Origin of the sequence: Donghicola mangrovi (assembly GCF_013377535.1) — a bacterium.
Classification (GTDB): Bacteria; Pseudomonadota; Alphaproteobacteria; order Rhodobacterales; family Rhodobacteraceae; genus Donghicola; species Donghicola mangrovi.
The window spans coordinates 1-56,379 of the sequence record NZ_JABCJE010000010.1 but is presented as its reverse complement, the minus strand read 5'-3'; the positions used below and the strand labels follow the sequence as shown (position 1 = coordinate 56,379).

At 59.1% G+C, this 56,379-nt stretch carries 56 protein-coding genes and 1 pseudogene (1 of these 57 only partly in view); 30 read left to right on the top strand and 27 right to left on the bottom strand.

The window, feature by feature from the left end:
* A protein-coding gene (locus HJ536_RS16525) for a glycosyltransferase (protein WP_228028767.1) crosses the window boundary here: on the top strand, positions 1 to 307 show its final stretch. Its footprint begins 740 nt before the window's first position; only the last 307 of its 1,047 coding nucleotides appear in the window; the start codon falls outside the window, past its left edge; it ends in the stop codon at positions 305 to 307.
* Here HJ536_RS16525 and HJ536_RS16520 read toward each other — a convergent pair.
* A complete protein-coding gene (locus tag HJ536_RS16520) occupies positions 304 to 1,170 on the bottom strand; it encodes an ABC transporter permease (protein WP_177158562.1) in 867 nt (288 codons plus the stop codon). The genes HJ536_RS16525 and HJ536_RS16520 overlap by 4 nt on opposite strands.
* A 261-nt stretch (positions 1,171 to 1,431) precedes the next feature.
* Here HJ536_RS16520 and HJ536_RS16515 point away from each other — a divergent pair, with 261 nt between their 5' ends.
* From HJ536_RS16515 to HJ536_RS16490, 6 genes are all read left to right on the top strand, one after another.
* Positions 1,432 to 2,742 carry a KpsE/RkpR family capsule polysaccharide export protein gene (locus HJ536_RS16515; RefSeq protein ID WP_228028766.1) on the top strand — a complete coding sequence of 437 codons (1,311 nt, stop codon included), beginning with the start codon at positions 1,432 to 1,434 and terminating at the stop codon, positions 2,740 to 2,742.
* A 20-nt stretch (positions 2,743 to 2,762) separates the two neighbouring features.
* Complete coding sequence (locus HJ536_RS16510) at positions 2,763 to 3,416, top strand: ABC transporter ATP-binding protein (RefSeq protein ID WP_177158561.1); 654 nt, start codon at positions 2,763 to 2,765, stop codon at positions 3,414 to 3,416.
* A gap of 153 nt (positions 3,417 to 3,569) precedes the next feature.
* A complete protein-coding gene (locus HJ536_RS16505; protein WP_228028765.1) occupies positions 3,570 to 5,417 on the top strand; it encodes a glycosyltransferase in 1,848 nt (615 codons plus the stop codon).
* Entirely contained in the window at positions 5,414 to 6,667 is a 1,254-nt protein-coding gene (locus HJ536_RS16500) for a hypothetical protein (RefSeq protein ID WP_177158560.1), read from the top strand. Before HJ536_RS16505 ends, HJ536_RS16500 begins: the two co-directional genes overlap by 4 nt.
* 24 nt (positions 6,668 to 6,691) lie before the next feature.
* Positions 6,692 to 7,771, top strand: a complete 1,080-nt coding sequence (locus HJ536_RS16495; protein ID WP_177158559.1) for a hypothetical protein — start codon at positions 6,692 to 6,694, stop codon at positions 7,769 to 7,771.
* A 17-nt stretch (positions 7,772 to 7,788) separates the two neighbouring features.
* Positions 7,789 to 8,652: a hypothetical protein gene (locus HJ536_RS16490; RefSeq protein ID WP_177158558.1), complete on the top strand. Its 864-nt coding sequence runs from the start codon at positions 7,789 to 7,791 to the stop codon at positions 8,650 to 8,652.
* 73 nt (positions 8,653 to 8,725) lie between these two features.
* Here HJ536_RS16490 and HJ536_RS16485 read toward each other — a convergent pair whose 3' ends face one another.
* Complete coding sequence (locus tag HJ536_RS16485; protein WP_177158557.1) at positions 8,726 to 11,017, bottom strand: arginine/lysine/ornithine decarboxylase; 2,292 nt, start codon at positions 11,015 to 11,017, stop codon at positions 8,726 to 8,728.
* 229 nt (positions 11,018 to 11,246) lie between these two features.
* Here HJ536_RS16485 and HJ536_RS16480 point away from each other — a divergent pair, with 229 nt between their 5' ends.
* Positions 11,247 to 11,543 (top strand): hypothetical protein, encoded by a 297-nt coding sequence (locus HJ536_RS16480; protein WP_177158556.1) that lies wholly within the window; start codon positions 11,247 to 11,249, stop codon positions 11,541 to 11,543.
* 41 nt (positions 11,544 to 11,584) lie between these two features.
* Positions 11,585 to 12,007 (top strand): c-type cytochrome, encoded by a 423-nt coding sequence (locus HJ536_RS16475; RefSeq protein ID WP_177158555.1) that lies wholly within the window; start codon positions 11,585 to 11,587, stop codon positions 12,005 to 12,007.
* A 27-nt stretch (positions 12,008 to 12,034) separates the two neighbouring features.
* On the opposite strand, the gene HJ536_RS16470 is transcribed toward HJ536_RS16475, so the two are convergent.
* Complete coding sequence (locus HJ536_RS16470; RefSeq protein WP_177158554.1) at positions 12,035 to 12,520, bottom strand: Lrp/AsnC family transcriptional regulator; 486 nt, start codon at positions 12,518 to 12,520, stop codon at positions 12,035 to 12,037.
* A 118-nt stretch (positions 12,521 to 12,638) separates the two neighbouring features.
* Here HJ536_RS16470 and HJ536_RS16465 point away from each other — a divergent pair, with 118 nt between their 5' ends.
* Positions 12,639 to 13,511, top strand: a complete 873-nt coding sequence (locus HJ536_RS16465) for an EamA family transporter (protein ID WP_177158553.1) — start codon at positions 12,639 to 12,641, stop codon at positions 13,509 to 13,511.
* A 54-nt stretch (positions 13,512 to 13,565) separates the two neighbouring features.
* On the opposite strand, the gene HJ536_RS16460 is transcribed toward HJ536_RS16465, so the two are convergent.
* The 4 genes from HJ536_RS16460 to HJ536_RS16445 all read right to left on the bottom strand — a co-directional run bounded on the left by HJ536_RS16460 (position 13,566) and on the right by HJ536_RS16445 (position 17,382).
* Entirely contained in the window at positions 13,566 to 14,609 is a 1,044-nt protein-coding gene (locus tag HJ536_RS16460; RefSeq protein WP_177158552.1) for a TRAP transporter substrate-binding protein, read from the bottom strand.
* 109 nt (positions 14,610 to 14,718) lie between these two features.
* Positions 14,719 to 15,864, bottom strand: coding sequence for an NAD(P)/FAD-dependent oxidoreductase (locus HJ536_RS16455; RefSeq protein ID WP_338082454.1), 1,146 nt, complete (start codon positions 15,862 to 15,864; stop codon positions 14,719 to 14,721).
* A gap of 12 nt (positions 15,865 to 15,876) precedes the next feature.
* Complete coding sequence (locus tag HJ536_RS16450) at positions 15,877 to 16,194, bottom strand: 2Fe-2S iron-sulfur cluster-binding protein (protein ID WP_176854661.1); 318 nt, start codon at positions 16,192 to 16,194, stop codon at positions 15,877 to 15,879.
* A gap of 12 nt (positions 16,195 to 16,206) precedes the next feature.
* The gene (locus HJ536_RS16445) at positions 16,207 to 17,382 is read right to left on the bottom strand and encodes a cytochrome P450 (protein ID WP_176854663.1); all 1,176 of its coding nucleotides are present in this window, start codon (positions 17,380 to 17,382) and stop codon (positions 16,207 to 16,209) included.
* A gap of 120 nt (positions 17,383 to 17,502) precedes the next feature.
* On the opposite strand from HJ536_RS16445, the gene HJ536_RS16440 reads away from it, so the two are divergent.
* Entirely contained in the window at positions 17,503 to 18,420 is a 918-nt protein-coding gene (locus tag HJ536_RS16440; RefSeq protein ID WP_177158550.1) for a LysR family transcriptional regulator, read from the top strand.
* A 151-nt stretch (positions 18,421 to 18,571) separates the two neighbouring features.
* The gene (locus HJ536_RS16435; RefSeq protein WP_177158549.1) at positions 18,572 to 20,086 is read left to right on the top strand and encodes a malonate--CoA ligase; all 1,515 of its coding nucleotides are present in this window, start codon (positions 18,572 to 18,574) and stop codon (positions 20,084 to 20,086) included.
* On the opposite strand, the gene HJ536_RS16430 is transcribed toward HJ536_RS16435, so the two are convergent.
* A complete protein-coding gene (locus HJ536_RS16430) occupies positions 20,083 to 21,213 on the bottom strand; it encodes an MFS transporter (RefSeq protein WP_177158548.1) in 1,131 nt (376 codons plus the stop codon). The two genes, HJ536_RS16435 and HJ536_RS16430, sit on opposite strands and share 4 nt — an antisense overlap.
* On the opposite strand from HJ536_RS16430, the gene HJ536_RS16425 reads away from it, so the two are divergent.
* Positions 21,212 to 21,400 carry a hypothetical protein gene (locus tag HJ536_RS16425; protein ID WP_177158547.1) on the top strand — a complete coding sequence of 63 codons (189 nt, stop codon included), beginning with the start codon at positions 21,212 to 21,214 and terminating at the stop codon, positions 21,398 to 21,400. The two genes, HJ536_RS16430 and HJ536_RS16425, sit on opposite strands and share 2 nt — an antisense overlap.
* Here the strand turns inward: HJ536_RS16425 and HJ536_RS16420 are convergent.
* Both HJ536_RS16420 and HJ536_RS16415 read right to left on the bottom strand, forming a co-directional pair.
* On the bottom strand, positions 21,384 to 21,584 hold the full coding sequence (locus HJ536_RS16420) for a CsbD family protein (protein ID WP_176854670.1): 201 nt from the start codon (positions 21,582 to 21,584) through the stop codon (positions 21,384 to 21,386). The two genes, HJ536_RS16425 and HJ536_RS16420, sit on opposite strands and share 17 nt — an antisense overlap.
* Before the next feature lie 106 nt (positions 21,585 to 21,690).
* Positions 21,691 to 22,251 carry a gamma-glutamylcyclotransferase family protein gene (locus HJ536_RS16415; RefSeq protein ID WP_177158546.1) on the bottom strand — a complete coding sequence of 187 codons (561 nt, stop codon included), beginning with the start codon at positions 22,249 to 22,251 and terminating at the stop codon, positions 21,691 to 21,693.
* Between the two features lie 147 nt (positions 22,252 to 22,398).
* Here HJ536_RS16415 and HJ536_RS16410 point away from each other — a divergent pair, with 147 nt between their 5' ends.
* A complete protein-coding gene (locus HJ536_RS16410) occupies positions 22,399 to 22,845 on the top strand; it encodes a thioredoxin family protein (RefSeq protein WP_176854674.1) in 447 nt (148 codons plus the stop codon).
* Here the strand turns inward: HJ536_RS16410 and HJ536_RS16405 are convergent, their stop codons facing one another.
* A complete protein-coding gene (locus HJ536_RS16405; protein WP_177158545.1) occupies positions 22,846 to 25,359 on the bottom strand; it encodes an ABC transporter permease in 2,514 nt (837 codons plus the stop codon). It lies immediately after the preceding gene.
* Complete coding sequence (locus HJ536_RS16400; protein WP_177158544.1) at positions 25,356 to 26,042, bottom strand: ABC transporter ATP-binding protein; 687 nt, start codon at positions 26,040 to 26,042, stop codon at positions 25,356 to 25,358. The genes HJ536_RS16405 and HJ536_RS16400 overlap by 4 nt, the downstream gene beginning before the upstream one ends.
* On the opposite strand from HJ536_RS16400, the gene HJ536_RS16395 reads away from it, so the two are divergent.
* Entirely contained in the window at positions 26,041 to 26,736 is a 696-nt protein-coding gene (locus HJ536_RS16395) for an arylesterase (protein ID WP_177158543.1), read from the top strand. The two genes, HJ536_RS16400 and HJ536_RS16395, sit on opposite strands and share 2 nt — an antisense overlap.
* Here the strand turns inward: HJ536_RS16395 and HJ536_RS16390 are convergent, their stop codons facing one another.
* Both HJ536_RS16390 and ettA read right to left on the bottom strand, forming a co-directional pair.
* Positions 26,737 to 27,093, bottom strand: a complete 357-nt coding sequence (locus HJ536_RS16390) for an H-type lectin domain-containing protein (protein WP_177158542.1) — start codon at positions 27,091 to 27,093, stop codon at positions 26,737 to 26,739.
* Between the two features lie 167 nt (positions 27,094 to 27,260).
* Positions 27,261 to 28,928, bottom strand: a complete 1,668-nt coding sequence (ettA, locus tag HJ536_RS16385; protein WP_176854681.1) for an energy-dependent translational throttle protein EttA — start codon at positions 28,926 to 28,928, stop codon at positions 27,261 to 27,263.
* 222 nt (positions 28,929 to 29,150) lie between these two features.
* On the opposite strand from ettA, the gene HJ536_RS16380 reads away from it, so the two are divergent.
* Positions 29,151 to 29,753 carry a nicotinate-nucleotide adenylyltransferase gene (locus HJ536_RS16380; RefSeq protein ID WP_177158541.1) on the top strand — a complete coding sequence of 201 codons (603 nt, stop codon included), beginning with the start codon at positions 29,151 to 29,153 and terminating at the stop codon, positions 29,751 to 29,753.
* Positions 29,754 to 29,845: 92 nt separating this feature from the next.
* Positions 29,846 to 31,357, top strand: a complete 1,512-nt coding sequence (gene dacB / locus HJ536_RS16375; RefSeq protein ID WP_177158540.1) for a D-alanyl-D-alanine carboxypeptidase/D-alanyl-D-alanine endopeptidase — start codon at positions 29,846 to 29,848, stop codon at positions 31,355 to 31,357.
* Here dacB and HJ536_RS16370 read toward each other — a convergent pair whose 3' ends face one another.
* On the bottom strand, positions 31,358 to 31,729 hold the full coding sequence (locus HJ536_RS16370) for a tellurite resistance TerB family protein (protein ID WP_194245095.1): 372 nt from the start codon (positions 31,727 to 31,729) through the stop codon (positions 31,358 to 31,360).
* 176 nt (positions 31,730 to 31,905) lie between these two features.
* Here HJ536_RS16370 and HJ536_RS16365 point away from each other — a divergent pair, with 176 nt between their 5' ends.
* From HJ536_RS16365 to HJ536_RS16355, 3 genes are all read left to right on the top strand, one after another.
* A complete protein-coding gene (locus tag HJ536_RS16365; protein ID WP_176854687.1) occupies positions 31,906 to 33,483 on the top strand; it encodes a lysine--tRNA ligase in 1,578 nt (525 codons plus the stop codon).
* A 57-nt stretch (positions 33,484 to 33,540) separates the two neighbouring features.
* The gene (locus tag HJ536_RS16360) at positions 33,541 to 33,942 is read left to right on the top strand and encodes a DUF4864 domain-containing protein (protein WP_176854688.1); all 402 of its coding nucleotides are present in this window, start codon (positions 33,541 to 33,543) and stop codon (positions 33,940 to 33,942) included.
* Positions 33,943 to 34,039: 97 nt separating this feature from the next.
* A complete protein-coding gene (locus HJ536_RS16355; protein WP_177158539.1) occupies positions 34,040 to 36,331 on the top strand; it encodes a glycosyl hydrolase family 28-related protein in 2,292 nt (763 codons plus the stop codon).
* Here the strand turns inward: HJ536_RS16355 and HJ536_RS16350 are convergent.
* The 3 genes from HJ536_RS16350 to uvrB form a co-directional block, all read right to left on the bottom strand.
* On the bottom strand, positions 36,328 to 37,212 hold the full coding sequence (locus HJ536_RS16350) for a sulfotransferase family protein (RefSeq protein ID WP_177158538.1): 885 nt from the start codon (positions 37,210 to 37,212) through the stop codon (positions 36,328 to 36,330). The two genes, HJ536_RS16355 and HJ536_RS16350, sit on opposite strands and share 4 nt — an antisense overlap.
* Before the next feature lie 83 nt (positions 37,213 to 37,295).
* Positions 37,296 to 37,856, bottom strand: coding sequence for a hypothetical protein (locus HJ536_RS16345; protein WP_177158537.1), 561 nt, complete (start codon positions 37,854 to 37,856; stop codon positions 37,296 to 37,298).
* A 305-nt stretch (positions 37,857 to 38,161) separates the two neighbouring features.
* A complete protein-coding gene (gene uvrB, locus HJ536_RS16340) occupies positions 38,162 to 40,348 on the bottom strand; it encodes an excinuclease ABC subunit UvrB (RefSeq protein ID WP_276529465.1) in 2,187 nt (728 codons plus the stop codon).
* A gap of 246 nt (positions 40,349 to 40,594) precedes the next feature.
* Between uvrB and HJ536_RS16335 the strand changes: the two genes are divergently transcribed.
* The 4 genes from HJ536_RS16335 (at position 40,595) to HJ536_RS16320 (ending at position 43,437) form a co-directional block, all read left to right on the top strand.
* Positions 40,595 to 40,906, top strand: a complete 312-nt coding sequence (locus HJ536_RS16335) for an ETC complex I subunit (protein ID WP_176854695.1) — start codon at positions 40,595 to 40,597, stop codon at positions 40,904 to 40,906.
* Between the two features lie 216 nt (positions 40,907 to 41,122).
* Positions 41,123 to 42,058, top strand: a complete 936-nt coding sequence (locus tag HJ536_RS16330; protein WP_177158536.1) for an MYG1 family protein — start codon at positions 41,123 to 41,125, stop codon at positions 42,056 to 42,058.
* A gap of 33 nt (positions 42,059 to 42,091) precedes the next feature.
* The gene (locus HJ536_RS16325; protein ID WP_177158535.1) at positions 42,092 to 42,724 is read left to right on the top strand and encodes an alpha/beta family hydrolase; all 633 of its coding nucleotides are present in this window, start codon (positions 42,092 to 42,094) and stop codon (positions 42,722 to 42,724) included.
* 215 nt (positions 42,725 to 42,939) lie between these two features.
* On the top strand, positions 42,940 to 43,437 hold the full coding sequence (locus HJ536_RS16320) for an AAA family ATPase (RefSeq protein ID WP_177158534.1): 498 nt from the start codon (positions 42,940 to 42,942) through the stop codon (positions 43,435 to 43,437).
* A 396-nt stretch (positions 43,438 to 43,833) separates the two neighbouring features.
* Here HJ536_RS16320 and HJ536_RS16315 read toward each other — a convergent pair whose 3' ends face one another.
* The gene (locus HJ536_RS16315; RefSeq protein WP_177158533.1) at positions 43,834 to 44,706 is read right to left on the bottom strand and encodes a hypothetical protein; all 873 of its coding nucleotides are present in this window, start codon (positions 44,704 to 44,706) and stop codon (positions 43,834 to 43,836) included.
* 382 nt (positions 44,707 to 45,088) lie between these two features.
* Between HJ536_RS16315 and HJ536_RS16310 the strand changes: the two genes are divergently transcribed.
* Positions 45,089 to 45,637, top strand: coding sequence for a GNAT family N-acetyltransferase (locus HJ536_RS16310; RefSeq protein WP_177158532.1), 549 nt, complete (start codon positions 45,089 to 45,091; stop codon positions 45,635 to 45,637).
* Positions 45,638 to 46,099: 462 nt separating this feature from the next.
* A pseudogene (locus tag HJ536_RS16305) lies at positions 46,100 to 46,862 on the top strand (IS5 family transposase); the annotation flags it as partial.
* A 99-nt stretch (positions 46,863 to 46,961) separates the two neighbouring features.
* On the opposite strand, the gene HJ536_RS16300 reads toward HJ536_RS16305, so the two are convergent.
* Positions 46,962 to 47,429: a DUF3237 family protein gene (locus tag HJ536_RS16300; RefSeq protein WP_177158531.1), complete on the bottom strand. Its 468-nt coding sequence runs from the start codon at positions 47,427 to 47,429 to the stop codon at positions 46,962 to 46,964.
* A gap of 38 nt (positions 47,430 to 47,467) precedes the next feature.
* The gene (locus tag HJ536_RS16295; protein WP_177158530.1) at positions 47,468 to 48,145 is read right to left on the bottom strand and encodes a TetR family transcriptional regulator; all 678 of its coding nucleotides are present in this window, start codon (positions 48,143 to 48,145) and stop codon (positions 47,468 to 47,470) included.
* Between the two features lie 167 nt (positions 48,146 to 48,312).
* Between HJ536_RS16295 and dctP the strand changes: the two genes are divergently transcribed.
* From dctP to HJ536_RS16275, 4 genes are all read left to right on the top strand, one after another.
* Positions 48,313 to 49,290, top strand: a complete 978-nt coding sequence (gene dctP, locus HJ536_RS16290; RefSeq protein WP_177158529.1) for a TRAP transporter substrate-binding protein DctP — start codon at positions 48,313 to 48,315, stop codon at positions 49,288 to 49,290.
* A 79-nt stretch (positions 49,291 to 49,369) separates the two neighbouring features.
* A complete protein-coding gene (locus tag HJ536_RS16285) occupies positions 49,370 to 49,891 on the top strand; it encodes a TRAP transporter small permease (RefSeq protein WP_177158528.1) in 522 nt (173 codons plus the stop codon).
* Complete coding sequence (locus tag HJ536_RS16280; RefSeq protein ID WP_228028763.1) at positions 49,884 to 51,179, top strand: TRAP transporter large permease; 1,296 nt, start codon at positions 49,884 to 49,886, stop codon at positions 51,177 to 51,179. Before HJ536_RS16285 ends, HJ536_RS16280 begins: the two co-directional genes overlap by 8 nt.
* A gap of 17 nt (positions 51,180 to 51,196) precedes the next feature.
* Entirely contained in the window at positions 51,197 to 52,126 is a 930-nt protein-coding gene (locus tag HJ536_RS16275) for an alpha/beta hydrolase (RefSeq protein WP_177158526.1), read from the top strand.
* 1,101 nt (positions 52,127 to 53,227) lie between these two features.
* On the opposite strand, the gene HJ536_RS16270 is transcribed toward HJ536_RS16275, so the two are convergent.
* The 6 genes from HJ536_RS16270 to HJ536_RS20970 all read right to left on the bottom strand — a co-directional run.
* A complete protein-coding gene (locus HJ536_RS16270) occupies positions 53,228 to 53,773 on the bottom strand; it encodes an SH3 domain-containing protein (RefSeq protein ID WP_177158525.1) in 546 nt (181 codons plus the stop codon).
* On the bottom strand, positions 53,770 to 54,027 hold the full coding sequence (locus tag HJ536_RS16265; RefSeq protein ID WP_177158524.1) for a hypothetical protein: 258 nt from the start codon (positions 54,025 to 54,027) through the stop codon (positions 53,770 to 53,772). Before HJ536_RS16265 ends, HJ536_RS16270 begins: the two co-directional genes overlap by 4 nt.
* A 198-nt stretch (positions 54,028 to 54,225) precedes the next feature.
* Entirely contained in the window at positions 54,226 to 54,504 is a 279-nt protein-coding gene (locus HJ536_RS16260) for a hypothetical protein (protein WP_177158523.1), read from the bottom strand.
* A gap of 86 nt (positions 54,505 to 54,590) precedes the next feature.
* The gene (locus tag HJ536_RS16255) at positions 54,591 to 55,073 is read right to left on the bottom strand and encodes a hypothetical protein (RefSeq protein WP_177158522.1); all 483 of its coding nucleotides are present in this window, start codon (positions 55,071 to 55,073) and stop codon (positions 54,591 to 54,593) included.
* Positions 55,074 to 55,210: 137 nt separating this feature from the next.
* Positions 55,211 to 55,768, bottom strand: coding sequence for a hypothetical protein (locus HJ536_RS16250; protein ID WP_177158521.1), 558 nt, complete (start codon positions 55,766 to 55,768; stop codon positions 55,211 to 55,213).
* Between the two features lie 359 nt (positions 55,769 to 56,127).
* Positions 56,128 to 56,379, bottom strand: a 252-nt coding sequence (locus tag HJ536_RS20970; RefSeq protein ID WP_228028762.1) for a hypothetical protein, incomplete at its 5' end; no start/stop codon positions are given.

The window sequence follows — 56,379 nt, the reverse complement described above, 5'->3', positions numbered from 1 at the left end:
CGAGCATGACATGGCGACCTTCAAAGTCGGCGACGACAATGGCGCCCAACGAGGACGGTTCGTCCCCCTCTGGAAGGTCTACTATTACCATCGCAACCTTCTGATGCTCTATCGCATCGCGGCGGGGCCTTGGTTTTGGTTGGCCATGATGGCGATCATTCCCAAATGGCTGCTGAAAACCCGCGCCCATCAAGGCGAACAAAAGGTCTTCCTGCGCCTTCTGATTTTGGCGATCCGCGATGGCTTGGCGGGCCGCAGACACCGCGACCACGCCGAGATCATGAAAATTGCGAGCGGCAGCCGTTAATCGTTCAGCAGATCACGGTGGTACCGGCCCATCAGAATGAGGCCTAGGGTAAGCAGAGTCATCGACAGAAGCATCACATAGGTGACGCTCGTATAAGACGCGTCATAGCTGGAATAGAAGGCCGCCCTGACGATGCCAGTGATGTGGATCAAGGGGTTGTACCACAAGATGTCTCGCGCCAAGGGCGGTAAATCCCTGTAAAGAAACAAGATTCCAGACGCAATAAACAGCGGACGCGTGATAATCGACCAAGTCATGCTCCACAGCGGGTACAGCCCTATGAGCACAGAGTTGATCGTTCCAACACCCAAACCAAGAATGATGGCCAAGCCCACGCCGATCAATGCACTGGGCAAATCGACGGTGGAACGCCCGTCAACTGCAATCCAAACTCCGCCAATCACAATGAACATCACGACGATGTCGGTAAGGCTGTTCAGAAAGAGACGCGCCAATATCGCATCGAGCCAGTTCACGGCAGGAAATTTTAGCAACGATTTGGAGTAGCTGGTCGCGCGGGCAGTGGTGCCCGATATGGTGGTGTACATGCTGAATGGCAATAACCCCGTCGTATAAAAAAGCAGAAAGCTTGTACCCAGCGGCGGCGTTCTGATCATCAGCGAGAAGCCGAACGACAGAAACAGGATCGCAGCAACGGGCTCCAGCAAGCTCCACAGATAACCACCCGGTGTCCGACCGTAGCGCGTAGACATTTCTCGCAGCATCAAGGCGACAATCGTACGGAGTGCTTTGAAATGGCGCTGGGTCCCGCCAGACGGACGCCGCGCCTCGAGGCTCGGCGTGTTGGGGGAAACACGTGGCTTGCGGCGCGCTCCGCCAGCGTTTGTCGAAGTGTTGGTCATGAGCCCCCGCATTCAAAGCAGAAACCGTCTGCCACTGGACGCCTCATAATATGAAACAAAAGGGTTGGAAATACAAAGGCGCGCGATCCAACGCGTTTAAGCCTCAGAAAATCCCCGCTCACATGACAGTGTAGTTGGGCCTAAGACCATCTGCGGGTTTGCATTTCGGTCTCTGCGGGATTACCAAGCACTCAAACGTGGACCGGCGGGCTTTGGCCCGTACGGACCGGTGTGCTAGTCGGACAGGATCTTAAGACTCCTATGAATGAACCCTTGCTCCCCGCATCGACCAATACCGAAGACCTCGTGGCCGAGGGCGAAGAAACCGAGACCCGCGGGCGCGGACGCAAGAAAAAGCGCAAGGGTGGCAAACTGCGCGCCCGACTAGCCGCGCTGCAAATGGAGCTTGAGGCCGCGAAGGCCAACGGCGGGGAATTCCCGCTTCCTCGGGCAGCACACATGAAGAAGCGCCACTGGGGCCTGATCTTCAGCTTTTTTCTGATCGTTATCGCACCAATGGTGGCATTGAACGGATACCTCTGGACAGTGGCCAAGGATCAGTACGCCTCGATTACCGGCTTTACCGTGCGTAGTCAGGAAAGCTCTGGCGCGAGCGACCTTCTAGGGGGGCTGGCCAGCTTTGCCGGTACCAGTGCGGCATCTGACAGCGATATTCTGTTCGAATTCATTCAAAGTCAGGAGATGGTTGAGGCTGTGCAGGCGCGCGTCGATCTGCGTGCCCATTACAGCCAGCCTTGGTCCGAGGACAAAATGTTCGCCCTGTGGCCCGACGCCACGATGGAGCAGCTGGTCTGGTACTGGAGCCGGATCGTCAAGATTTCCTATGACAGCGGCTCCGGTCTGATCGAGGTTCAAGCCACCGGCTTCGATCCCAAAACTGCGCAGGACGTCACCACAGCGATCGTCGAAGAAAGCCAGACCCGCATCAACGCTCTGAACGAGCAGGCGCGCCTTGATGCCACGCGCTATGCGGACTCGGACCTGCAAATCGCACTGGAACGGCTGAAGTCCGCCCGCGAGGCTCTGACCCAATACCGCACGCGCACCCAGATCGTTGATCCGACCGCCGACATTCAGGGCCGGATGGGGGTGATGAACAACCTGCAACAACAGTTGGCGCAAGCCCTGATCGAATACGACATCCTGATCGGCTCGGTCGGAGATAACGATCCGCGCGTCAAAAAGGCGATGCAACGGATCGACGTGATCAAAGAACGCATCCGCTCTGAACGGCAGAACCTGACCGGCAGCCACTCTGATACGGCGGCGGCGGGATCGGACTATCCGGCGCTTCTGTCCGAATACGAGCGCCTGAACGTTGATCTGGAATATGCCGAGCAAACCTACCGCGCCGCCTTGACCGCCGTGGACGTTGCTCGTGAAAACGCCACCCGCCAGAGCCGCTATCTGGCGACGTATATCCGCCCGACTCTGGCCCAAGAAGCCGAATATCCCCGCCGCTTCGTGATCGGCGGATTGGTTGGCTTCTTCCTACTGCTGGCATGGTCGATCATGGCCCTGATCTACTATTCGATCCGCGATCGCAGCTAAGGCGCAGGAGCATCGGAGACATGATCCGGATCGAGAACCTGACCAAAACTTTCCGGCTGAAGGGCGAAAACAAGGTCGTTATTAACAACCTGTCGATCACCATTCCAACAGGGCGGTCTCTGGCATTGCTCGGGCGGAACGGGGCGGGCAAGTCGACCCTGCTCGAAATGATTGCCGGTACGATGCGCCCCGATAGCGGGCGCATAACCAGCGACGGCTCGATTTCCTGGCCTGTAGGCCTTGGAGGCTCGTTCCACCGTGATCTGACGGGCGCAGAAAACGTGCGGTTCGTGGCTCGGATTTATGGCGTGGACACCGACGATCTTGTCACTTTTGTCGAAGATTTCGCGGAACTCGGGAAATCCTATCACATGCCGCTGCGCAGCTACTCCAGCGGGATGCGGTCACGGCTTACATTCGGCGCGTCGATGGGAATCAAGTTCGACACCTATCTGGTGGACGAGGTTACCGCAGTCGGCGACCGGGCCTTCCGTACCAAAAGTCGCCGCCTGTTCGCGGAGCGCATGGAAAATTCCAGCGCCATCATGGTGAACCACAACATGGCGCAGGTGCGCAAATTCTGCAACGCGGGCATGGTCTTAGAGGGCGGCAAAGCCACCTATTACGACGACCTCGAAGAAGCGATTGCTTTGCACGAAGCGATGCTGAGTTAACAGGCGGCATTTTTCCTGCCATTCCTTTGCAGGTGGTTTTCCAGTACCACTCGGCCCTTCGGACAGGTATACCCACCTTGACCAATTTTACTTCGTTCTTGTGTTCGATTACACGACCGGAACTGTTCGAATTTTGATACAGGAGTCTCGGCTTTGACCGGCAGTGCATCCTCTGCAGACTACACGACGCTGCAAACCCTTATGTGGCCTGAAGCCGGAATTTGCACCGAGCGCACGCTTTATGTCAAAACCGAAGGGCCCGCGGCTGTCTCGACCTCCCGTCGGGAGATCCAGTTTGCGGCGGCGGGGAGTGCGGATTTCGGGCGCTGGTTCAACGCCTTCAATGCCGAGAAATGGAAGAATGAATGTGCGCTGAATGACCTGTCGCTGCTGCTGACGGGTGAGGGTACATTCGAGCTTTCTGTAACGCTCGCGCCGCGCGACCGTTCTTGGGACACCGTCATCAATGACGTCGTGACACTCGACGCCGCAGAACCGCTGCGCATCGACCTGTCCCACCTGCTCTCCGACCCGTTTCCGAACGGACTTCTGTTTTTCAGCCTCAAGGCGATGGGGCAGGGCATGCTGACCGATGCTTGCTGGCAAACGCAAATGGCACCGCAACGTCAGCCCGACTTGGCCATCGCCGTGACGACCTTCAAACGAGAAACCTATGTCCAGCGCACGATCGAACGCTTCCGCACTTTCCGCGAAGCCTCCGAGATCGGTCGCAAAATCCGGATGATCGTCACGGATAACGGTCAGACCCTGTCGGACCTGATCCCCGCCGACAAATTGCCCGAAGGCGTAACCATCGTCCCAAACGCCAACCTTGGCGGTGCAGGGGGGTTCACCCGCGGGTTGCTTCAGGCCCGGGATACCGGTGCCTCCCACTGCCTGTTTATGGATGACGATGCCTCGGTCCATATGGAGAGCATCGAGCGCACCTGGATTTTCCTGGCCTATGCCACCGATCCGACCACGGCTGTCGCCGGTTCGATGATCACCGAAACCCATCGTTGGGCGATCTGGGAAAACGGCGCACTGTTCTTTACCCGCTGCCTGCCGCGATTTATGGGCACGGATCTGCGTTCGCAAAAAGACTTCACAAAGATGGAGTTGGCCGCGAACAAGCCCACCCCGTGGAATTTTTACGCAGGCTGGTGGTACTTTGCCTTTCCCGTTGATTGCGCGGAACATCTGGCTTTCCCGTTCTTTGTGCGCGGGGATGATGTCAGCTTCTCGATCGCGAACCATTTCAACACGGTTTCCCTGAACGGCGTTGTCTCGTTCCAGGAAAGCTTTATCGACAAAGAAAGCCCCCAGACCTGGTATCTGGACCTGCGCAGCCATATGGCCCACCACCTGAGCCTGCCGTCTCTGGAAGTCGGGTCTATGGGTGTGTTGAAGATCGCGGCGTGGTTCATGCTGCGCAATCTGCCACGGATGCACTACGAAACGCTTTCGGCGATCAACCTCGCGATCGAAGACGTTATCGAGGGGCCCCAATTCTTTGATCAGAATGCCGACATGGCGCAGCGCCGCGGTGATCTAAAGGAATTAACCAATGACGAAGCGTGGAAACCTATCGCCCGCGATCAGGCTCTGCCGCCCCGCCGCGATACCCATCCGCCCGTATGGTATCGCCATCTGATGAAGCTGACCCTGAACGGCCTTCTGGTGCCCGGCTTCAACCGTTTGGGTAAAAAGATTACGCTACATGCCTCGGAACGAGGCCATATCGGTTACATGTGGGGCGCCAGCGAAATCACCTATCTGAATACCGATCAGAACAAATACTACACCGTTCGGCATTCCAAAGCGTCGGCTTGGCGGGAATTGCGCCGCTTCTTTGCCAATGCGCACGCGTTCTCGAAGAAATATCCCGAGTTGTCGGTGCAATACCGCCTCGCGTACAATGAATATACCAGCGAGCCTTACTGGCGCGCGAAATTGGGCCTGACCACCCATGCGCAGCCACATCAGGAAGCAGCCGAGTGACTATTCTGAATAAACTAAAACGCTTTCCGCACAAATTCGGACTGCGCAACCGAGACTTGGCGAAGGCCCCGATCAAGCCGAAATTCATTACGCGCATCCAAGAAGCGCCGTTGAATTTGGTGCTGTTTATCGGGCACCACAAGGTTGGCTCGACCTCGCTTCAGGATTATCTGGCGCGCAATGCGGTGAAATTTGCGCGTAGTGGCGTTCTCTATCCCTATGTCGACTTCGAGGGATTGGCCTATCACGCTTCGGTGGCAAACGGTCATCCGACCATTAAAGGCGCCCTGCCGATCAATGTCCGCGAGCCGCATAATGCGCTCGCCTTCCGCATGATGAACGAAGCCGCAGACCGCGAAGTCCCCAGCTATCATGAGGGCCTGCCTTCGCAAGAGCAGATGTTTATTGCGATCCGGCAGCAGGTTCGCATGTTCGAACCCCATACGGTTATTCTGGCGGCAGAGGTTTTCGCCAATTTTGGCGCGGTCGACGCGAAACTCATCAGAATGATCCGCGATCAGTTCCCTAATGCAAACGTAACGATTGTCGCGACACTTCGTAGAATTGATGAATACATCGCCTCTTGGCACGGCCAGCGGCTAAAGTTCGGCCACAAAGTACAAGCGCTTCGCGAGACCGGTGGCATGGGCTATCGCAAGGGAATCCATTTCAACTACCAGCTGATGGTCGAACCTTGGCTCAAAGCTTTTCCCGATGCCCGCGCTATTCTGCGCGACTATTCGGATGTCAGCGCCGCCGGCGGCTCTATCGCGGATTTCTTTGAGCAAACGGGCATTCAGAAACCAGAAAAGCTGCAGAATGAGCGGCGCGTGAACGACTCTCTTCACCGCGCCACCTACGAAATTGCTCGACGGGCCAATCACGAACTCAATCCGGAAAATGCTCGTGAGCTTCGGCATTTCCTGAAATATTCGACCAAAGATTTCGGCTTTCCCCCGAACAAGGACATCGAACTTTTTGGCGAACAAAACCGTCAGAAAATGTTTCAGGCATTCGCCCCCATTGATCAGTGGCTTGGCCATACGGTCGGAGAAGACGCTTTTTTCGCGGATCAAGAGGCCGTTCTACGCTGCAATCCCGTTGCTGAATTAGACGTCGCTTGCGAGACGATAGGCAAAATTCTAGGGTGCAAGAGTGTAAACCTTGATAAGCATGTCCTGGATTTTCTTGCAAAGTGCCGATCCGAATTAGAGAGCGGCACAAATACGCATGAAGGCAGTACCGGTTAAAAGAGAAAGCTGAAAGTAGTCCAGATGGTCAAACAACTCATTTTCCACCTCGGCGACACGAAAACAGGTTCGACTTCGATCCAGAGTGTTCTGAGGGCCAAGGGATATGAGCTGGCAGGGAAAACCATTTTTTACCCGACGACCGGCAAAAACCTGAACCACAATACCGCTTCCCAGACGCTGTATAAGGAAGCTGTTTTTGATCAGCGTGCGAACCGCTTCGGCGCGTTGGAACAAAAGCTCTCCCAAAGCGATGCGGACTACGGCATCGTTTCAGCCGAGTTTTTTCAATACGCGGATCCTGCTGATCTGAAGAAGACGATCGAACAATTTATGCCGAACCATGCGGGCAATGTTCGTCTGATCGCCTATGTTCGCCCCCATGCGGAAAAGTTCTTGTCGTCTTTTTCCACGCAAATGCGCGTCGGCGCACGGCAAACCACTCCGCTTGCATTATTCGAGAAGTATACCGAACTGGATACACTTGATTATGCGCCTCGTTTTAAAAAATGGCGGGATGTTTTTGGTGATGCCTTCACCTTGCGCCTGTTCAGTCGCGAACATTTGCACCGACAGGATGTGCTTCAGGATTTTTTCCAATTTGTGACTGGCGCGGACAAGACGAAAATCACTTGGACGCCCTATAACAACCCCTCGCTCAAAGTCGGTCAAATCGCTTTGCTGCGGTATTTGATCGAGCCCCTTGCCGGAACCGAAAAGCAGGGAAATAAACGTCACCTACGCGGAGAATTGAGCCGCATTCTGGCCCGCAATATCGAGGAAAGCAAAGTCGGCACGGACACCCCCCGTGTGACTATGTCGCGCAAATTGATGGCGCGTTTCGTTAAAAGATACGAAACCGATGCGATCGCGATGGACGAGGCCTTTTTCACCGGCAACCCCATGACGAAGGCGCTTCAAAACGCAAAAACCAAATTGGCGGCACCGCCCCAGTCCTTGCGGGTTGAGGATTATTTCTCCGAAGCCGAATTACGCAGTTTCGCTCTTATGTCCAACGTCCTTTGCACGATGGCCGACGCAGATCCCGCTAAAATGACCTCATTGGCCAGAGCCTTGAGGCTCGAATTAAACCGCCAGAAATAATAGCCCGAGCGAAAATCATGATTTCGAATCCTTTTGGTAAAAAACAGCCCAAATCTGGCAAACCCGCCGAAATCAAAGAGGTAAAGGCACGCGACCCGCGTCCGGGCGAGCAGCCGATCGTTCACAGCTTTGGCTCTTCGGTGGCAGAACTGTTCGACTACATCTTTGGCGAGCAAGATCGTTTCCGGTCCCACTGGGCAAGCGGTTGGTCTGCGCGTGGTTTCTCAAAAAAGGAAAATCGCGACTTCTTCATGGCTTGCATGGATGGATATAGCTCGCAAGACATCATCCTGATGCAATTCGGCTCTGTTGATGTTCAATTCAACGTTGCGCACCGCATGGCCACCGGCAATTTCATGGATCCTGAGGGCTTCTGCCAAGAAGCGGCAAATGGTTTTATCAAGATGGTCGAAACCCTGTACGAAGCGGGTTTCAGGAACGTCTATTGCGTGTTCGCGTCTGCGCCCGTGCCGCTGCCTGCAATCTATTTCCGCAAGAAATTCAACCTGCCGTCAGTTCCGGCCCGCTATCAGGCGCAACTCTTTGCGAGGATCAATGAATTGATCGCCTCAAAGGTGCCGATGATCGACTTGACTAAAACTTTGGCAAACGATCTGGGGCTGTTGAAACAGCCTTATCGCCGGACCTATCGCGATCACCACGCGGACTATATCAAAATTCAGGGAATTGTCTGGGATCAACTGAAGTCAATCGACGGAATTGCGCCTTGCCGCGAAACCTTCTTGACCAAGCTTTACCCCCATCGCCCCAAAAAGATCAAAGCGATGATGGAAAAGTGGGATATCGAGTCCACCGATATCAAAGCGCGCGAAGTGCTGAAGCCCAAGAAGAAAACCGCAGGCACCAAAAAGAAAGCCTGAGACCCAACGATCCAAATAAAAAACCCGGCCGCACCTCTGCGACCGGGTTTTTATTTTGCCCAAAAGGACGAGATTACTCGGCCACGCAGTCTGCGTAATAGCGAACGATGCCGTCCTCACCCTTTTCTTGGACCAGACCGTGAATGTCAGTTTCGAAACCGGGGCATTTCTCGGCGAATTCGCGGTTGAATTTGAGGTATTCAACGATCTTGCGGTTGAACACTTCGCCCGGGATCAGCAGCGGAATGCCCGGCGGGTAGGGCGTGACCAGCGAGGTGGTGATGCGGCCTTCCAGATCGTCGATCGGCACGCGCTGAGTGGTGCGGCGGGCGATGTGCGCATAGGCATCCGACGGTTTCATGGCCGGTTGCAGATCGCTCAGGTACATCTCGGTCGACAGACGCGCCACGTCGTATTTCGAGTAGAGCGCGTGCACGTGTTGGCACATGTCGCGCAGGCCCATCTGTTCCCAGCGGGGCTGCTTGGCGCAGAACTCGGGCATGATCCGCCACATGGGCTGGTTCTTGGCATAGTCATCTTTGAACTGCTGAAGCGACGCCACCAGCGTGTTCCAACGGCCCTTGGTGATGCCGATGGTGAACATGATGAAGAAGCTGTAAAGACCAGTCTTTTCAACAACAACGCCGTGCTCGGCCAGATATTTCGACACGATCGAGGCGGGGATGCCCTCTGCCTCGAAGCGGCCGTCGATGTTCAGGCCGGGGGTGATGATGGTCGCTTTGATCGGGTCCAGCATGTTGAACCCGCGGGCCATATCGCCAAAGCCGTGCCAGCTGTCTTCACCGTCGGACGAGTTCACGCCCTCGGAGTCGGTCTTTTTCAGCTCCCACGCTTTGGAGCGGCCGATGCCTTCTTCTTCCAGCTCCTCGGGGCCCCAGACCTCGAACCACCAATCGTCCTCGCCGAATTCCTCGTCGACCTTGCGCATAGCACGGCGGAAATCCAGAGCCTCGGCGATGCTTTCTTCGACCAGCGCGGTCCCGCCCGGAGGCTCCATCATCGCAGCGGCCACGTCGCAGCTGGCGATGATCGAATACTGGGGCGAGGTCGAGGTGTGCATCAGGTACGCCTCGTTGAACAGGTGCCGGTCCAGTTTGGTTTCCTCGGCGTCCTGCACCAGAACGTGGCTCGCCTGCGAAATACCGGCCAGCAGTTTGTGCACCGATTGGGTCGCGTAAGTCACCGATTTCTTGGTCCGGCCCCGCTTGCGGCCCATCGAGTGATAGGTCCCGTAGAAGGGGTGGAAGGCCGCGTGAGGCAGCCAAGCCTCGTCAAAGTGCAGGTTCTCGACGTAACCGTCGAGCATCTCTTTGATGGTTTCGGTGTTATAGAGAACCCCGTCATAGGTTGACTGGGTCAGGGTCATGATGCGCGGCTTCACGGTCTCGGGGTCGACACCCTCGAGCAGAGGGTTCGCGCGGATCTTGGCCTTGATGGTTTCGGGCTCGAATTCCGACTTCTGGATCGGGCCGATGATGCCCCAGTGGTTGCGCGTCGGCTTCATGAACACCGGGATTGCGCCGGTCATGATGATCGAGTGCAGGATCGACTTGTGGCAGTTGCGGTCCACCACAACCACGTCACCGGGGGCGACAGTGTGGTGCCAGACCATCTTGTTGCTGGTCGAGGTGCCGTTGGTCACAAAGAAGCAGTGGTCCGCGTTGAAAATCCGCGCGGCGTTGCGCTCGGACGCGCCGATGGCACCGTTGTGGTCCAGAAGCTGACCCAGTTCCTCAACCGCGTTGCACACGTCAGCGCGCAGCATGTTTTCACCGTAGAACTGGTGGTACATCTGGCCGATGGGCGACTTCAGGAACGCCACACCGCCCGAGTGACCGGGGCAGTGCCACGAGTACGACCCATCCTCGGCGTAATCCAGAAGTTCGCGAAAGAACGGCGGCTGGATGCCTTCGAGATAGCTTTTGGCCTCGCGGATGATGTGACGGGCCACGAACTCGGGCGTGTCCTCGTACATGTGGATAAAGCCGTGCAGCTCGCGCAGAATGTCGTTCGGCAAGTGGCGCGAGGTTTTGGTTTCACCGTAGATGTAGATCGGCACATCGGCGTTCTTCCAGCGGACCTCTTCGATAAAGGTGCGGATGTTCAGAACGGCGGGGTCCAGATCGGGGCCGGGGGTGAATTCCTCGTCGTCGATCGACAGAACGAATGCGCTGGCGCGGGACTGCTGCTGCGCGAACTGGGACAAGTCCCCGTAGCTGGTCGCCCCCAGAACCTCGAAGCCTTCTTCCTCGATGGCCTCGGCCAAGGCGCGGATGCTGGAACCCGACGAGTTTTCGGACCGGAAGTCCTCGTCGATGATAACAATGGGGAAGCGGAATTTCATGGAAGTCTCCTGCCGGCAAACAGCGGATCGGGAACAAGCGGGCGCGGCGCGCACTCGTGTTGAATCAATCGCCCGAAATCGGGGTCGTTCCCGTTCTTTCGTTTTGCATCCCTACAGTCAAGGGTAGTGTCCCGAGTTCACATTATTGCGCATGTGGCAGGCCGCCGGATCGGTTGAATTCGGGGACGGGGGCACGCATACTCCGGCTGTTTCCAAGGCGGAGGGTAAGTTGCGCCGGATTGTTATCCTGCTGCTGTTTCTGGCGTTTTCTGCGCTGGTTGCGCCCGCCACCGGCGGGGCCACAGGAATGGGGCATGATACCCCTCAGGCGGACTGTCTGCATTGCCCCGATGACGCCGGTCACCAAAGCTGCGGGGCGATGGCCCTGTGCGCGGCCTTTTTGCCGCCCTTGGCGCTGATGGCCGCAACCTTCACCGCAAACAGCCGCCCTATTTTGCGCGGCCCTGACGCGGTTAGGTCCACCGAAGCGCAGCCCCGAACGGAATTGCCCCCTCCACGCCTGTGAACCCTTTTTCACCAATGCAATTTTATCCCACAGGACCCGAAATGAAGAAATCTGTACTCTTGGCCGCAGGCGCTGGCCTGATCGCCATCGCGGCCTTTGTCGCCCTAAAGCCCGAACCGCGCCCCGCCACCCCGCAAAAGGGCGATGCGCTGGTGGAAATCACCTTGCCCGCCTCTTTGGGGGCCGAGGCCGCGATGGGCAAAACGGCCTTTGACGCAACCTGCGCAACCTGCCACGGCGAGAATGCGACGGGCCGCTTGGGCATGGGCCCGCCCCTAATCCACAAGATTTACGAGCCCTCGCACCACGGAGACATGGCCTTTATTATGGCGGTGCAGAACGGCGTGCGTGCGCACCATTGGCCGTTTGGCGACATGCCGCCCCAGACCGGCCTGACCCAAGCGGATGTGAAGAACATCATCATCTATGTGCGCGAAGTGCAGCGCGCCAACGGCATCATGTAACGCAGGGCAGGGCGGGTGCGTCCCGCCCTATACCTCAATCGCCAGGGACACTTTCACGGGGTCCAGCACCACCAAAGACCGGAAGCTGTAGACCAGCTCATTCTCGGAAAAGAGCCGCCGCGCCAAGGCATCAAAGGCCGCAATATCCTGCACATGCACGATCACGATGAACCCGCCGTTTCCGCCCACGTGATAGCACTGCTGCACCTCGGGGGCGTCGCGGAACTGCTGCTTTAGCCCGTCCAGCACAACGGCGCGGTCGCTGGCCGAATGCACCTCGACCATCACAGATGTTCCCAGCCCCAACGCCGCCGGATCCACCACTGCGATATTCCCGCGAATAACACCCGCGCTTTCCAGACGCGCAATCCGGCGCTGAACGGCGGGGGCAGACAGGTTCACTTGCTCGGCGATCAGACGCTGAGGGGTTTTGTTATCCTGCTGCAAAATCCGCAGAATCGCGCGATCCTTGTCATCCAGTTCAGCCTCAGGCCGAGCGGTTGGTGTGCCCATTGTTCGTTCCGTGCAATTTTGCTGCGTCAGAGGCGCTTCAATTCAGCGCAAATTTCGTCACGATCTAGGTAGTTTGGCCGTCATAGTCCAAGCATTTCAAGACCCACCCGAGGCCCGAATGACCCATGCCAGCCCCACCCCTCAGGCACCGACCGGCCACGCCGCGCTGCCCTATCTGTTTCTGGCGGGCTCGCTGACGGTGCAATATGTCGGGGCGGCCGGGGCCAAGTCCCTGTTTGCGCTGACCGGATCGGACGGAGCCACCACCCTGCGTGTAGGGTTCTCCGCGCTGGTTCTGGCGCTGGTTTTCCGTCCGTGGCGCCATGTGCCAAAGGGCCTCGACCTGCGCGCCATCGCGATTTACGGACTGACCTTGGGGGCAATGAACCTGTGTGTCTACCGGTCCATCGCGCTGATCCCGATCGGCATCGCCGTCGCGATCGAGGTCTGCGGCCCCCTTGCCGTCGCCCTTGCCGGATGCCGCAGGGCGCGCGATCTGATCTGGGTGGTGCTGGCCGCCACGGGACTGGTCCTCTTGCTGCCCATCCATGGCAGCGACCAGCCGCTTAGCCTGACCGGCATCGCCTATGCCTTTGGCGCGGCGTTTTTCTGGAGCATGTATATCGTCTTTGGCAAACGCGCCTCTCGCTTGCCCGCCCGTCAAACCCTGTCGTGGGGCATGATGATGGCGGCGGCGGTCACAGTGCCCTTCGGGATCGCCAATGCAGGCCCCGCCTTGCTGGAGCCCCATATCCTGCTGATCGGACTGGGAGTGGCGATGATGTCCAGCATTCTGCCCTATTCGCTGGAGATGCTGGCCCTGCGCCGCCTTGACGGGAACGTGTTCAGCCTGATCGTCAGCAGCAGTCCGGCGGTGGCAGCCCTGTTCGGCTTTGCCCTTTTGAACGAGGCGCTTACCCCCCTTCAGTGCATCGCCATTGCCTGCGTGATCGGCGCTTCGGCAGGCAACACGCTGACCGCCAAACGCTGAACCAAAAAGGGCGGACCATCGCTGGCCCGCCCCAGTTCATTGAGCGGCTTAGTATTATGCAGCGCCATCCAAGAGCGCGTTCGCACGCGCCACAATGGCCGCGCCGTCATGGCCCGATGCGTTCAGCTTCTCGATCCACTTGTCATAGATCGGAGCCGCCTTCTCGCGCCATTCGGTCAGCGTTTCCGACGGGATCTCGCCGATGGTGTTGCCCTGATCGATGACCACCTGCTTGCCCTTGGCTTCGAAGGTGTCAAACTGTTTGCCGATCCGCTCGGACAGAGCCATGCCGGAATGGGCATCGATCACGCCGCGCAGATCGTCGGACAGACCTTCGTAAGCGCGCTGGTTCATGATCAGCGCAAAGGTGTTAGCATAGAGACCACGCTCCGCAGGCGCAGGCGCCGAGGTGAACTTGGTCAGTTCCTGCAGTTTGAAGGCGGGCACCACCTCGTAGGGCAGGCAGCAGCCGTCGATCACGCCGTTCGACAGGCCCACAACCATCTCGGTCACGGGAAAGAACACGGTCTCCGCCCCGAGCGAGGCCAGCAGTTCGCCGGTCGCCTGGTTCGGCGCGCGCAGCTTCAGGCCCTTCAGGTCTTCGGTGGTTTTGATCAGGCCGTTGCGGGTGTGCAGCTTGCCACCGTCATGGGTGTGGAAGGCCAGCGTCTTGATGCCGTCGTATTCGCCCTGACCGAATTCATCCATCAGCTTGTGCATGACAACGCTGGTCTTTTCGGCGTTGGTCACCATGAAGGGCAGCGCCAGAGTTTCCGCTACGGGGAAACGGTCGGGCGTGTACACGGGCAGGGTCCAAGTGATGTCGCAAATCCCCTGACGGACCTGATCGGCCAGCTGCGGCGGCTTGCCCCCCAGCTGCATCGAAGGATAGAGCTGCACCGCAATCGCGCCGTTCGAGGCATCCTGAATCTCTTTGATCCAAGGCTCGAAGAACTGGGTGTTCATGGGCGCGGGCGCGGGCAGCATGGCGTGCAGCTTTAGCGTTACCTCGGCGGCGTTCGCCTTTTTCAGATAGGCGGGCAAGGCCACGGCTGCGCCGATCCCTGCCATCACGCTGCGGCGCGTAAAATTGGTCATTTGGTCTTCCTCCCTATAGGTGCCGGCCTGTTACCGGCCGGATCAGTTGCCCGCATTGTGCGGGGCTTTTCGTCCGGCCCGTGGGCCGAACGGGTGCAGCTCTGCCTCCTCAAACAGGTGCTGCGAAACTTTCGCGGGTCATGGGCGTTGCCCCCGCCATCCGCTTGCGGGCCATCATGTGGACCTTGGCATTGTTAACCGTTTCTACGGCGGTGACGATATCCCCTTTCAGACGTATCACACTGCCATCGGGTAAAATTTCTGCGCTATCCTCGGGACGGGCAAGTCCGGCGATCTGAAGTTTCCAGTCCGCTTGATCCGACCAGAACCACGGCACCGCATGATAGGGCGCCGACGGCCCATGCACGATGCGTTTCGCAATAAGGCGGGCGTGGTCGGCGGCGGCCTGAACACTCTCTAGCCGGATCAGGTGATGAGAGCGGTGATCGGGAAAACTTGCGCAATCCCCAAGGGCCGAAATCGCCGGATCGCTGGTCAGTAGTTGGTCGTTCACCAGAATGCCATTCGCGACTTCAAGGCCGGCCTCCCACGCCAGTTCGGTATTCGGGCGCACGCCCGCGGCCAGCAGGATCAGGTCCGCATTCACCCGCCGCCCGCTGGACAGGGTGAACCCCACCGCATCAATCGCCGTGACCCCATCGCCTAGAATAATCTCGGTCCCCATCTCGCGGTGCTTGGCGGCAAAACGTTCGGACATCGCAGGCGACACCGCGCGCGCCATCAGACGCGGCGCGGCCTCGGCCACGGTCACCTCGCGGCCCAAGCTGCGGGCAACGGCAGCGAACTCCAGCCCGATGAACCCGCCGCCGATCACACCGACCCGCTGCACACCATCCAGCGCCCCGCGCAGGCGGGCCGCATCGGCCAAAGTGCGCAGGTCCAAAGCGTGCTCGATCCCCGGAATGGGGGGCCGCAGGTTCCGCGTGCCGGTCGCAAGGATCAGATGATCATAGGGAAATTCCGTGTCCCCGCAGACAACCACCTGACGGGCGCGGTCGATCCGGTCCGCTCGCAGGCCAGTCCGCAGGGTGATATTCTGCGTCTCATAAAACGCGGCGGGACGTAGGGCCAAGGCCCCCTCGTCCCCCGATTTCAAATAGGTCTTGGAAAGGGGCGGGCGCTGATAGGGCAGGCCCGCCTCCTCTCCGATCAGCAGGACAGGCCCGCTGTATCCTTCGCTGCGCAGGCTGGCCGCGGCCTGAAAGCCGCCCTGACCCGCGCCGATGATCACCACTCCGGACAAATCTCAGGCCTCGGGCAGGTGAACGACCAGACCATCCAGCGCGTCGGTCACCTTGATCTGGCAGGTTAGGCGGGACGTCGGGCGCATCTCGGCCTCGGCGCAGTCCAGCATGTCCTCTTCGCCGTCGACCCGTTCGCCCGTGGCATCGGTCCACGCATCATCGACATAGCAGTGGCAGGTGGCACACATCATCGCGCCGCCGCATTCTGCGAAAATCCCGTCGATGTTGTTGTTCAGGGCCGTCTGCATGACGCTATCCCCGACCGTAGCCGTCACCGTCTGCGAGGCCCCATCGGGCTGGATAAAAGTAATCGCGACCATGGAAAAATCCTCTTAGTTCAATACGACGGGCAGGTTCAGCGGCCCGCGGAAGCCAAAGCCGCTCCAGATCACGGCGTCCGGATCGGGCAGGCTCATGTTCGGAAAGCGGTCAAAGAGAAGGGGCAGCATAATCTGCCCAAGGGTCCGCCGCGCCACATGGGCGCCCGCGCAATGGTGCGGCCCACTGCCAAAGGCCTGATGGGGGTGCTTGGCGCGGAACACATTGAAGTTTTCGCCGTCTTCCCAGATCGCCTCATCGCGGTTGGCCGAGGCTTGGATGGTCATCACCGTCTCGCCCGGCCCGACCAGCACATCGCCGATCTGGACTTCTTGGGTGGTGCGGCGGCCCGACACCTGAATGGGGGCGACCCAGCGCACGCCTTCCTCGAAGGCATCGATCCACGCGTCCTGCCGTTTGACCTCCTCCAGTTGGTCGGGGTTCGTGAGCAGTCCGTAAACGATGGTCGCCAGCGCATCGCGGGGCTCGTTGATGCCGCCGCCGATGGCGATTTTGATGTTGGCGTACATCTGGCTCATGGGGATCGGGTTTGCCGCGTTCAGCATCACCGAAAACGCCGAGTTATTCGGCTGCTCGCGGTGGCGCGGAATGATGCGGGCGAACAGATCGTTCATCTCGGCGTTGGCTTCGTCGGATTTGCGGAACAGCTCGGGATCGCGGCCGAAATTGCCCGCCCCGTCGATCAGCCGCTGGGACCAGCGCTGCATTTCATCGTCGCTCGCCTCTTCCAGACCCAGCATATGGGCCAGAATGCGCGCCGCCACCGGACCGCACAGGGCCGAAAACAGGTCAACCGTCTCGCCTCTTGGCAGGCGGCTGACGTAATCCTCGGCCAGCTTCTGATAGAGGTCGGCCCAATCGGTCTTGATCACCTTGGGGCTAAAGGACGCCTGCATCGCCATGCGTTCGGCGCGGTGCTCTGCGCCATCCTTGCGCATCAGGGTGTGCGCCTGAAAGGCAGGCTTCATCGGGGTCATCGGATCGTCCGAGCTGAACACCTCGGGCGTTTCCTTGATCCACTTGGTGTGTTCCGCGCGGGTCACAAAAATCCGGTTGGTCTGCGCCACGCGCACCACCGGCGTTTCGGCCCGCATCCGTTTGTAGATCGGATAGGGGTCGTTGATCAGATCGGCCAAAGAGACCGTATCATTGACGGGTATATCAAGCATCGCGCCCCTCCTCCCAAAGGTGCAGTGATGACAGGACACCCCGAATGCGCGTATCAATCAATGCGATGAGGTAGATCACCATCATCGAAAAATCCGATCATGCTGGCAGGGGAGGGCCACATGACCAAACCAATCGACCCGATGGCCGTGGATTTTCGCGCCCTGCAAGTGCTGGTGCGCGTCTATCGCCTGCAATCCTTCACCCGCGCCGCCGAGGATCTGGAGGTCAACCAGTCCGTCGTCAGCTACACCATCGAAAAGCTGCGGGGCGTGTTCAACGACCCCCTTTTCGTTCGCGAGGCCCGATCCCTGATCACCACCCCCCGCTGCGAAGAGGTCGTGACCGAGGCCTTGGATATGCTGGCGCGGTTCGATCATCTGGCCTCGGCCCGTGCGTTCGATCCGGCGCGGACGGCGGGCACGATCACCATCGCCTGCAACTACTATGAGCGCGTGATCATCATTCCCGACGTGGTCCACGCGATCCGCGCCCAAGCCCCCAACCTGAAGATCGAGATTGTGGATTCCAGCTATCTTGGCCACGACCGCCTGCTGCGGATGGAGGCGGATTTGCTGATCGGCCCCTTCGAACAGCTTGGGGCGTCGTTCTATGGGCGGAAACTCTATGATGATCGCTATGTCTGCATGATGGACCCGGCGCATCCGAGGGCGGGGCAGGACCTGAGCCTTCAGGACTATCTGCCGCTGGACCACGTCTACATCACCTACGGCGGCAAGTGGAAATCCCGATATATGGCCGAATTGGACCGGCTGGGATACGACTTGCCCGTGGCCATCCGCGTTCCCAGCCCCGCCGGTATCCAGAACCTGATCGAGGGCACTCACCTGATCGCCACCATCCCCGAGCGCCTGTCCCGCAAGATCGGCAGTGGCCTGCATATCACCGCCTGTCCGGTGCCGACCCATATCGACATCCAGCTGGTCTGGACCGCCCGCACTCACAACGCGCCGATGCACAAATGGGTGCGCGAACTGGTGTTCCAGCAGTGCCGGATGATCACCAACCAATGGGACTAGCCCCACAAAACCGTTGACGGAAGAAACCGCCCGACCCACCTTGACCCCGTGCGGAGAGGAGCCGCGCGCTCTACCCCACAGGCAGGATCATCCGCAGTGCCCCAAGCAGGCTGCGGGCCGCAAAACGGCATTGGCAGACAGGACAAGACCCATGGCAAACCCACTCTATGACACGCTGTTCGGACGGCATCGGGGCAGCACCAAGCCCTTTCTGATCCTGCCGGACGGCGGCACCCTGACCTATGACGGCTTTCTGAAGATGGCCGCGCAATACGCCCATGCCTTGGCGGCCTGCGGGTTAGAGGCAGGGGATCGGGTTGCCGTCCAAATCGAGAAATCCCCGCAATATCTGGCGCTCTATGCTGCGGCGGCGCAGGCGGGGGTGATCTTTCTGCCCCTGAACACGGCCTATACCCCCGATGAGCTAAGCTATTTCGTTGAAAACAGCGGGGCCAAACTGCTGGTCGGCGATGACAGCAAACGCGACGTGCTGGAACCGATGGCCGCGGGCCTGGACGCACGGTTCGAGACCCTGAATGCCGATGGCGCAGGCACCCTGACCGATATCGCGAACGCCTCGCCCACCGAATTTCCGACCGTTGATCGCGGCGAAGGCGATCTGGCCGCGTTCCTATACACCTCGGGCACCACGGGCCGCTCCAAGGGCGCGATGCTGAGCCAAGGGAACCTTCTGTCGAACGCCGCGACCTTGGTGGATCATTGGCGCTTTACCGAAGGGGACGTGCTGATCCATGCCCTGCCGATCTTTCACACCCATGGGCTGTTCGTCGCCACGAACGTGATCCTGTCGGCGGGGGCCTCGATGGTCTTCTTGCCCAAGTTCGATCTGGACCGGATCATCGCTGCCATGCCGCAGGCAACCACGATGATGGGTGTGCCGACGTTCTATACCCGCCTGCTGGGAGACGCACGGTTCACCCGCGAATTGGCGCAGGACATGCGGCTGTTCATCTCTGGCTCCGCGCCGCTTCTGGCCGACACCCATATCGCGTTCGAGCAGCGCACTGGTCACCGCATTCTGGAACGCTACGGGATGACGGAGACCAACATGAACACCTCGAACCCGTATGGCGGCGATCGCCGTGCGGGCACCGTTGGCCCCGCTCTGCCGGGGGTCGAGGTCAAGGTCACCGATCCCGAAACCGGCGCCCCTCTGCCCACCGGCGAGGTCGGCATGATCGAGGTGCGCGGCCCCAATGTGTTCCAAGGCTACTGGCAGATGCCCGACAAAACCGCGGCTGAGTTGCGGACGGACGGGTTCTTTATCACCGGCGATCTGGGAACGATCAGCGAGGATGGCTATGTCACCATCGTCGGGCGCGGCAAGGATCTGATCATCTCGGGCGGGTTCAACATCTATCCCAAGGAAATCGAGCTGGTTCTGGACGAACAGTCCGGCGTTCTGGAATCTGCGGTGATCGGGGTGCCCCACGCCGACTTTGGCGAGGGCGTGTTGGCCATTCTGGTCCCCAAACCCGGCCAGACCCCCGATGTCGAAGCGATCAAGGCGCAGGTCACCACGTCGCTGGCGCGGTTCAAACATCCCCGCGCCTATGTGGTGATCGACGAGCTGCCGCGTAACACAATGGGCAAAGTGCAAAAGAACGTCCTGCGCGACACCTACAAGGGGGCGTTCACGGCCTAAATCCGGGTGACGGTGCGGGCCGACAGGGGCACGACCAACACCAGAACCGCCAGCAGCCAGAAGGAAAACGTCAGGCTGCTGGCATGGGCCACAAACCCTATGGCGGCGGGCCCCAATAGAACGCCTGCATATCCCGTGGTCGTCACAGCGGCGATGGCCATGCCTGCGGGCATGATCTTTTGCCGCCCCGCGATGCTGAACAGCACCGGCACAATGTTGGCCGCCCCGATCCCGACCAGCGCGAACCCTGCCATGGAAACCATCTGCGCGGGGGCGAGCAGGATCAGCGCAAGACCGGCAAAGGTGATCAACCCGCTGGCGATCAACACTTTTCTGGATCCAAAACGGCTGACAGTCCGGTCACCGGTCAACCGGCCCGCCACCATGGTCACCGAAAACACCATATAGCCAAAGCCCGCATTCGTGGCGCCCGCCAACCCGCGCTCGATCTGGACAAGGGCGCCCCAGTCCATCAGCGCGCCCTCGATCAAAAAGGACACCGCCGCGAGGCCCGCCACCAGCAGCACCAATCCGCGGGGCAAGGCAAAAGCTTCGGGCGCGTCCGCGCGGGCGCGCAGCAGGCGCGGCGCGGTCAGGGCCAGAACGGCCAGCGCCAGCACTGTCCCGACACTCGCCGCCTGCAAGGGGGACACGCCGAACGTCAGCAACAAGGTAATCACGCCGGACCCGACAAACCCGCCCACACTGAACAGCGCGTGAAAGCCGGACATGAGGGGACGGTTTTCGCGGTTCTCAACCTCGACCGCGTGAATATTCATCGACACGTCAAGCGACCCGAGGCCCGCCCCGAACAACAGCAGCGCCCCCGCCAGCGTGGGCACAGAGCCAGCCAGAACAAGCAGCGGCAGCACCAACGGCATCACCAGCCCCGCCAGAATGACCATGGACCGCGCACCGTTCCGCGCCGCCAGCCATCCGGTCACCGGCATCGCAATCAGCGACCCGATCCCCAGACACAGCAGCAGCATCCCGAACAAGGCCTCGTCCGCGCCGACATTCGCCTTGGCGAACGGCACCAAGGGCGCCCAACAGGCCGTGGCAAAGCCAGCCTCGAAAAAGGCAAGCCGAGTGGCCAGCCGCGCAGGGGCAGTTTCAGGATAATGCATGATGGACCCGACCCGTTATTTCCCGCCCGAATACGCGACTCAAAGCGCTTTTGATGGAAATGATAACGTTTGCATCGGCGATCTGGCAATCAGCATTCCTGTCCGCTTCGCACATGAAAAAAGGCCGACCGGTTTCCCGATCGACCTTTTGCTGTCACAGCGACTGCGCGTCAGACTTTTTCTGTGAAGAAGCTATCGACTTCGTTCTCGGCCTTCTCTTTGGTCCAGCCGTATTTCTCTTGCAGCTTTCCGACGATCTTGTCGCGCTTGCCTTCCATCTCGGTGACTTCGTCATCGGTCAGGTCGCCCCATTTCTCTTTGGCGCCGCCTTTGAGTTGTTCCCATTTACCTTCGATAATATCCCAGTTCATTGTTCAAACTCCTTTGGTCATCAGATGCTTGAACAACGCGCGGGCCGCAGGCGGGTTCCGGAAATCGGCCCCAATCTTTTTCTCCAAAGGGCGGGAACCCGCCGGCCTAGCGGTGGGTTTCGATCCCTAATGCCCGCAGTTGCGCGTCGACGAAATCGGTCTCTTCGGCGCTCAGGACACGGTGGCGCGGGTATTCGGGTGCGGCGCGGTCATCCTTGATCGGGGCATCCCAGCCATCGGTGGTTTCAAAGAACCGCAGGGCGCCAGCCTCGCCGAATTCGCGCAGGTAGCCCTGGATCACCACATCCAGATAGCTGAGCAGAATGGGATGCCGCAAATCCGGCACCTCGAGGCTTTGGGGCACCGCATAGATCGCCACCTCGATGTCGCGCTCGACCGGATGGGTCACCTGATGGGTCGCGGGCAGGCGGTCATAGCCTGTCTCGCGCGCGTCCAAGGCCACCCAGTCGCCGTTCGGCACATGGGCGATCAGCCCCTCGATTTCCGTTTTATCGCAGGGGATTGCCGTCAGAAAAGGCGCCGGATGCAAGGCCGTGTGCCGCCATGTGCGCCGCCAGCCGGACACCTTGGCGCGGTGTGCGTCCTCATAGACATGGGTGGTGCGGTTCACGAGGCTGCCGTAGCCGAAAAAGAATGGATCTGCCATGAGGGCAGAAGTGGGCCTTTCGCGGGGAAACGTCAACTCCCTCGGACGGATGGTTGCGCAGGGCTGCGATTTCGCCCATGCACGGCCTTGAACCGCCCCGAAACCATACACATATATTTTCATGAATGTGATTAACCGGAGGATGGCATGTCACAGAACGACAGACTGACCTGCCTGGATTGCGGCACGCCCAATCGCGTCCCGCATGACAAGCTGGGTGACAACCCCAAATGCGGGAAATGCGGTGGCTGGCTGATCACCGGCAAAGTGGCCGAGATTGACCCCGCGACCTTGCAAAAGGCCGCCCAAGACACTGCGCTGCCCTTGGTGGTGGATTTCTGGGCCCCGTGGTGTGGTCCCTGCCGCGCGATGGCCCCCCAGTTCGGGATGGCGGCCGAGCGGCTGAAAGGCTCTGTGCGTTTGGCCAAGCTGAACACCGAACAGCACCAGACCGTTTCGGGGCGCTATGGCATTCGCGGTATTCCCGCGATGATCGGCTTCCACGGTGGGCGCGAGGTTGGCCGTCAGGTTGGCGCCATGCAGATGCCCGGCATCGTGCAATTTGCCAGTGGCCTGACCGCCAAGGCCCGCTAATCAATCGCGCGCCCGCAGCACTCCTGCGGGCCGCGCCGCCAAGGGCCGCCACGCAAAGGCCAGCCCCGCCAGAAGGTTCGCCCCGATCCCGCCCGCGATGATCACAATGGCCGAGGGCCAGATCACCGCAAAATCGGTCTCCATCACGAAGTGGCTGACGCCCCAACCGGCACCGATGCCCGCGATCAGCCCCACGACGCCAGCAGCAAAACCCATCAGCATCGCCCGCAGCGCAAAGCTGCGCAGGATTTGACCGCGCGTGGCCCCGATGGTTTTCAGGATCGCAGCCTCATAGGTGCGGCCCCGTTCGCCCGCAGCAGACGCCCCGATCAGCACCAGAAATCCGGTCAGCAAAGTCATCCCCGCGCCATAAGAAGTGGCCGCCGCGATGCCCGACATGACCTCCGCCACGCGGTTGATGGCATCCCGCACGCCGATCGCCGTCACATTGGGATAGGCATTTGAAATATCGCGCAGAATGGGGCCTTCGGCGGCTTGGGTCGCGTAAACGGTGGCGATGTGGGTATGCGGCGCGCCGGACAGGGCCGAGGGGTTCATCGTCAGCACGAACCCGATCCCCGCGGTGGAAAAATCCACATCGCGGAAGCTGGTGATCGTGCCTGTGATATCGCGCCCCAACACGTTGACGGTCAGGGTATCCCCCAGCCGCAGACCCAGTTCCTCGGCCTCTTCGGCGGCAAAGGAAATTTGCGGGTCGCCCGTGTAATCCTCGGGCCAGAATTGGCCTGCGGTGACGGTGGTGCGGCTGTCGGTTTTGGCGGCGTAGGTGATGCCGCGATCCCCGCGAACCACCCAGTGATCGGGGGCGAGCTCTTGGGCGGGGCGGCCGTTGATCTGGGTGATCACGCCGCGCAGCATGGGCGCGGTATCAACGCGGCTGACCTGCGGATCGTTGGTGACGCGGTCCAGAAAGCCCGCGAGCTGATCGGGCTGGATATCCACGAAGAAATAGCTGGGGGCCACGTCCGGCAAATCGCGCGAGATCGCGTTGCGCAGGTTGCCGTCAATCTGCCCGACTGCGGCCAGAACCGACAGGCCAAGGCCCAAGGACAGGATCACCGCTGCTGTTTCCTGCTGCGGGCCGCCCACCGCAGCAAGCGCCCATCGCAGCGGTCCATGCTGGCCCCGATGGCTGGCACGGCGCGCCACGGTTCGGGTCCCCGCAGCGGCCAAGGTCAGCACCAGAAGCGCCCCCGCGATCCCCGCCGCCGTCCAGAGCGTCAGCGTGGCCGCAGCGGAAAACGCCACCGCCGCCCCGACCAGCGCCGCCAACAGCAGCGCAGCGAAAACCACGTAGGGCCAGCGGGGCAAGAGCTTGGCGCTGGCCATCGCGTCGCGGAACAGGGTCGCGGGGCGGACCTCTTCGGTGCGGGCAAGGGGCCAGAGGGTAAAGAGCAGCGCCGAAAGGGTGCCATAGAGGGCCGCTTCCAGCAGCGGCTCGGGATAGATGGTAAAGACCGCAGGCACCGGCAGGTTCGCCGCGATCAGCGGGGACAGCGCCAGTGGCAGCGCGACGCCCATGATCAGGCCGATGGTGATGCCAATCGCGCTCAGGATCGCGATCTGGATGAAGTAGGTCAGAAAGATCGTGCGGCGGCTGGCCCCGAGGGTGCGCAGGGACGCGATCACGCCGGTTTTGCCCGCCAGATAGGACCGGACGGCGGCGGAAACGCCGACCCCTCCGACAGCCAGACCGGACAGGCCAACGATCACCAGAAAGCTACTGAGCCGGTCCACGAACCGTGACACACCCGGGGCGCCATCGCGGCTGTCGCGCCAGCGGATACCGGCACCCGAGAACGTATTCTCGGCCACAGCGCGGGTGGCGTCGAGATCGGTGCCTTCGGACAAGAGCAGCCGGTATTCGGTGTCAAAAATCGACCCCGCCGACAGCAAGCCGCTATTGGCCAGATCATCGAACCGCACAATGGTCCGGGGGCCAAGGCCAAAGCCGCCACCCGCATCGTCGGGTTCGCGCAGCAGAGTGGCGGTCAGGGTAAATCGCTGTTCGCCAAGCAGAAAACTGTCGCCAATGGACAGACCCAGCCGGTCGATCAGGGCAGGGGCCATGACTGCACCGGGATTGCCATCGGTGGCCTGTAGCGATTGGTTCAGGGGGATGTCGGGCTCCAGCCGGACCGCCCCCAGCAAGGGATAAGCGTCGTCCACAGCCTTGACCTGCGTCAGGCCGCGCTCTTCGCCCGCGACCGCCATCGAGCGGAAATCCACAATCGCCGATAGCTGGTCAGAGATGCCCTGCATCCACGCCAGTTCATCGTCAGAGGCGCGGCGATAGGTCAGCTCGATCTCGGCGTCACCGCCAAGGAGGGCGGCCCCTTCGGACTGGATGCCTTGGTCGATGGCGCTGCGGACGGTGCCAACGGCGGCAATCGCCGCAACCCCCAGCGCGAGGCAGGCGAGAAAGATGTAGAACCCGCGCAGCCCACCGCGCAGTTCGCGCAGGGCGAAGCGAAACGGAACGGGTAGGGTCATGCAGCGCGCTCCGACAGGGCGATCCGGCCGTCGGTCAGGCGCAACTGACGATCGCAGCGCCGCGCCAGATCGGGGGCGTGGGTAACCATGATCAGGGTGGCTCCGTGGCGGTCGCGCAGGTCAAAGAGCAGCTTGATCACCGCCTCGCCATTCGCGCCATCAAGGTTCCCGGTGGGTTCATCCGCCAACAGGATCGCCGGACGGGTCGCCACCGCGCGGGCCAACGCCACGCGCTGCTGCTCGCCCCCCGACATCTGGCCGGGATAATGGCCGCCGCGGTGGCCAAGGCCGACGGCCTCCAACTCCTCGGCGGCGCGGGCCATGGGGTGGGGCACTCCGGCCAGCTCAAGCGGGGTCGCCACGTTTTCCAGCGCCGTCATGGTCGGGATCAGGTGAAAGGATTGAAACACAACGCCCATGTGATCGCGGCGAAAACGGGCAAGGCGGTCTTCGTTCATGGCGGTCAGGTCTTGGCCCAGACAGGTGATCGAGCCACCCGTGGCACGCTCCAGCCCGCCCATCAGCATCAAGAGCGAGGATTTGCCAGAACCCGAGGGACCAACCAGCGCAAGGGACTCGCCCTTTTGAACCTCTAGCGTGATCCCTTGCAGGATTTTGACCGGCCCGGCATTGCCATCCAGCGTCAAATTCACATCTGTTAGGGAGAGAACGGAGGTGCTCATGTCGGTAAATTTCCTTTCGGCCAAGTCATTTGGATATGGGGCCTTGGCGCGCAGCAGCAAGGTTTGCGCCGCAGCATTAGCGGTTTTTGTCGGCCTTAGCGGGGGCGTCAGCGCGGAAACGGTGACAATCGCGGCGCTGGGGGACAGCCTGACCCACGGCTACGGATTGCCGGCGGGGCAGGGGTTTGTGCCCCAATTGCAGGCGTGGCTGGACGCGAATGGTGCCGATGCCAAGATTTTGAACGCCGGCGTTTCGGGGGACACCACGGCGGGCGGGCTGTCACGGGTGGACTGGACCCTGACCGATGATGTGGACGCGATGATTGTGGAGTTGGGGGGCAATGACCTGCTGCGCGGGGTTGATCCGGACGTCAGCCGCCAGAACCTGTCGGGCATCCTGAGCGCGGCGCAGGCCAAAGAGGTTGACGTGCTGCTGGTCGGCATTGAGGGCACAGCCAACTTTGGCGCCGACTACAAGCAGCGGTTCGATGCGATGTACCCCGATTTGGCGCAGGAATTCGGGACGCTTTACTACCCGAACTTCTTTGAGGGGATCGCAGCAGGGGGCGTGACGCCGGAAACCCTGCGCAACTTCATGCAGCCCGACGGCATTCACCCGAACGCCGAGGGGGTCAAGCTGATCATCGCCGCGATCGGCCCCAGCGTACTGGAGCTGGTGAACGCCGCGCAGTGATCAATCCTTGGCCTTGGCGCCGATACCGCCACGCACTTTGCCCGGCGCGATGCCGTGGGCCATCCATGTGACACCTGCACGGGCAATCCGGGTGTTGTCCCAAGTGTCGAACACCAACGTAAACCCGTCAGCGGTCACATCCATACAGCGGATGTTGAAACGCAGGTTTTCGGACTGCGAACTGTCCATCCCCGACAGGCTGGCCACCACCACGGGGGGCGCAGCAAAGGGCGATTCAAAGGTGAAATCCCAGCGCACCTGACGGGCCCCGTCGCCATTCCACATGTATTCGTTGGTGTCGCAGTGATTGAACAGCTCGTCCTGAGCGGAAATCACCTGAAGAGAGCCGGGTATCATTGTGATTTGCTGAACAAATCGGGTCGACGCAAGCATCGCAAAAACTCCGAGAACTGGTACCAAGAACGGAAACAGAATGAGCGAGTCGCGCCTTCTGTTCAACCCATGCGAAAACGGGGATGCGTTTCCGCACCCCCGCTTTGCGTGTTTTCGCCGAAATCCGCCGCTTAGCGGGTGAATTTCTTGTGCTTGATGCGCTTGGGCTCCAGCGCGTCGGGGCCAAGGCGGCGCTTCTTGTCCTCTTCGTAGTCCGCGAAGTTGCCTTCGAACCACTCGACATGGGCTTCGCCCTCGAACGCCAGAATGTGGGTACAGATACGGTCAAGGAAGAAACGGTCGTGCGAGATGACCACGGCGCAACCGGCAAAGTCGCACAGCGCGTCTTCCAGCGCACGCAGGGTTTCCACGTCCAAATCGTTGGTCGGTTCGTCGAGCAGCAGCACGTTGCCGCCCTCTTTCAGCAGGCGGGCCATGTGGACGCGGTTGCGCTCACCACCCGACAAGAGGCCGACTTTCTTCTGCTGGTCGCCGCCCTTGAAGTTGAAGGACGAGCAATACGCGCGGCTGTTCACCGAGGCATCCCCCAGTTCGATCAGTTCCGCGCCGCCCGAGATAGCTTCCCACACGGTGTCGTCGGCGTTCAGATCGTCGCGCGACTGGTCCACATAGGACAGCTTCACGGTGTCACCATAGGTGACCGCACCGCTATCGGGCTGTTCCTGACCGGTCAGCATCTTGAACAGGGTCGATTTACCCGCACCGTTGGGGCCGATCACGCCGACAATGCCACCCGGCGGCAGCGAGAAGTTGAGACCTTCGACCAGCAGCTTGTCGCCGTAGGCCTTCTGGATGTTCTCGACCTCGATAACCTTGGAGCCCAGACGGGGGCCGTTGGGGATAACGATCTGTGCGCGGCCGACTTTTTCACGCTCGGACTGGCTGGCCATTTCGTTATAGGCCGCGATACGGGCTTTGGATTTCGCCTGACGGGCTTTCTGGCCCTGACGCATCCACTCGAGTTCGCGTTCCAGAGTTTTCTGTTTCGCTTTGTCTTCGCGGGCTTCCTGCTCCAGACGCTTGGCCTTCTGTTCCAGCCAGCTGGAGTAGTTGCCTTCGTAGGGGATGCCGCGGCCACGGTCGAGTTCCAGAATCCAGCCGGTAATGTCATCCAGGAAGTAACGGTCGTGGGTGACGCAGAGGATGGTGCCTTTGTAGTCGATCAGGTGCTGCTGCAGCCACGCGATGGTTTCCGCATCAAGGTGGTTGGTCGGTTCGTCGAGCAGCAGCATGTCAGGCGCTTCGAGCAGCAGTTTGCACAGCGCAACGCGGCGCTTTTCACCGCCGGACAGTTTCGACACGTCCGCGTCATCGGGCGGGCAGCGCAGAGCTTCCATCGCCACGTCGATCTGGCTGTCCAGTTCCCACAGGTTTTCTGCGTCGATCTGGTCCTGCAGGACGGTCATCTCTTCCATCAGCTCGTCGGTGTAATCCTCGGCGATCTGCATGGCGATTTCGTTAAAGCGGTCGATCTTGCCCTTCTTCTCGGCGACGGCCAGCATCACGTTCTCACGCACGCTCAGCGACTCGTCCAGCTTGGGCTCCTGCGGCAGATAGCCAACGCGAGCACCTTCGGCAGCCCATGCTTCGCCGCTGAAATCCTTGTCCCAACCGGCCATAATGCGCAGCAGGGTCGATTTACCGGCGCCGTTGACACCGACAACACCGATTTTCACGCCGGGCAGGAACGAGAGGCGGATGTTTTCAAAGCACTTCTTGCCACCGGGATAGGTCTTGGACACACCGTCCATGTGGTAGACGTATTGATAGGAAGCCATGGGCGTCCGCTCCTTGCAGATATTCTGGGGTTTGGGGCGGAGTCATAGCCAAGGGGCCGCGCGGGGGCAATCGCAGAAGGACACGAATTTCCGCATAAATTGACGTGCGCCGATCAGGCATAGAACAGATTTTCCTGCAAAAGGCGCGTCGCATCGTTTCGGGGCCGCTTGACACCCTGTCGCAGGGTCGGATTTATGGGCGGGTTTTTGACGGAACCGCATATGCCTTACAATTTGCCTTTTGTTGCGCCCGGTCAGGTGATCGGACTGCTCGGCGGGTCGTTTGACCCTCCGCACGGGGGGCATGTGCAGATCACCCGAGAGGCGTTGAAACGCTTTGGTCTGGATCAGGTCTGGTGGCTGGTCAGCCCCGGCAACCCGTTGAAATCCCGTGGCCCCGCGCCGATCGAGCAACGCTTGCAGGCCGCGCGCGACCTGATGCAGCACCCCCGCGTGCACGTCACCGATATCGAGGCGCGGATCGGCACCCGCTACACCGCTCAAACGCTGGAGCGGCTGCAACAACTGGTTCCACAGGCGCGGTTCGTGTGGCTGATGGGGGCCGATAATCTGGCCGGGTTCCACCGCTGGGATCGCTGGCAGGACATCATGTCGATGGTGCCCGTGGGCGTTCTGGCCCGTCCGGGCGACCGCATGGCGGCCCGCTTCAGCAAGGCCGCGAGGGTGTTCGACGGGGCGCGTCTGGACAGCGCAGCTAGCCGGACCTTGGGGCAGGGGGACGCCCCGCGTTGGTGTTTCGTGAATATTCCGATGAATGCGCAATCGTCGACCGCGCTGCGGAAATCGGGCCGCTGGCCGCAATAACCCAATCACATTTTCGCACCAGCGCCGGATTCTGTCGGGCAAGCGTGACTTAGCTCTTGTCCGCTCAAAGGGCCTGCGTTTTTAGTGTGCGCATGGTACATGCTGTTTCTCGTCGTTTCTTTGTTGGCGCGCTTGGCGCAACGGCTTTGCAAGTTGCAACGGCCGATGCAGCGGGGCTTGCCCAATCCTTGCGTCCCCAGTTGCGCCCCGGTGCCGGTGCGGCCTCTGGCGGGACCAAGGTTGTCCTGCCCGCCGCAGATAGCTTGCTTGCGAATGCGGGGCTGTCGGGTCAGGTGATCTATGCGGTGGCCGATGCCCGCACCGGTCAGGTGCTAGAGGCGCGCGAAGTCGCTGGCGGTCTGCCCCCCGCAAGCGTGGCGAAATCGGTCACGGCGGTTTACGCGCTGGAAACCTTGGGGCCGGCCTACAGGTTCCACACGCGGATCATTGCGGTTGGCTCCGTATCGGGCGGCGTGGTGAACGGCGATCTGGTTTTGGCAGGCGGCGGCGATCCGACTTTGGACACCGACGGCATGGCCGATCTGGCGAAACAGCTGAAGGCCGCCGGTATCCGAGAGGTTCGGGGCAAGTTTCTGGTCTATGGCGGCGCGCTGCCCTTTACGGTAGAGATCGACAAGGACCAGCCGGACTACGCCGGATATAACCCGCCGATTTCAGGGCTGAACCTGAACTACAACCGCGTGCATTTCGAATGGAAACGCGCGGCCAAGGGCTATGCCATGACGATGGATGCGCGGTCGGATCACTACCGCCCCGATGTCACCATGGCCAAGATCAGCATCGCACAGCGCGATCTGCCGGTGTTTACCTACAAGGATCTGGGTGCTGCTGACAGCTGGACCGTGGCCAGCGGCGCTTTGGGGAATGGCGGGGCACGTTGGTTGCCCGTGCGCAAACCCGAGCTTTATGCAGGCGAGGTTCTGCAGGTCTTTGCCCGCAGCCACGGAATTAACCTGCCCAAGCCTCAGGTCACCCGCAGTGCGCCGCGCGGCAGTGTTCTGGCGCAGCGCAGCAGCGAGCCTTTGCAGGACGTTCTGAAAAGCTGCCTGAAGTATTCCACCAACCTGACCGCCGAAATCGCGGGTCTGACGGCCAGCATCAAGCGGGCAGGGCAGGTCAGCAGCCTGCGTGCCTCGGGTCAGCTGATGACCGCTTGGGCCGAAAGCCGACTGGGGATGAAGGGCTGCAAGTTCGTCGATCACTCGGGTCTCGGGGCCGAATCGCGGGTGACGGCGGCGGGGCTGGCGCAGGCCTATACCGGTGCCGTGCATCGCGGCCTGCTGCCCCATCTGATGAAGTCGATCCCCATGACCGACCCCCAGGGCAAGGCCATCCCGACCAGCCAGCTGAACGTTCACGCCAAAACCGGCACCCTGAACTTTGCCAGCGGGCTGGGGGGCTATATCACCACGGCCAAGGGGCGCGATCTGACCTTCGCGATTTTCGCAGCGGATTTGCCGAAACGCGCCACCCTGACCGAGTTCCAGAAAGAAAGCCCGCCGGGCGGTAAAACCTGGAACCGGCGGGCCAAAGCGTTGCAGCAGGCGCTCATCCAGCGCTGGGGCGCTGTCTACGACGCCTGATTATTCGGTCATGTGACGGGCGCGGGCGCCGCGCTCGATCGCTGCGGCGTGCAGACGGTCGATGTTCAGCTCGTAGCGCATTTCCTCGAGCAAACGCAGCTCTGTCTCGTACAGATGCCCGTCCGCTGCGGCCACGTCACAGGCCAGTGCATAGGCGGTTTCGTTCAGCTTTTCGGGCAAAGCTTCGCGGATCAGGCCGAACAGGGCATCCAGACCGTCCTCTTGTTCGAAGAGCTCGAACACCAGTTCGGTGATGCGCGCGATGCGGTCCGTGTCATATTCGGCAAAAACCGGCAGCATGTTGACCGAGTTCTGGATTTCCACCAGCTCGGCAGTGCGCATGTCTTCGTCCGAGGCCGAAATCGCTACCATGATGGCGACCAGAGCGTCTTGGGCGCTGATGATGTGCTGGACTTCTTCGGTCACGTTGTTTCCTTTCAAATACGGCCTTTCCCCATGAGATTATTGACGCCTGAGCCCCCTCGCAATAGGGAGAGCGGAAATGTGCGGACCCTCGCCGCTCATAGTCACCTACGGAGAAACGGAAAATGTCTGAACTGCGCGAAGCCGCAATGCGTTCGAAAGCCTGGCCCTTTGAAGAAGCGCGCCAGCTGCTGAAACGCTATGAAAAGGCACCGCCGGAGAAGGGCTACGTGCTGTTCGAAACCGGCTATGGCCCCTCGGGTCTGCCGCATATCGGCACCTTTGGCGAAGTAGCACGGACCACCATGATCCGTCGCGCCTTCGAGGTGATCAGCGATATCCCGACCCGCCTGATCTGTTTCTCGGACGACATGGACGGCATGCGCAAAGTGCCCGAGAACGTACCAAACCAGGAACTGCTGTACGCGAACATCCAGAAACCGCTGACCGCTGTTCCGGACCCGTTCGAGCAGTACGAAAGCTTTGGTCACCACAACAACGCGATGCTGCGCCGCTTCCTCGATACCTTCGGGTTCGAGTACGAGTTCTACTCGGCGACCGAATTCTACAAATCCGGCAAATTCGACGAGATTCTGCTGCGCGCCGCTGCGAAATACGATGATCTGATGAAGATCATGCTGAAGTCCCTGCGGGATGAACGCGCGGCGACCTACTCGATCTTCTTGCCGATCCACCCCGAAACCGGCCGCGTTCTGTACGTTCCGATGAAGAACGTGGATGCCGTGAACGGCACCATCACCTTTGACGACGAAGACGGCAAGGAATGGACCCTGCCCGTGACCGGCGGCAACGTAAAGCTGCAGTGGAAGCCCGACTTCGGCGCCCGTTGGGCCGCGCTGGACGTGGACTTTGAAATGTACGGCAAGGACCACAGCACCAACACGCCGATCTATGACGGTATCTGCCGGACCCTTGGCGTGCGTCCGCCCGAGCACTTCACCTATGAACTGTTCCTTGACCAGAACGGCGAGAAAATCTCGAAGTCCAAGGGCAACGGTCTGTCGATCGACGAATGGCTGACCTATGCCTCGACCGAGAGCCTGTCGTACTTCATGTACCAAAAGCCCAAGACCGCAAAGCGTATGCACTTTGACGTGATCCCCAAGGCGATGGACGAGTACCACCAGCAGCTGCGCGCCTATGCGGATCAGGACATGGACCAGCGGGTCAACAACCCCGTGTTCCACATCCACGGCGGCGATGTGCCTGAGTCAAAGATGGTTGTGCCGTTCTCGATGCTGCTGAACCTGGCCTCCGCTGCCGGTGCGCAGGACAAGGAAACCATGTGGGGCTTCATCCGCCGCTATGCGCCGGAAGCCACCGCAGAAACCCATCCCGATCTGGATGCGGCCGCCGGTTTCGCCGTGCGCTACTACAACGACTTCGTGAAACCCACGAAAACCTTCCGCGCGCCGACCGAACAGGAACGCGCCGCGCTGCAGGATCTGCTGGGTCGCCTTCAGGGCTACGAAGGCGCGATGGACGCCGAAGAGCTGCAAAGCCTCGTGTTCGCAGTGGGCAAGGACCACAACTTCGAGAACCTGCGTGACTGGTTCAAAGCGATCTACGAAGTGCTGCTGGGTCAGAGCCAAGGCCCCCGTTTCGGCGGCTTCATCGCGCTCTACGGCCTGAACGAGACCATCGCCCTGATCGAACAGGGTCTGGCGGGCAATCTCGGCTAACTCTGGCTGAAACCAAAAGGCGCGCTACCTCGTCCTGTAGAGGAGAGGAGGCGTGCCATGAAGACACTGATCATTGCGGCGGCGCTGTGGCTGGGAACGGCCATCGGCGCTGTCGCGCAACAAGACGATATTCGTCAAACCATCCGCAACCAGCTGGACGCGTTCAAGTCCGATGATCTGGCGACGGCGTTCACCTTTGCCAGCCCGACGATACAGGGCATTTTCCGCAGCCCCGAGATGTTCGGCCACATGGTCCAGAACGGCTACCCTATGGTCTGGCGGCCCGGAACCGTAGTGTTTCTGGGCCTTGCGGAGCGCGAAGGCACCCTGTTCCAGACCGTCGTGATCGAGGACCGCTCGGGCAAGGCGCACACGCTGGAATACAAGATGATCCAGATCGACGGGCGCTGGCAAATCGACGGCGTGCGGCTGCTGGCCATCGACGGCGCGATTGCCTGAGGGCACCGTACGCCCCCGCAAGAGCCGGTTAAAACGGCATTGATACTTCCCTTGGCCCAAAGCGCATCTCGTGCGCCCACGCAAAAAGGGAAACACCATGACCATTGCCTATACCGATCCTGATGACCTGCTGCCCGTCCCCTTCGAAGAGGGTCTGTACAACTGGTCAGCAGGCGACGGCCTGACCGGCAGCCAGACGCTGGAAACCGTGGGCGGCGTGTCGATCGTGACCGCTGACGGGGATTTTGGCGGCTGTCTGGAGATCGTGAAATCCTCTAGCACCCAGCGCGTGCGCTGCATGGACGCGACCCCGATGGTTCCGGGCCGCTACCTGCGCATCCGAATCCGGATCAAGGCGATCTCGGGCACTCTGCCCAAAGTGCGCGTGGCAGGCACCCCGGTGAACAGCGCAGGCTCCGCGATCAGCGGATTAACCGCGATTGGCCCGTCGAAAGCGCTGACAGGCTACGGCTCCATCCGCGAGGTGTCGGGCATCGTCGGCACCGGCGCGCGGGACGGCGTAGACATGGTCTGGGGCATGGATGCGGCCGCTGGCCATTTCGGTTTTGACCTGACGGGCGGCAATGGCGGCGTCGTGCACATCGACGACGTGATCATCGAGGACGTAACCGCCCTGTTCCTGCCCCAACTGGTGGGCGCGGTGGACGTGCGTGACTATGGCGCCGTTGGCGATGGCAGCACCGACGATACCGCCGCATTTCTGGCCGCCGATGACGCCGCTGATGGGCGCGCGGTCTATGTCTCGCCCGGCAGCTACTATCTGGGCAGCAGTCTGACGCTGGAACACCGCGTGCAGTTTTCCGGCACGCTGGTCATGCCCAAGGACGCCATTCTTACCCTTCAGCGCAATCTGGATCTGGTGACCTATGCCGCCGCTTTCGGGTCTGAATCCAAGGGCTTGGCCAAGGCATTTCAAGCACTGCTGAACAGCGGCTCGCATGACACGCTAGACCTCTGCGGGCGCAGCGTCCAACTGACCGAGCCCCTTGATATGCAAGCCGCTGTCCCCAACCGCGACGCCTATGCCACCCGCCGCGTGATCCAGAATGGCCAGATCGAGGCGTCGAATTCCTCGGACTGGGACGACACGGTGGTGACCTCGGTTGCCAGCTATGATCCGTCGAACGCCTATTTCCTGCACAGCGTTCAGAACGTGGCGAATATCCCCGTTGGCGCACTGGTCGAAGGCGCAGGTGTGGGCCGCGAAGTGTATGTGCGCGCCGTTGACGTGGCATCGGGCACTGTGCGCCTGAACTGCCCTTTGTTTGACGCCGAAGGCACCCAGAACTTCACCTTCCGCCGCTATAAATATCTGCTGGATTTCAGTGGCTTCGGCAACTTGGCCAAGTTCGCCATTTCCGATATCGAGTTCCGTTGCAACGGCCGCGCCAGTGGCCTGATGATCGCGCCCGCCGGGATCGGCCTGCACATCCGCGACAGTGTCTTTACCCGCCCGAAAAACCGCGCGCTGACCTCGCCCGGCGAAGGGTGCCAAGGCATGATGGTCGACCGCTGCCAGTTCCTGTCGGACGAAAGCCCTCTGACCGTGTCCGAGCGCGTCAGCATCGCCATGAACGCCACCGGCAATGACGTGAAAATCCGCGATAACCGCTTTGTTCACTTCAAACATTCGATCGTGCTGGCCGGTGCGGGCAACATGATTTCCGGCAATCACTGGTTCCAAGGGGACAGCGCCTCGAACGGCATCCGATCGGCCGGTCTGATCCTGAGCAAGACGAACTGCAAGACCACGATCACCGGCAACTACATCGACAACAACTACATTCTGTGGGCCAACGAGCACGATCAGGACCCTGCGCAGAATGATGAATTCTCGTTCGGGGGCCTGACCATTAACGGTAACATCTTTACCGTGAATGATGTGTCAGAGGCGTTCCGCTTCTTTATCGTGCGCCCCCACGGCACCGGCCATTTCCTCAGCGGCCTGACCATGGGCAACAATGTCTTCCGCGCGCTGAACGGCAATATCGAGCGGGTCGAGGATCTGGACACCACCTATGCCGAGCTAAAGCTGGACCGCAGTTACAACGTCATGGTTCAGGGTAACGTGTTTAACGCGGTCACCAACCAGATCCGTAACCCTTTGGTTCTAAAGGTCGATCAGAACACCGCCTCCAGCACTTGGACCATCGACTGCGGCCCCAGCCTACCATTCCAAGGCCGCGTCCGTTCCGTCGAGGCGGTGATTGCCGAAGGGCCCCTGACCACGGCGGGGGGCATGGTGAAATGGGCCACCCCCTATGCCGAGCCAGAGCAAGGCTCGAACGGAGACAAGGTCAAGCTGATGTGGGAAACAGCGTTAAAGGGCCGCGTGACCCTGACGGCGCGCGTTGACGCGCCGCTTTAACCGCCGAACTTGTTAACCTTGTCCTGCCATGCGCGGGGCAGGGTGCCCATATAGTCACGGACCGCATCATATTGGGGGCGGAGCATGTCAAAGGCGGCACGCTCTTGCCCCTCTGTCATTTTCAGGGATTTGCCTTCGTGATGCTTTTTGGCTGTATCGGCGGGCACGTAATCCAGTCCCGCAAACGCACAAAGGCGCTGCAACCCGTCGCCGCCAAAAATATCCTCGTAAAAGAGCGGCAGGAATTTCCCCTCGGGCAAAACGCGCGCCTTTTCCAACGCAGAGGCATAGTCGCCCCGCGCGCGCATCTCGGGCAGTTTATCATCCAAGGCCGCCTGCAGCATGTCGGCACAATGGGTCTCGAACTGCTTGGGTTTGTTCGACTTTTCGGCGTTCATTCGAACATGGCTCCACAAACGGGCCACCGGATCACGCATGAGGTATAAGAACCGCGTATCGGGCGCGACCTTGGCCATGCGGTGGTAAACATCCTCCGACTGGATCGCATAGGACGGCGTGATGTCGGCCACCACAGGCGCCCCTTCGGCGCCCGTTTTCAGAAAGCAGACATAGGCGTAGTCCCGTTCGTCATCGGTGTCGTTTAACACCAGCAGCCAATCGAGCGCATCGTCGAACCGTTTGCGCACACGAGTGCGCAGCGCGCCCTTGGCTGTGGTCGCACGAAAGCTCAGTTCCTCGGCCTTTTTACCAACCTTGTCCCGCTCGCGTTGCAACGCCTCGGGTTCGAGATTGTCGAAATAATGCAACTCTTTACGCGACCGAACATGGCATTGCGGGTGATCGGCCAGATAGTGGTAGAGCCACGTCGTTCCCGACTTCGTGGCCCCGAGTCCGATCAGAACCGTAGGTTGTTTGCGCATCGATTGCCTGTTTCGTTTTTTTGCCAGCATATTGCAAAACGGCAGATCGTCAAAGAAGCTTACCCTGCTGCGGCGTGAACAGGTCAGAAATTCTGCCAGATCGTTAGGCCCACCTTTGGCGTGCTGCCCGATAGACCAACGCTATAGCTCAGCAATAGGTCCTGCGTGTCGCTGATTTTCGCGCCTGCGACCCCCTCGATCCGCCAGTCCGTCTGCTGCCAGGAATGGCTGCCCTGTAGCTGCGCATAAACCTTACACCAGTCGCGGGACGAAACGCCAAGGGTCACTTCGAGCTTGGTTAACGGCTCGGCCCCCAGACTGCGGCTGGCCCCAACGGTGAACCATCCGCCCTGCATTACCGCCAGCCCACGCCCCCAAGAAGCGCCGATCCGCAGTTCCGGCGGGCTGATATCCAGCCCATAGGACAGCCCATAAGGGTCCAGCGGGATCAATCCGCCCGAGCGCATCTGCACGCCCATCTCCAGCGCCATTCGGCTGGATTTCAACTCGAACGATCGGCTGGCAAATAGCGCCGCGTGACCGGTGTAGTCATACGCTCCGAACCCGTCCGCCCCGATAGTCCAATCGCCCCCCAAACCGTATTCGCCATAGAACGACCCCGCCCCGCTATCTAGGACGCCCATGGCGGTGAAAACCTTGCCCTTCTCGCGGGGCCAAGGGCCCCCGAGCGCAGGATTCGCCAGCAACAAAAGGACTAACACCACGATCCGCCACATGGGGCGACTTTCGGCAATCGGGGTTAACAGATGGCTAACGAACGGGCGCGAAACTATCGGACGGCCGCATTGCGCCCGCCAGAAATGCCTGCCACGGTCCCGCAAACCACAAAACCACCAGAGGCAGTTTCATGAAAAAATTCATTCTGATCGCAGGCTTGCTGGCACTAGCCGGATGCGGCGTGCCCTTCGTTCCGTTCATCTGACGGGGGTTAACGCCCCCGCCGTTTCACATTGCCACCGCGCTGGCCGGGGCGTCCGGCCGTGCTGCGGCCGCGCGCCTTGACCGCCTCATCCTGAGCGGCGTCGATGGCGGACTGGCGTGCCATCGGGTCGTCGGCAATCGCCAGATCCACCGCCTCGAGGCGCTTGATCTCGTCCCGCAGCCGCGCTGCTTCCTCGAATTCGAGGTTCTCGGCCGCCTTGCGCATGTCGTTCCGCAGCCCTTCCAGAACAGCCTGCATGTTGCTGCCCTGATGCTTTTTGTCGATCGTGGCGGTGACGCGGGACATGTCCGTGTCGCCTTGGTAAAGGCCCGCCAGCACGTCATCGACGTTCTTTTTGACCGTCGCGGGGGTGATCCCGTGCTCCTCGTTATAGGCGATCTGCTTTTCGCGGCGGCGGTTGGTCTCGGCAATCGCGCGCTCCATGCTGCCGGTCATGCGGTCGGCGTACATGATCACTTTGCCCTCGGCGTTCCGCGCGGCGCGACCGATGGTCTGGATCAAGGAGGTCTCGGATCGCAGGAAACCCTCTTTGTCGGCGTCCAGAATGGCCACGAGGCCACATTCGGGGATATCCAGACCCTCGCGCAGCAGGTTGATCCCGACCAGCACATCAAACGCGCCCAAACGCAGATCGCGCAGGATTTCGATCCGCTCGATCGTGTCGATGTCGCTGTGCATGTAGCGCACGCGGATGCCTTGTTCGTGCAGGTACTCGGTCAAGTCCTCGGCCATACGCTTGGTTAACACCGTGGCCAAGGTCCGGAAGCCTGCCTGTGACACTCGGCGAATTTCATCAAGCAGATCGTCCACCTGCGTTTCCACCGGACGGATTTCCACCATCGGGTCCAGAAGGCCGGTCGGTCGGATCACCTGCTCGGCAAAGACGCCACCGGATTGCTCCAGCTCCCACGCGGCGGGGGTCGCGCTGACGAACACAGATTGGGGGCGCATGGCGTCCCATTCCTCGAACTTCAGGGGGCGGTTGTCCATGCAAGAGGGCAGGCGGAAGCCATGCTCGGCCAGCGTGAATTTGCGCCGGTAGTCGCCCTTGTACATCGCGCCGATCTGCGGGACCGACACGTGGCTTTCGTCCGCAAACACGATCGCAGTGTCGGGGATAAATTCGAACAAGGTGGGCGGGGGCTCGCCGGGGGCGCGGCCGGTCAGATAGCGGGAATAGTTCTCGATCCCGTTGCAAACGCCGGTGGCTTCCAGCATCTCGAGGTCAAAGTTGGTGCGCTGCTCCAGCCGCTGCGCCTCTAGCAATTTACCCTCGCCGACCAGTTGATCCAGCCGTTTGCGCAGCTCTTCCTTGATCCCGATAATCGCCTGTTTCATCGTCGGGCGCGGGGTCACGTAGTGAGAGTTCGCATAGATCCGTATGCGGTCAAAGGTGTCGGTCTTTTCGCCGGTCAGCGGGTCAAATTCCGTCAGCGCCTCAAGCTCTTCGCCAAAGAAGCTCATGCGCCACGCGCGGTCCTCAAGGTGGGCAGGCCAAACCTCGAGCACGTCGCCACGCACGCGGAAACTGCCCCGCTGGAAGGCGTGGTCGTTGCGCCGGTATTGCTGCGCCACCAGATCGGAAATCACCTGCCGCTGGTCGTACATCTGCCCCACATGCATGTCCTGCGTCATGGCGTTGTACGTCTCGACCGAGCCGATACCGTAGATACACGACACCGAGGCCACGATGATCACATCGTCCCGCTCCAGCAGGGCCCGCGTGGCCGAGTGGCGCATCCGGTCGATTTGTTCGTTAATCTGGCTCTCTTTCTCGATATAGGTGTCGCTGCGGGGCACATAGGCCTCGGGCTGGTAATAGTCGTAGTAGGACACGAAATATTCGACCGCGTTCTCGGGGAAGAAACCTTTGAACTCGCCATAGAGCTGCGCAGCCAGCGTTTTGTTGGGCGCCAGAATGATGGCGGGGCGCTGGGTCTCCTCGATGACCTTGGCCATGGTAAACGTTTTACCCGTGCCGGTCGCCCCCAGCAGAACCTGATCCCGCTCACCATCCAGAACGCCGCCTGCCAACTCGCGGATCGCGGTCGGCTGGTCGCCCGCGGGCTGGAACGCTGTGTGCATGACAAACCGCTTGCCCCCTTCCAGCTTTTCGCGGCGCTGGGGGGCGGCATCCTGCATCGAGAACTGGTCTGGCCGGTTGTTGTGCATGGGGGTCTCCGTCTGGTCACCGCATATCTTGTCCTCTTTTTGTTCCCTTTCAAGGGCAGAGGGGCGACTCAAATACATTTCTAGGGGGTTAACAGGCGGGCAGGGCAGGGGCGCCAGGTCACCCAAACGCCGCAACCGGCGCGAAAAACTGTGGATAGGCCCCCGAACGGTCCCTGATTGCAACCGTAGGCCTTGCGTAACCCGCGCGATTTCAGGATAAGAAACCGAACTCTAAGGAGGCATCCCATGCGCGCACGCATTTTTCGTCCGGCCAAAACGGCCATGTCCTCGGGCACCGCAAAAAGCAAAGAGTGGATTCTGGAATTCGCCCATGCCAGCGCCCGTGAAGTCGACCCGCTGATGGGCTGGACCTCTTCGAGCGACACCCAGAGCCAGGTCAAACTGCGCTTCTCGTCCAAAGAAGCCGCGCTGGAATACGCCAGCGAGCATGGCATCGACGCCGAAGTGTTCGAGCCCAAGCCCCGCAAAGCGAACATCCGCAAAGGTGGCTACGGCGAAAACTTCGCGACCAACCGTCGTGGTGCTTGGACCCACTAAGCTTGTAAATCGGGGTAAAGTTGTCGCGAAATCGGCGCAAAGATCTCACGAAGTATCGTTTGAACTGAGCGAAACCCCAGATTTAGGCGAATCCGCCCGCTGATCGCAATATCTTGATTGCTGTTTTGACGCCGTTGAAGCACCCCAGAACATGACCTCTTCAGGGCGACCCCACCGGTCGCCCGTTGCATTTCCAGACCTGTCAGAGTGACACAGATGACCATTACCCACCTCGTAACCCACAGTGGCGGCTTTCACGCGGATGAACTGCTGTCCTCGGTCATCCTGACCCGCCTCTTCCCCGAGGCCGAACTGGTCCGCACCCGCGACACAGCATGGATCACCCCGGGCGAGGGCAAGATCATCTATGATGTGGGCCGCGACTACGACGCCGAGGCGCGCATCTTTGACCACCACCAGCGCCCCGTGCCCACCCGTGAGGACGAGCAGCCTTACAGTTCCTTCGGTCTGATCTGGAAGCATTACGGGCTCGACTATCTACGCGCTTTGGAAATCCCAGAGGCGGATCTGGAAGACATCCACGCCAGCTTCGAGAAAAGCTTCGTGCTGCCCATCGACCAGATGGATAATGGCGTCATGAACCCGTCGGTGGCCGGCCCTCTGACCTCGCTGACTATTTCTGTTCTGCTCGAGAGCCTGAAGCCGGTGTTCGACAACCGCAGCCCCGATGCGGACGATCAAGCCTTTGCCAAGGCGCTGCCGATCGCAGGGGCCTTCGTCGAAGCCTCGATCGCCAAGAAAGCCGCCAAGCGCCGTGCCGAGGCCATCGTTGCCAAAGCCATCGCAGATGCAGGCAGCTCGCGCATTCTGGAGCTGCCCATGGGCATGCCCTTCCGCTCGGCCATCGACGCCGCGGGGGCCGACCACCTGCTGTTCGTGATCAATCCCCGTGACAGTGATTGGTCCATCGGCGGCATCCGCATCAGCGGCGACAGCTTTGAGCAGCGCGCCGATCTGCCCGCTGCATGGGCCGGCCTGACCGACGAAGCGCTCGAAGAGGCCAGCGGCGTCAAAGGCGCGAAGTTCTGTCACAATGGCCTCTTCATCGCGGTTGCCAGCAGCCGAGAGGCGGCCCTGAAGATGGCCGAACTCGCCGTCGAAGAAGCCGAGCGCGAGGCCAGCGCTGCCTGATCCCATCTTTGGAGCATGTTGTAGGAACGTGCCATGGACTTTCTGCTGAACGGGGATGACCCTGGCCGCACCACGATCCTCTTTGCCCACGGCTCCGGCGCACCGATGGACACGCCATGGATGAACACCGTCGCGGAGAACCTCGCGGGCGAGGGCTTCCGCGTCGCCCGTTTCGAGTTCAGCTACATGGCTGCCCGCCGAAGGGGCGGCTCCAAACGGCCACCTGCGAAGGCCGAAACCTATGTGCCAGAGTTTCTGGCGGCGATAGAAGCACTACCCAGCGACGGCCCTCTGATTATTGGCGGCAAGAGCATGGGCGGCCGCGTGGCAAGCCTCATTGCTCAAGACCTTTTTGAAGCCGGAGGGATCACAGGCCTCCTGTGCCTCGGCTTTCCGTTTCATCCGCCGAAGAAACCCGACAATCGACGGGGCGAGAACCTAGCCCACATCACATGCCCGACCCTAATCTGCCAAGGCACACGCGATCCCTTCGGGACACGCGAAGACGTCGAGACCTACACTCTCTCAGATGCAGTCACTCTTCACTGGATGGAAGATGGCGACCATGACCTGAAACCGCGCAAGCGGGTGACGGGCTCCAGCTTGGAAGACCATCTCCAAGCCCTCGCGAGCCAAACCAAGGCTTGGGCAAGCGTCTGCATCTGAGCTGCGTCAAGTGTTGTAGAAGACGGTTGCCAAGGCGATTTCCGGCCCTAACCTGCCTTTCAGTCCCTGGCCGACCGCCGCGGTGCAGCTGCACCAAACCGGCCATTCGTCCATCGAGCAGCATTTTCGGAAGATGAAGGTCGGCAGTGCGGGACTTTGCTGTCGTTCAGCTCTAAGCTAGATGAGCACCACGAACAGGCATCACGGGCATAATTGTGGCTACTCTCATCTCATTCGCAGGCTTGCCGGGAACTGGTAAGAGCACAATCTCACGCGCCCTGTCGGTCGCAACGGGGGCGGTATATCTGCGGATTGATGAGATCGACGCCGCGATCTGGGCAATTGATCCCGACCGGGACATCGATCCGGAGAGCTACCATATCGCAGCAGCCCTTGCGGCCTCAAATCTTGCTCTGGGGCACACGACAATTATCGACTGCGTGAACCCTTGGGCGATCACACGAGAGATCTTCACTGCCGCCGCAAAGCGGTCAAAGGTAAGAATTCTTGGCGTTGAAACCATTTGCTCTGATCCGGTGATCCATCGGGCAAAGGTCGAAGAACGCACGATGGATGTGCCCGGTCTCGAAAAACCGGACTGGCAAAAGGTACTATCCCGCGACTACACGCCGTGGGCTACGGCAGAGGTGCGGCTGGACACGGCCAAGCTGAATCTCGCTGATGCCGTAGGCGAGATTGAGCGCCATCTCTAACGCGGCTTTGTGCTCGGAGCGGACATGCGGCGGTGCGGCGGCCCCAACACGAGGGCCGCGCCACCCTATTGACGCGATCGGCCCATTGCTGCCGTTCGGAAGTTGGCCGATCGGCGCGGCGCAGCTTCACCAGACCGGCCGTTCGTCCATCGCACAGCATTTTCGGAAGATGAAGGTCGACTCAGCGAACAAACCTACCGTTTGTCAAAACGAATTTATGAACACTTACTTCTCGTCAGATGACATTCAGCACCCACCTCGACAATACCGTAGGAAAACCACAGCGACCACTTTCGATATGATCTAGATTCTAAAGCCGATCATAGATTAAAACTTGCAAATCCGGTCTGCAATTTCACAGCAGACAACTGTGAGGTCGGGCCACTTAGTTACGTATCAATCTAGGTGGTGTTCTGGAATATCTAATCCAATTTCAGCGAGAGCAGCGAGCAAATCGCCGAAGGAATAATCGGACTGAAGTCGCCGAAAGCGGCTTACTTCGATTCCACCGTTATTGCCGCGAATCAAGCCTCTAAAAATCGGTGTAAATCGTGTTGGTACCTTTGGAACTTCGTAGACAGTAGACGTTCTTTGGAACAGGACCGATGCCGTTTCTTGTTGATCGACGCTGCCACCAATGACTGAAATTCTACTGCCGCTGTACAGTCGCCCCAAGCCTCCGGGGTCAACTCCAGCATTGAAGACAATGTCAAAGAAGCTCTCGTTACTGCTTTTGACAGCCATATCGGCAGCGCCGAAATAATCGGGATCGGGGTCATGGATTTTGCCAATGCCGCCAGTCTCCGTTTTATAATATATATCCCTAGAATTATACTTATTTCGAAACCGCACGATTTCAACTGTCGGTGTCTCAAGGAGTGCTCGAATAACGTCCCGATCACTTATCATGTATAAATCGACAACTTTCGGACCCTCTGCAATCTCGGTTGGAAGCTGATCATTCTCTTGGAGTACTGCCGTTTCCGAGTAAATTTCGTATTCGGCAGCCAATCTCGGACCAAAGGCAACGATCATTATTGCAGCTGAACTTAATGTTGCGGCCAACTTGGTCCTGAAGAGAATAGTTGGCAAAAATAAGAAGCCGTAAACGGTAGTGGTTATGATAGCTACGAACACGTCGACAATAGGGAGCATTGATCCGTGAGCGAGTAGTAGAGCGCGCTCGGGTTGAGCAATCACTAAACTCGCAACGCTCAAAACCATCAGAATGGCGACATAGAAATTCTGAATTATCCGGATATATTTCATTTTAACTTTAAATAACAAGACCCAATTGCCACTTGTAATTTCATTGAGAAGAGCCTTTTCAAAGGCCTAAGTTGGGCCGTTTTAAGTTTTTGTCGTATTATGAGCTGCTATTTTCCGGTCCCCACACTTAGGCTCGGATGTGGTGAAACAGTCCGACGGAAAGCATGTCGGAGCGACAAGCGGCACGCAGTGGCAAATAGCACAGTTCCAAATTTTGGAACTCTCCGGACATTCGCCGGGCAAGCTATCGCTGCAGGGCAGCTTCACCGAAGCGACCATCCAAGGCATAGCGCAGCATTGTAAAACCGACCAATGTCCGCAGTGCGGACGAAGCCAACCTTCAGCAACTTGCCACGCTTGGCTCTATTGATATGGTGACGGGATGAACGCACCTTACCGCCTTCCAGATGAGTTCGAGACCGACCGCTATCATCTTCGCCGAGTGAAGTTCGATGACGCGCAGGCCATCTTCGACAGTTATGCCACCGATGCGGAAGTCACTCGCTTCCTTGGTTGGACGCCCCACCAAAGTGTCGCTGAAACGACTGCTTTCCTGAAGATTGCTGCGGCGGAGTGGGTTTCGGGAAAAGGTTTCCCTTTGGTCACATTTGATAGCCGACAACCTGCTCAGCTTGTTGGGATGTTTCATCCTCATCTGATGGGTCATAAGGTGAGCTACGGTTACGTCTTACGGGCGTCGGCTTGGGGTAAGGGCTGCGCATCCGAGGTCATGGTGTGGCTCGTGGATCATGCCTTGTCGCATCCAAGCATTCACAGAGCCGAAGCGTTCTGTGATGTGGAGCATCCAGCGTCCGCCCGGGTAATGGAAAAAGCTGGCATGGTGCGCGAGGGCATCCTGCGGCGCTACTTCCGGCACCCCAACATCTCAGACATTCCGCGCGATTGCTTCATATACTCCAAGGTCCACTAAGACTCGAAGCGGTCTTATGCTGAGACGCGGCGGGCCGTGCGGTTGGCACGCAGCAGTGACCGTCGTTCCCAGCCCTTATCAGCCATTCATCTGATCCGGCTGCGCCGCAGTGCGGCTTCACCGAACCGGCCTTTCGCCGCGAGCGCGAAAACCAATGATGCGTCAACTCACGGTGTACGGACTTCTCTGTCATTCGATTTACTTACATTGAGAGCTGCTTCGTTTACGAAGAGAATCTGTAACTTTCAATTTCAGAACGCCTCACCCGGACATTTGACTACCCAACAGATGTCAAAAATGCTCGCATCCATTCTAAACTTGTTCGATTTTTGGGGCCAAGTATGATCTCCTGAATCGCTTACCTAGGGTCAGGATGCATTGATTTCGCTCGCGCGGCATGATTCACGGTCCGGAAAATGGAGCGGTGACATGAGCGATCTCTTCTAGCTGACCGACACGCAGATGTCGCGTCTGGCGCCTTTCTTTCCAAAGTCGCACGGTAAGCCCCGGGTGGATGACAATCGGGTGCTGAGTGGAATTATCTCCATTAATCGCAATGGCTTGCGCTGGCGGGATGCGCCGCAGGAATATGACCCTCATAAAACGCTCTATAGCCGCTGGAAGCGTTGGAGCGAAAAGGGCATATTCGCGCGAATGAAGGCCGGGCTGGCAGCGGAACACGGCGAGACGACGACCGTGATGATCGATGCGACCTACTTGAAGGCCCACCGAACGGTGACCAGCATGGCCGTCAAAAAGGGGGGCGTGCTCGCCTGATTGGTCGCACCAAGGGCGGCATGAACCGTTGCCCGGCAGGGCATTGCGAGGCAATGGCCCGAGAGGGACCAAATTGCACGCCATCTGCGACAGTCAGGGACGACCGATCAACTTGTCCGTCACCGCTGGACAGGTCAGCGACTCTATCGGCGCACGGGCGCTGCTCTGTGATTTGCCAAACGTCAAATGGCTGCTCGGGGATCGTGGCTATGACGCCGATTGGTTCAGAGAAGCGTTGCAGGACAAAGGGTTACGCGCGTGTATCCCAGTTCGAAAGAAACGCACAAAGCCGGTCAAATATGACAAACGCCGATACAAGCGGCGCAATCGCATTGAGATCATGTTTGGGCGACTCAAGGATTGGAGGCGCGTGGCCACCCGATATGACCGGTGCCCGAAGGTGTTCCTCTCAGCCTTCGCCCTCGCGGCTCGCGTCATTTACTGGTTACGAATCCTGACCCTAGGCATAGGCGGGATCGTAGGGAAAGCGCTGAGGATCGAAGATCGTGGTAATGGCAATCGATCTCAGGCTCTATACGCAGAGACTTCAGCCCCACCCCCGGATGATGACCGCGTCCCGGATGGGCATGACAGGCTCCAAAGTGCCGACAAAGATGCGCTGGTTCATCCAAGCATGTGGCCCGTCCGGCGCCGTGACCTCGATCACCGAACGGCGGTAGGGGTCCGGGCCGACTGTCTCGTCGATCTTTACACGGTTCTCGATGGTGAGCACAGCGCCGTCCTCGGTCTGCATCTCGTAAAGCGCGTACAGCGACTTGATTCCCCCGGGGCTGACCAATTGGCGGTCGGCACCTCCGGGAAGGACACGGCCTGTCAGCGACTCGAAGCCCGGCCCGCCGATGACATGGCCGCCGGTGATCGGCACCACGTAGCGATGGCCGCGCGGCGACGCTCCCCAGTCCTCTCGCGGAGCAATGTCCACGAGGGCGGTCCAGATCAGGGCCAGCCCGGGGGCCGCTGGCGGATGGCGTGCGACGATTTCTTCGGGTGTCATAGGATTGCCTCTCGTGTTGCGGGACCGCGGCGCGCCCCTCAGGATGTCTTCGCGTAGCGGCAGGCGAGATCGCCAACCAGTTTGCGGCGAAATGCCAGCTCTTCTTCGGTGCCAAGTTCAAGCCCTAGCGACACCTCCGTCGAAACCCGGTTCGATACCGCGTGAAAGGACACGCCAAGGATCGCGAAATACAGGTCGATCACGCGAAAATCGGGACGCATAGTGCCCTCTGCGCGGCCGCGCGCGCAGATCGCGTCCAAGGCGGCGAGGTTGGCGTTACTGCGCCTGCGAACGGGGTCGGACCCCCGGATGGTTGACCCGTTGGCGAGGTTCTCGGCCATGATGAGACGGACGAAATCCTCATTGGCGTTAAACTTGTCAAAGGCTTCCTGTGCATAGGCCCGCAGGCTTTCCATGGCCGAAATGCCAGGATCGGCCCCTTCGGCGTTGCGGCCAACGCGGGCATAGGCGGCTTCCAGTACGGCAGCATAGAGGCCTTGCTTGGACTCGAAGTGATAGTACAACATGCGCTTCGACGTATCCGAGGCCTTGGCGATTTCATTCACGCTGGCGCCCTCGAATCCGTGGGCAACGAATTCCCGCGTGGCGACTTCGATGATGTTCCGCCGCGTCTCCTGCGCTAGATCCGCCCCGTCCTGATCGGCGGCCAGTCTGCGCCGTCCGGCGCGCGGGCGTGGCTTGTCCTCTGATTTCACGAAACAAATCCTCCCAGAGAGACAGTGTGCCAAGGGCTGAGTGAATACAATCAGAAACTGTCTTTACTTAAATGAACCACGTGGTACAAAAAATGCAAGCGATGTTTTGACGGGCGAGGAGGTCGCCGTCGAGCATCGCAAGGGACACCGTCCGGGAGGAGACGACCATGATGAAGAATACCCTGATGGCCTGCGTGGCCGCCTGTTCACTCGGGACCGCGGCCTTTGCCGCCGATCGGGTCGAGTTGATCTACTCGGACACCGTGTCCGAGAATGACATCCGTACCACGACCCTGCGCGAAGCGTTCGGCGCCTGCCTTGGGGATGAGTTTGAATTCAAGTCCTACCACGGCGCGACCCTGTTCAAGCAGGGCACCGAGATGACCGCCATGCAGCGCGGCAACTTGGATATGGCGAACCTGGCGATATTTGATTTCTACAACCAGATCCCCTCGACCGCGATTTTGGGCACACCCTTCTTGTTCCGCGACTATGACCACATGCGTGCGGTCTACAATTCGGACGTGCTGGACAGCATGCTGGCTGAGATCGAAGAGAAGGCAAAGGTAAAGATCCTGTCCTTCCCCTACATCGGCGCCCGCCATCTGGGCTATGTGGGCGACAATCGCATCATGACCCCTGCCGATCTGGAAGGTGTAAAACTGCGCATGCCTCCCGGTGAGGGCTGGCAGTTCGTTGGCACTGCCATGGGCGCATCGCCCGTTCCCGTTCCCTTCACCGAGGTCTACACCGCCCTGCAAACCGGCGCGATTGACGGTCAGGACAACGGCTTTCCCGCAGTGCGCAGCATGAAGTTCGACGAAGTGATCAACCACATCGGCAAGACCGCCCACCTGATCGCCGCGAACGAATTCACGATCTCGATGTCCAAGTGGAACTCGATGACCGAGGCGCAGCAGGCCAAGGTTCAGGAATGCGCCGACAATTTCGAGTCGGCGCTAGACAAGGTGACTCTGGATCAGGAAGCCACGCTTGAGGCGGACATGGTCGCCAATGGGCTGGACGTCTACACCCCTGACAACGCCGCTTTCCAAAGCCACGTGATCGAGGTCTACCAAAACTCGGAGTACTCGAAAGACTGGCCCGACGGCATGATCGACGCAATCATTGCCTTCGGCCAATAAGGCCCGCAAACGCTGCAAACCGGCAGGGATAGTTTGCTATCCCTGCCGATCCTTCGCGCCTTTCAGGACCGGATCAGCTATGGAACCTGTCACTACGCTCTGGCAGCGGTTTGCCGCTTTGCCTCGTCACATCAGCGCGCTGCTTCTGGGCAGCATGTTCGCTGTGTTTATCCTGCAAATCGTCTTCCGCTATTTCCTGAACCTGCCCGTCGGCTGGACCGTAGAATGGGTGACCATCGCATGGGTCTGGGGCATCCTATTCAGCTTTGCCTTTGTGGTCCGCCAAGGGGATATGATCCGTCTGGATATCGTCTACAGCGCCGTGCCGCGCGCCGTGCGCCGCGCCTTTGATGTTTTTACTGGCCTGACCTGCGCCGTGATCTTCATCTACACCTTGCCCGCCGCGTGGGGCTACGTGACCTTCATGGAGATCGAGCGCACCGCCTATCTGCGCTGGCCCTTTGATCTGGTGTTCGGCATCTACATCCCCTTCCACATCTCGGTCATCATCAGGATGCTACTGACCGCATGGGGCGGCATCATGGGATCGCGCAGCCGCGACGAGGTAGACCTGCATCCGGAGACCCATGACTATGACTGATCCGTTTCTGCTTTCCATGGCGCTGATCGTCTTTCTGTCGATCGCAGGTCTTTCCGTCGGCCTCGCCATGATGTGCGGCTCGTTCCTGTATCTGATCATGAAGGGCTATGACCCCTCCATCGCATCCGAGCAGCTGCTACAGGGCCTTTACAACGGCTATACACTGCTTGCGATCCCACTTTTTATTCTGGCCGCAGACATCATGAACATCGGTAGCCTTGCGGACCGTCTGCTACGGTTCTGCCAAGCGCTGGTTGGTCGCTTCCGTGGCGGGCTAGGCCATGTGAACGTGGTCTCTTCGGTGATCTTTTCCGGTATGTCGGGCTCAGCCGTAGCCGATGCGGTGGGCATGGGCAAAATCATCATCGGCCTGATGACCCGTGACGGGAAATATACTGCCAGCTACGCCGCTGCGATCACCGCAGCCACGGCCACCGTCGGCCCGATCATCCCGCCATCAATTCCAATGGTGCTCTATGCACTGGTGTCGGATCAGTCTGTGGGCTTTCTCTTTGCGGCGGGCCTTGCCCCCGGCCTGTTGATGGCGCTGGCGATGTCTGTGATGAACTACATCATCGCCCGCAAGCGCGGCTTCCCTACGGATCAGGCCGTTCCAATGTCCGAATTGCCGCGTATCACCATGCAGGCCCTTCCGGCCCTAATGCTGCCGGTCATACTTCTGGGCGGCATCTACAGCGGCATCGTCACCCCGACCGAGGCTGCAGCCGTCGCATCCGCCTATGCGCTAATGATCTCGGTCATGCTGTATCGCTCGGTCAGCTTCCGCGCGTTCTGGGAGACACTGTCGTCTGGCGCCCGATCCGCTGGTTCCATCGGTGTGTTGATCGCAGGCTCGATCACCTTCAACTATGTGATCACCCGCGAAGACGTGCCGAACGCACTGGCCACATGGCTTGGCAGCATGGACCTTAGCCCGACCGGTTTTCTGGTGATGGTCAACATCCTGATCTTACTGTTGGGATGTGTGCTGGAAGGCGGCGCAATCCTGCTAATCGTGGTGCCGATCCTGATCCCCGCCGTGCAGGCCATGGGTATTGATCTGATCCATTTTGGCGTCATCGCCGTTGTCAACTCGATGCTGGGGTTGATCACGCCACCCTACGGCCTGCTGCTGTTCATCACCGCGAACATCACCAAACAGCCCCTTGGCGCCATCGTCCGCGATATCTGGCCCTTTATTCTGGCGCTGCTGTTTGCACTGGGGATCATCACCTTTGTCCCCGATTTCGTCCTCTTTTTGCCGCGCCTGCTTGGCTACCAAGGCTGATCGCCAAGGAGACTCCAATGATCAATCCCGAAATCAACACCTTCCTTCAGGTCTGGAACAATGCATGGAGCGATCTGCCCGAGGGCGCGCCCATCACCGACCGCCGGTTGCTGTTCGAATATATCGCAGACCGGATGCGCATGCCGCACCCCGACAGCGTTGAGGTCGCCACCCGCTTTGTCCGCTCTGAAGGGCGCAATGTTTTGTGCCGGATCGACCGCCATAGCAGAGGCGGAGTGCAGCCTTGCCTGATCTACATGCATGGCGGCGCGTGGATGCAGGGTAGCCCGATGACCCACTCTGACATCACCAGCCGCATCGCCGAGGCCAATGCCCAGACCGTGATCAGCGTAGACTATGCCCTCGCGCCCGAGCATCCCTTTCCAAAGGCCGTGCATGAGGTGATCGACGTGGCCCGCTGGGTCAGCGAAAACGCAGCCGATCTTGGCATCGATCCGACCCGCGTCGCCATCGGCGGTGACAGCGCAGGGGCCAACCTTGCAGCTGCAGCCTGCCTTAAGCTGCGCGGCACCGATGCTGCACCAATGGCCCAGTTGCTGGTCTATCCATGCGTTCACTTCGAGATGTCCTTCCCGTCATATCAGGAGAACGCCGAAGGTCCGCTGGTCCGCACGCGGGACATGGCCGCGACCAATATGATGTACTGCGGCTCGGAAGAGAACCTGACACATCCACTCGCAGCACCCTTGCACGCCGAAAATCACACAGGGCTGCCGCCCGCCTTCATAGCCGTGGCAGAGCACGATCCGCTGCGCGACGACGGCTACGCCTATGCCGAAATATTGCGGGCTGCGGGCAACGACGTGACCTTCGATGAGGGCAAGGGGCTGATCCACGGCTACCTGCGCGCCATGGCATATTGCCACGACACGCGAGCCCGCCTCGCGGCCATGACCACCTGGCTGAATGGTATGTACACAGGGTGAGCGCCCATTAGTTGACTGGCATGCCGTCTGCGCGACCGTCATTCCTTTCTGACAGTCGAGCGCGTAAGCTATGAGCGCAAACCTGTCCAGCGACATCCTACAATTTGGGTGGCGAATGCAGCCGGACGCGTCTATGGAACAGGTTGGACCGGAAACTGTCATAGAGCGAGCGCACCTAGATTGATTTTACGCAACCAAAAGGGGACGGTGCAGGCATTGATGTCGACCTGGAGCACGAAATCTGTTCATGACGAGAAGCTGCTTACGGCTCGCTGCTTTCTGAGCAATGCGCCATGCTTCTGGCCGCAACTGCCTATGCGGTTGTCGCCTCAAGCCTCCACCTAATCCAAGAGTTGCCGCCGCCTTGGTTGGTCGCCCGGGCAGAACCGGACAACCGTCGCACCGTGGGCCCGCAACGTCTCGTTGTTAAGCAATGATATCCAAACCTGGGCCTGAGGCATCCCGACCGCGTTGGTAGTGCAGAGATTTAGCGAAAACGTCGCCATGGCTCTGGAAACAGACCATCGAATGAACTTTTACCACCCGCCTTCGGTGACATCGCGGATGCCACTAACGAATAGCCGAGCGTGAGTTCGATAACTTCTGCATCTACAACTCGGGCCAAACGCCGATGATGGCAGCCGGATCGATGCATCTGTTCTCGTACTATGGCTTTTAGATTGCGTGGTTCGCCGAAAAAAGAGCGACCCAACTCAGCGAGCCCAAGCTATTCTAATACCGTAATGAAATTTCGCCGAAGGGCTGAGAGCGGACTTGCGGCAGCGCAGCACCAGACGCGTGTACTGACATTCGGCAAACGTCATTCCCGGCCCTTTGCTGCCGGTCGGGATTGCGCCGATGCCGCAGTGCAGCTTCACCAGACCGGACTTTCGAGGCATCCCGCAACATCTTTAACAGCCGAAGGTCGGGAATGCGCAGTTAGCGGACTTTGCTTCATTGGGCTCACTACTTGGAAGCAACCGTTCGGGCCAAACGCAGTGATGGACACGCCACTCAAGAACCAAAACGTACGTAATGCTGCGAAACGCTTAAACGTTTCTTCCTCAATTTTGGGGAGTTCTTTGAACTGTCTGCGTGCTCTCAACAACTAATCCATCTTGGAAGCTTCCAAGAGACCCAGCCAACGGATCCGTCGGCGGTTTCAACTCTATGCCAATCGCCCGTGCGGTCGCCCAAGAATTTAATACTCTCTCCCGGTGCTAATTTTGCCAAACGAACGCCACGACTTGTGCTGGGTTCTGTTCTTAGCGCGAGCCAATCATCCGGTGGACGAACATCATCCACGTAGCAAGTTACAAACTGAGGCAAAGCGATCGCCTCTGCTTCAATGAACCGTTTCGTTAATTCACGTACACACTCGCGATAGTTCGCACTTTCTATCTGCTGATGTTCTCGCAAAACTTGTTGAATCCCGTTCCAACTTTCTTCGGTTACTTCTATGTTCTGTGAGCTTCCCGAAGAGCTAAGTACCAGATTATTCCTTGAATTGCGGACTACACCCTGTACAGATGAAACGGTACAGCTATCTACGGCCAGCCGTGCAGCTCTTTCACTCAAGCTCTCGTTTGCAAGGCAAAATCCGGGAAAAAGAAGACAAAACAAAAAAACCGCGTGAATCTTCTTCATTTCAGTTTTCCCATAACAATGGGCGTCAATTCCTTGACGCAAGCTCGGTAGTCTTGATTGTCGGAAAGTTGATCCGTATTTACAACCTGCCTTATACTGGACCACTCCTCATCGGTCAGTTCAACATAGGCGTCTGCCTCTAATTTTCCGACGAGGCGAACCCGGACGCTTCCATCAATTTTTCCCTTTGCAACTAAACTTGAAAAACTACCTTCATCCTTAGCCGTCTGGCAGGTGTCGCGCACCAATTGCATTACCTCTCTGGCGGTCTCTTGCGCGCGAAGAGAAGTAGCGGATATCAGAATAAGACAAGACAATGAAACTGAAAATTTTATCATACCAATTCCCCAAAAACAGTATTACGTTTGAACGATATGCTCACCACGCTTCTTCTTAAATTTCATTACTTAAAAGCATCAACAAATAGCCATTTTTAACTGAAGTATTTGCACTCATTCTGCAAAGAAACCCAGTAATTGAAGTTCTTTAGCCAAATCGAACACCCAAATTTTCCACTTCTCGCCCCGCCACTGTTCCAAGATGAAGGTCCCCTCTACCGGACTTGTAAATCGGGGCGGAAGGGTTGTTTGCACTGCGAACAGAGATGCGGCTGCGCTGTGGCGAATTTGCACGCTCATGTTTGGAATATCTTTTTTCTCAATCAAATCATGCCATTCAACAAGCAGATTCCCACTCCTTAGAAACTCGCCCCAACTGACAGTTCTCAGCATTGTGCAATTTATCTGGTTAGGACTAGGACACTAGTGCGTCTTTAAGTGCGCAAGTGTAGCCGTCAGCGTACAGCCGTAGGAAGGCGCTATTTCGCATTTACTTCTGAAACAATTTTGTAATTCCCGTTCACGCGTTCGAGTGTATATTTGTACATATCGGAACCGGAATTATACAGGCCATTCCCATTAGACACATTGAACTTCGTCCACCCAACAACGACACATTGATATCTCGTGCAGGCTGACTTTTCCTCAATCGGAACGAACGTGTAATCTCGATTTGGCCAACGGTGAAATATCCTTTTCTTTTCATCTACCACCTCGCTTACGGAAGAAGTTCTGCCATAAAAATCTACACCATCCGCATAAATTGAAGCCATAAATCTCAAGGCCTCTTGATTGGAAGAGGAAATGGCATCATGCAGATTGTATATTAGACCAATGGCATCTTCAGTTGAGTATTCATTTAAGAATTCATCTATTGGGCCTAGGATAGAGATTGAGTCTCCCAAAATCCCGACCACAAGACCGGCTCCTCCAATAAGACCCCACAACCTCTTGGGAAACATGATCTCTCCACCTTTCAATGGCCCTCTAAGCTTTCCATAGACGTAATAAGCCAGCCAGCCGTTGCATTGATCCAATAGATGTCTAGATTATAAAATTCCCAATTTTCTCGAGCTTTTTCGAGCGAATACCTCGATATTCACGGATACCACGTACCCATCATCGTATTTTTTTGTAGCTTTCGGATGCTGTATGCGTTTCCTGCGCCAGAACCTTTAAAATTTTGCAAAGGCAGATCTACCCACATTGCAATGTGTGCTTGCCTAGAACATTCCTGCAATAGCAAATAGTAGATTGCAGTAGAAGTTACAGCGCCAGAGGGCCCCTCTAGAACCCTCGCTACATCGCTCTCTTTCTGAAATATCTCTCGAAGTGCAAATGAAACGGAAACGCTGGAATCCAATATTGACAGAGCGTTCGCTAAAGTTGCAGTATTTCTAGAAGCATAGGGCGTTGACCCAGCAACCTTTTGCGCTGCGCTACGAGCCGCGTATGCTGCTGCGCTTTCAGCAGATAACCTTGCTCCTTTGTTAACTGCGCTATTTTTGATGCTATCTTTTGCGGCAACACGTCCTGATGACGTGGAGAGGGTGCTCAAAGCTTTTATCAGCTTTCCTACACTTGCACTTCCACGACTCGGCAGCCACAATGCATTCGCAGACAATAGAAAAACTTGAATCAAAAAACGCCTGCGCATTCCTATCTCCCGCCACACGAGTCAATCTTGCATCACAATGACGCCATGTGTCTAGCGCAGTCAAAATTGCATGTTTCTCTTTTCACAGGTTACACGTCACTCCCATTTATATGAACTCTTTCTATCGATAATTAAGCTTCATATCCTATACATGTAAGATGTCGCCCATATGGAAGAAATTGTCGCTACTAACGCCCCATGTTTTGAATTTTAACAGATTGCAAGGCGAGTATATTTTCGCCTCATCTGCCAAGACAGGGCTGCAGACATTGTTTTACCTTGAGGGGCCTTCTGAACCGTTCCGACAGGGGCAGAGAATAAACGCTTCAAAAATTTCTGGAGATCAAGAAAATGCTAAACTAAAATAATTTGATAGTGATTTGATTTCCAGATAGATGAGGGTTCTTTGCAAAACTCATTCGACGATGACAAATGATGTTGATGGGATTTGTTTCGCTGTGCGGGAGTTGGTATCGCGTAAAGGAAACCGCGCTTCGCGGCAATGCTTGGTTGGACGCCGTGAGGAGCACAAATGTCATGGAAGGGCTGAGAGCGGACTTGCGGCGGCGTAGCACCATAGCTGTGTATTCACATTCGTCAGACGTCATTGC

Coding starts and splice junctions, on each gene's coding strand:
- HJ536_RS16345 (WP_177158537.1), bottom strand. CDS start 37,856: ATGGGCGTCCTAGATAGCGGGGCGGGGTCGTTCTATGGCGAATACGGT.
- HJ536_RS16520 (WP_177158562.1), bottom strand. CDS start 1,170: ATGACCAACACTTCGACAAACGCTGGCGGAGCGCGCCGCAAGCCACGT.
- HJ536_RS16255 (WP_177158522.1), bottom strand. CDS start 55,073: ATGTTTCCCAAGAGGTTGTGGGGTCTTATTGGAGGAGCCGGTCTTGTG.
- HJ536_RS16355 (WP_177158539.1), top strand. CDS start 34,040: ATGACCATTGCCTATACCGATCCTGATGACCTGCTGCCCGTCCCCTTC.
- HJ536_RS16405 (WP_177158545.1), bottom strand. CDS start 25,359: ATGACCCTACCCGTTCCGTTTCGCTTCGCCCTGCGCGAACTGCGCGGT.
- HJ536_RS16495 (WP_177158559.1), top strand. CDS start 6,692: ATGGTCAAACAACTCATTTTCCACCTCGGCGACACGAAAACAGGTTCG.
- HJ536_RS16485 (WP_177158557.1), bottom strand. CDS start 11,017: ATGAAATTCCGCTTCCCCATTGTTATCATCGACGAGGACTTCCGGTCC.
- HJ536_RS16325 (WP_177158535.1), top strand. CDS start 42,092: ATGGACTTTCTGCTGAACGGGGATGACCCTGGCCGCACCACGATCCTC.
- HJ536_RS16420 (WP_176854670.1), bottom strand. CDS start 21,584: ATGAACTGGGATATTATCGAAGGTAAATGGGAACAACTCAAAGGCGGC.
- HJ536_RS16270 (WP_177158525.1), bottom strand. CDS start 53,773: ATGAAGAAGATTCACGCGGTTTTTTTGTTTTGTCTTCTTTTTCCCGGA.
- HJ536_RS16465 (WP_177158553.1), top strand. CDS start 12,639: ATGACCCATGCCAGCCCCACCCCTCAGGCACCGACCGGCCACGCCGCG.
- HJ536_RS16335 (WP_176854695.1), top strand. CDS start 40,595: ATGCGCGCACGCATTTTTCGTCCGGCCAAAACGGCCATGTCCTCGGGC.
- HJ536_RS16370 (WP_194245095.1), bottom strand. CDS start 31,729: ATGGTAGCGATTTCGGCCTCGGACGAAGACATGCGCACTGCCGAGCTG.
- dctP (WP_177158529.1), top strand. CDS start 48,313: ATGATGAAGAATACCCTGATGGCCTGCGTGGCCGCCTGTTCACTCGGG.
- HJ536_RS16415 (WP_177158546.1), bottom strand. CDS start 22,251: ATGGCAGATCCATTCTTTTTCGGCTACGGCAGCCTCGTGAACCGCACC.
- HJ536_RS16310 (WP_177158532.1), top strand. CDS start 45,089: ATGAACGCACCTTACCGCCTTCCAGATGAGTTCGAGACCGACCGCTAT.
- HJ536_RS16490 (WP_177158558.1), top strand. CDS start 7,789: ATGATTTCGAATCCTTTTGGTAAAAAACAGCCCAAATCTGGCAAACCC.
- HJ536_RS16410 (WP_176854674.1), top strand. CDS start 22,399: ATGTCACAGAACGACAGACTGACCTGCCTGGATTGCGGCACGCCCAAT.
- HJ536_RS16280 (WP_228028763.1), top strand. CDS start 49,884: ATGACTGATCCGTTTCTGCTTTCCATGGCGCTGATCGTCTTTCTGTCG.
- HJ536_RS16400 (WP_177158544.1), bottom strand. CDS start 26,042: ATGAGCACCTCCGTTCTCTCCCTAACAGATGTGAATTTGACGCTGGAT.
- HJ536_RS16275 (WP_177158526.1), top strand. CDS start 51,197: ATGATCAATCCCGAAATCAACACCTTCCTTCAGGTCTGGAACAATGCA.
- HJ536_RS16265 (WP_177158524.1), bottom strand. CDS start 54,027: ATGCAATTGGTGCGCGACACCTGCCAGACGGCTAAGGATGAAGGTAGT.
- HJ536_RS16440 (WP_177158550.1), top strand. CDS start 17,503: ATGACCAAACCAATCGACCCGATGGCCGTGGATTTTCGCGCCCTGCAA.
- HJ536_RS16260 (WP_177158523.1), bottom strand. CDS start 54,504: ATGCTGAGAACTGTCAGTTGGGGCGAGTTTCTAAGGAGTGGGAATCTG.
- HJ536_RS16430 (WP_177158548.1), bottom strand. CDS start 21,213: ATGCATTATCCTGAAACTGCCCCTGCGCGGCTGGCCACTCGGCTTGCC.
- dacB (WP_177158540.1), top strand. CDS start 29,846: ATGGTACATGCTGTTTCTCGTCGTTTCTTTGTTGGCGCGCTTGGCGCA.
- HJ536_RS16470 (WP_177158554.1), bottom strand. CDS start 12,520: ATGGGCACACCAACCGCTCGGCCTGAGGCTGAACTGGATGACAAGGAT.
- HJ536_RS16395 (WP_177158543.1), top strand. CDS start 26,041: ATGTCGGTAAATTTCCTTTCGGCCAAGTCATTTGGATATGGGGCCTTG.
- HJ536_RS16475 (WP_177158555.1), top strand. CDS start 11,585: ATGAAGAAATCTGTACTCTTGGCCGCAGGCGCTGGCCTGATCGCCATC.
- uvrB (WP_276529465.1), bottom strand. CDS start 40,348: ATGCACAACAACCGGCCAGACCAGTTCTCGATGCAGGATGCCGCCCCC.
- HJ536_RS16315 (WP_177158533.1), bottom strand. CDS start 44,706: ATGAAATATATCCGGATAATTCAGAATTTCTATGTCGCCATTCTGATG.
- HJ536_RS16300 (WP_177158531.1), bottom strand. CDS start 47,429: ATGACACCCGAAGAAATCGTCGCACGCCATCCGCCAGCGGCCCCCGGG.
- HJ536_RS16460 (WP_177158552.1), bottom strand. CDS start 14,609: ATGACCAATTTTACGCGCCGCAGCGTGATGGCAGGGATCGGCGCAGCC.
- HJ536_RS16380 (WP_177158541.1), top strand. CDS start 29,151: ATGCCTTACAATTTGCCTTTTGTTGCGCCCGGTCAGGTGATCGGACTG.
- HJ536_RS16390 (WP_177158542.1), bottom strand. CDS start 27,093: ATGATACCCGGCTCTCTTCAGGTGATTTCCGCTCAGGACGAGCTGTTC.
- HJ536_RS16435 (WP_177158549.1), top strand. CDS start 18,572: ATGGCAAACCCACTCTATGACACGCTGTTCGGACGGCATCGGGGCAGC.
- HJ536_RS16330 (WP_177158536.1), top strand. CDS start 41,123: ATGACCATTACCCACCTCGTAACCCACAGTGGCGGCTTTCACGCGGAT.
- HJ536_RS16365 (WP_176854687.1), top strand. CDS start 31,906: ATGTCTGAACTGCGCGAAGCCGCAATGCGTTCGAAAGCCTGGCCCTTT.
- HJ536_RS16445 (WP_176854663.1), bottom strand. CDS start 17,382: ATGCTTGATATACCCGTCAATGATACGGTCTCTTTGGCCGATCTGATC.
- HJ536_RS16510 (WP_177158561.1), top strand. CDS start 2,763: ATGATCCGGATCGAGAACCTGACCAAAACTTTCCGGCTGAAGGGCGAA.
- HJ536_RS16350 (WP_177158538.1), bottom strand. CDS start 37,212: ATGCGCAAACAACCTACGGTTCTGATCGGACTCGGGGCCACGAAGTCG.
- HJ536_RS16250 (WP_177158521.1), bottom strand. CDS start 55,768: ATGCGCAGGCGTTTTTTGATTCAAGTTTTTCTATTGTCTGCGAATGCA.
- HJ536_RS16450 (WP_176854661.1), bottom strand. CDS start 16,194: ATGGTCGCGATTACTTTTATCCAGCCCGATGGGGCCTCGCAGACGGTG.
- HJ536_RS16360 (WP_176854688.1), top strand. CDS start 33,541: ATGAAGACACTGATCATTGCGGCGGCGCTGTGGCTGGGAACGGCCATC.
- ettA (WP_176854681.1), bottom strand. CDS start 28,928: ATGGCTTCCTATCAATACGTCTACCACATGGACGGTGTGTCCAAGACC.
- HJ536_RS16285 (WP_177158528.1), top strand. CDS start 49,370: ATGGAACCTGTCACTACGCTCTGGCAGCGGTTTGCCGCTTTGCCTCGT.
- HJ536_RS16425 (WP_177158547.1), top strand. CDS start 21,212: ATGATGGACCCGACCCGTTATTTCCCGCCCGAATACGCGACTCAAAGC.
- HJ536_RS16515 (WP_228028766.1), top strand. CDS start 1,432: ATGAATGAACCCTTGCTCCCCGCATCGACCAATACCGAAGACCTCGTG.